This window comes from Streptomyces sp. NPDC001393, assembly GCF_053597455.1.
The window spans coordinates 1-57,195 of sequence record NZ_JBSFIH010000036.1; the positions used below are offsets into that span (position 1 = coordinate 1).

Below are 57,195 nucleotides of genomic sequence, written 5' to 3' on the forward strand. Positions count from 1 at the left end.
GCGTGCTCTGGGGGTCCCCCCGGCCGAAGGCTGGGGGAGTGCCGGGTCCTGGCCCTCGTACTGGATGTACTTGGGCCCGGGCCCGGTGCGGCGAGAGCGGGCGCCTCCCACGCCCTTGAGGCAGTGGGGGAGCGTGCATGGCGTCGCGGGGCAGGCGGGAATGTGACGACAGGGCCTAGAGCTCTTCGGGAAGGTCGCGCAGGTTCAGGGGATCCGCCGGTTCCTCCAGCGGCGGTAGCTCCGTCAGCTCCTCCCAGGGGACCTGGATCTTGCGCAGGTCGGCCCGGACGTGCGCGGCGAGTTTCTTGGTGTCCCGGCGGTTCATGACCGCCCCGACCGCGGCACCCACCATGAACGGCATGAGGTTGGGCAGGTTGCGGACCATGCGCTTCATGATCTGCTGGCGCAGTTCGCGCTTCATGCGGACGCCGAGGGCCGCGTCGTACGTCGACGGTTTCATCACGTCGATGCCGCGCTCCCCCGACCAGGAGGACAGATACGCGGTGCTGCGGGTCTTCAGGTTGCCGGGCGGCCGTACGCCGTAGACCTCGTGCAGCTCGGCGATGAGCTTCAGCTCGATCGCGGCGACCCCGGTGATCTCCGCGGCCAGTTCGGTCGGCATCGCGGGCGGCACCGGCAGCATCGCCGCCGCCCCGATCCCGGCTCCGACCGTCGAGGTGCCGGCCGCCGCGCCCGCGACCAGCTTGTCGGCGAGCCCCTCGGGCCCGAGGCCCGGGAACTGCCGGCGCAGGGTCGCGAGGTCGCGCACGGGGACACGCGGGGCGATCTCGATGATCCGGTCCGCGAGATGGGCCAGCCCCGCGCGAGCGCGGCTGCCGCCCCTGCGGGCCCCTTCCCGGGCCAGGTCACGTGCCTTGTCACGCATCACCGCGGCCCGCCGCCGAGCGGCGGGCGCGGGCTGCCGCACCGGCGCCGGGTGGTCATCCCGGTCGGTCGCCGGTTCGAGCGGGGCCACCACGTCGGGTGCGCCCCGCTCGTCGTCACGCGCGCCGTGCGGGCCGCCGGACAGCCCTTCGTCCGCTTTCCCCGGGGAGGAGCGGCGCTTCCGTGGAGGGGTCGAGCCAGACACGGCCGACCCGACCTCAGTCGCAGTCGCGGCAGATCGGCTGACCGTTCTTCTCCCGGGCCAGCTGGCTGCGGTGGTGCACCAGGAAGCAGCTCATGCAGGTGAACTCGTCCTGCTGCTTCGGCAGCACCCGGACGGCCAGCTCCTCGTTCGAGAGGTCCGCGCCGGGCAGTTCCAGGCCTTCGGCGGCCTCGAACTCGTCGACGTCCACCGAGGAGGTGGACTTGTCGTTCCGCCTGGCCTTCAGCTCTTCAAGGCTGTCCGAGTCGACGTCGTCGTCGGTCTTGCGTGGAGTGTCGTAATCCGTTGCCATATCGCTCTCCCCCTCTGGGTGTCTGCGGTGTCTCCAGCGCACGTAACGCGTGAGAGGCCGGACTTGTGCCCGACCTGAGGCGGAGATTTTGCCTCACATCAAGGTCTGTTACTCAATCGACACCCAACCCGACCTCTCAAGAGTGATCGGCTTGGATGGCGGTGAGGACCGTACACGGTTCGAATGTCACACCTCAAAGGCGCCTCACCGTGTACTTCCCGTGATCAAGTGCCCTGAAAACCAGGACTTTCCCGGCTTTCCGCCATGTTTCATGATCACGGAGAGTACATGGCTGAAAATCCGCCCATGTGATCGATCACACAGGAGCAAGCTCATTCGGCGGCTGAAAAATTCCGCGTAAAGCGAACATCTCCCGCGTGTGTCGGTTCCGGCTCGCGGCGGTCCTGTTGGTGGATCACAGCGGCAGGGTGACCCGCATCACCAGGCCGCCGCCCTCCCGGGGCTGCGCCACGATGTGGCCGCCGTGCGCGCGGGCCACGGACCGGACGATGGACAGCCCGAGGCCCACACCCTTGTCGCTGCCCGTGCGCTCGGTACGGAGCCGCCTGAAGGGCTCGAAGAGGTTGTCGATCTCGTACGCCGGCACCACCGGCCCGGTGTTGGTGACGGTCAGCACCGCCTGCCCGTGCTGGACCTCGGTGTTCACCTCGACCCAGCCGTCCTCGGCCACGTTGTACCGCACCGCGTTCTGCACCAGGTTCAGCGCGATCCGCTCCAGCAGCACGCCGTTGCCCTGCACCACGGCCGGCTTGCGCTCGCCGCGGATCTTCACGCCCTTGGCCTCGGCCTCGGCGTGCACCTGGTCGATGGCCTGGGTGGCGACCTCGGCCAGGTCGACGGGCCCCCGCTCGACGATCTGGTTGTCGCTGCGGGCGAGCAGCAGCAGGCCCTCGACCAGCTGCTCGCTGCGCTCGTTGGTGGCCAGCAGCGTCTTGCCCAGCTGCTGCAGCTCCACCGGCGCGTTCGGGTCCGACAGATGCACCTCGAGCAGCGTTCTGTTGATCGCGAGCGGGGTGCGCAGCTCGTGGGAGGCGTTGCCGACGAAGCGCTGCTGGGCGGTGAAGGCCCGTTGCAGCCGCTCCAGCATGTCGTCGAAGGTGTCCGCCAGCTCCTTCAGCTCGTCGTCCGGGCCGTCCAGCTCGATCCGGCGCGACAGGTCGGAACCGGCCACCTGGCGGGCGGTACGGGTGATCCGGCCGAGCGGGGACAGCACCCGGCCGGCCATCGCGTAACCGAACGCGAACGCGATCACGGCGAGGCCCAGCAGAGCCAGCAGCGAGCGGCTGAGCAGGTCGTCCAGGGCCGCCTGGCGCTGGTGGTCCACGCACTGGGCGATCGCGTCGTTGAACTCCGACAGCGGCAGGCTGGTGGTGTTGATCGCCGGGCAGTTGTCGCTGGAGACCCGGATCGACGTACCACTGACGATCTTGAACAGCGGCTGGTTGCCGGTGCTGATCGCCTGCGCGGCCAGCAGGTAGATGATCGACAGCAGCAGGATGCCGGCGATCAGGAACATGCCGCCGTACAGCAGCGTGAGCCTTATGCGGATGGTCGGGCGCAGCCACGGGAAGGGAGGCTGCGGCCTCCTGGGGTCCCAGGTGGGTTTCGGTGGCGCCTGGGGCGGCGCAGGGGTGGCGGCCATGGCGGATCAGATCCGGTAGCCGGAGCCGGGGACGGTGACGATCACCGGCGGCTCACCCAGCTTGCGCCGCAGGGTCATGACGGTCACCCGCACCACGTTGGTGAACGGGTCGGTGTTCTCGTCCCAGGCCTTCTCCAGCAGCTGCTCGGCCGAGACCACCGCGCCCTCGCTGCGCATGAGCACCTCCAGCACCGCGAACTCCTTGGGCGCGAGCTGGATCTCCTTGCCCTCCCGGAAGACCTCGCGGCGGTTCGGGTCCAGCTTGATGCCGGCGCGCTCCAGGACCGGCGGCAGGGGAACGCTCGTACGACGGCCGAGGGCGCGCACGCGCGCGATCAGCTCGCTGAACGCGAAGGGCTTGGGCAGATAGTCGTCGGCGCCGATCTCCAGGCCCTCGACCCGGTCGCTGACGTCGCCGGACGCCGTGAGCATGAGCACGCGCGTGGGCATGCCCAGCTCGACGATCCTGCGGCAGACGTCGTCGCCGTGCACCAGCGGGAGGTCGCGGTCGAGGACGACCACGTCGTAGTCGTTGACGCCGATGCGCTCCAGGGCGGCCGCACCGTCGTACACGACGTCGACGGCCATGGCCTCCCGGCGCAGTCCGGTGGCCACCGCATCGGCGAGCAGTTGCTCGTCCTCGACGACGAGTACGCGCACGTCGCTTGTCCTTCCTCATGTCCACCCGCGTAGCGCGCCGAGGGCGCGTGCGGGCAGGGGTGTTCGTGGGGTGTGACCTCCATCCTGCCCTTTTCGGCCGTAAGTCGGCTGTAAGACGGGTTGTGGACCGAAGGGATCGGCGCTCCGGGGAAGGAATACGAGATTTTCTCCTCCGGTTGAGGTTTCCGGGTGAGGGAGCGGGGGGAGGACGGCTTTACACCCCGCGATCACGCTCTGCATGTGCCGCAGCACCATGCGGTACTCCGCGATCCGCTTCCGCAGAGTGGGCGCGGGTGTCCGGCACCGTCGCCGCCCAGCAGGGCAGCGCTGGGCACCCGTGAGAGACGTGATCGCCCCTTTCCCAAACAGGCACACCCCCGTGCCACCGACCCACGACCCAGGACGAGGGGGCGCAGCATGGACGCTTTCACCGCAGGACTTCTGCAGCGCATAAGGGCGACCGAGTCCGACCTGTCGCGGGCTCGTGACGAGGGTGACGACTTCCTCGTCGAAGTGGAGCAGGCAGAGCTCGACGACCTGCGACGCCTCGCCGCCGAACACGGTGTGGAGGTCGGCGCGTCACGCGTCTGATTGGCCCGAAAGCGCAAGAAGGGGCCCCGGCGAATCCAGCGCCGGGGTCCTTTTGCGTTCACCGGTGGGGGCCCGCTGCGTTCGCCGGTGGGGGCCGGCCCCGCTCAGTCGTGCCACGCCCCGAAGTCCTCCAGGAGCCGCTGGAGGGGCTCGAACACTCCCGGTGACCCGGCGACGGTCAGATCGCGTGACGGGCGCTCTCCCGGCCTTCCACCGACCAGCGCACCCGCCTCCCGGGCGATCAGGTCACCCGCCGCGAAGTCCCACGCGTTGAGTCCCCGCTCGTAGTACCCGTCGAGCCGGCCGCAGGCCACGTCGCACAGGTCGACCGCGGCCGAGCCGCTGCGCCGGATGTCCCGCAGCAGCGGAATCAGCCGGCTCGCCACCTCGGCCTGGTGGGCGCGGACCTCGGCGACGTAGTTGAAGCCGGTGGAGACCAGGGACTGGTCGAGTGGGGGCGCGGGGCGGCAGGCGAGCGCCCGCTCGCCCTCCCATGCGCCGGTGGCCCACGCCCCGCCCCCGCGTACCGCGTGGTACGTCTCGCCGCGCATCGGGGCCGCGACCACCCCGACGACCGTCTCCCCGTCCTGCTCGGCCGCGATGGACACCGCCCAGGTCGGCAGGCCGTACAGGTAGTTCACCGTGCCGTCGAGCGGGTCGATCACCCAGCGGACGCCGCTGGTGCCCGCCATGGAGGCGCCCTCCTCGCCGAGGAAGCCGTCGTCGGACCGCCGCCCGGAGATCAGGTCCGTGATCAGCTTCTCCGCCGCGATGTCCATCTCGGTGACGACGTCGATCGGGCTGGACTTGGTCCGCGCCACGGCCAGGTCGGCCGGGCGGCCGTCCCGCAGCAGCTCACCGGCGCGGCGGGCGGCCTCCCGGGCCAGGTCCAGCAGTTCCCGGTGCAGGGGGTCGGTCACGGGTCTCCTCACGCGTAGGGGCTGTCGGCACCGGCGGCGGCCGGACGGGGCGCACGGGCGGGGCAGCAGCCGACCGGGCACAGGTTGTGGCTCGCGCCCAGCGCGCCCAGGGCGCACGGGGTGACCTCCAGGCCGCGCTCCACGGCGGCGCGCTCCGTGATCAGGTCGCGGACGGCGGCGGCGAACCGGGGGTCGGCACCCACGGTGGCCGAGCGGCGCACCGGCAGGCCCAGTTCCTCGGCCTTGGCCGTGGCCTCGGTGTCGAGGTCGTATAGGACCTCCATGTGGTCGGAGACGAAGCCGATGGGGGCCATGACGACGGCCGGGACGCCCGCGCCGTGCAGCTCCTCCAGGTGGTCGCAGATGTCCGGCTCCAGCCACGGGATCTGCGGGGCGCCGGAACGCGACTGGTAGACCAGCCGCCAGGGGTGGTCGACGCCGGTGCGCTCGCGGACCGCGTCGGCGATCAGCTGGGCCACGTCCAGGTGCTGCTCGACGTACGCGCCACCCTCGCCGTGGGCCTCGACGGGGCCGGAGGTGTCGGCGGCGGAGGTCGGGATGGAGTGGGTGGTGAAGGCGATGTGGGCGCCCGCGCGGACGTCCTCGGGGAGGTCTTCGAGGGAGCGCAGCACGCCGTCGGTCATGGGCTCCACGAAGCCCGGGTGGTTGAAGTAGTGCCGGAGCTTGTCGATCTTCGGCAGCTCCAGGCCCTCCGCCTCCAGGGTGGCCAGCGCGTCCGCGAGGTTCTCGCGGTACTGGCGGCAGCCCGAGTAGGAGGCGTAGGCGCTGGTGGCGAGCACCAGGATGCGGCGGCGGCCGTCGGCGACCATCTCGCGCAGGGTGTCCGTCAGGTAGGGCGCCCAGTTGCGGTTGCCCCAGTAGACCGGCAGGTCCAGGCCGTGTTCGGCGAAGTCCTTGCGCAGGGCGTCCAGCAGGGCGCGGTTCTGGTCGTTGATGGGGCTGACCCCGCCGAACCGGAAGTAGTGCTGCCCGACTTCCTTCAGGCGTTCCTTCGGGATGCCGCGCCCGCGCGTGACGTTCTCCAGGAACGGGACCACGTCGTCCGGGCCTTCGGGGCCGCCGAAGGAGAGCAGGAGCAGGGCGTCGTAGGGGGTGGCATCGAGCGCGTCTGGCATGTCTCGATCCTGCCACCCGGTGCTGACAGCCGGGCAACGACGGGGTGACGAGTCGGGTTCCAGTCGGTTTATGCCGGTTTTTCCCACGATCAAACCAGGTGCAATTAGGGTCGCCTAACTCGTAATCTGTCTCAGCCGCATTCGCGCCTTACCGAGCCGCTTCGGAGACCCCGTGCCCAGCCCCTACAGAGCCCTGTTCACCGAACCCGGCACCAAGGCGTTCTCCGCCGCGGGATTCCTCGGCCGGATGCCGCTGTCGATGATGGGCATCGGTGTGGTCACGATGGTCTCCCAGCTGACCGGGCGGTACCGGCTCGCCGGCGCGCTGTCGGCCACCATCGCGCTGTCCGCCGCGGTGATCGGGCCGCAGATCTCCCGGCTGGTCGACCGGCACGGGCAGCGCCGGGTGCTGCGTCCCGCGACCCTGGTGGCCGTCACGGCGGCGGCCGGACTGCTGGTCGCTGCGCACGTGAAGTGGCCGGACTGGGTGCTGTTCGTCTGCGCGGCCGGGATCGGCTCGGTGCCGAGCCTGGGGGCGATGATCCGGGCCCGCTGGGCGGCGCTGTACCGGGGCACCGACAAGCTGCACACCGCTTACTCGTTCGAGTCGGTCGTCGACGAGATCTGCTTCATCTTCGGCCCGATCACCTCCATCGGGTTGTCGACGGCCTGGTTCCCGGAGGCCGGGCCGCTGCTCGCCGCCTGCTTCCTGGCCGCCGGCGTCTTCTGGCTCACCGCCCAGCGCGCCACCGAACCCGAGCCGCACCCGCGCGAGAAGCACGGCGGCGGCACGGCCCTGCGCTCGGGCGGGCTCCAGGTGCTGGTGGCCACCTTCGCGGCGACCGGCGCGATCTTCGGGTCGGTGGACGTGGTCACCGTCGCCTTCGCCGACGAGCGCGGCCACAAGGGCGCCGCGAGCATCGTGCTGGCGCTGTACGCGGCCGGCTCCTGTGCGGCCGGGGCGGTCTTCGGACTGCTGCGGCTCGGCGGGGCGCCGGAACGCCGCTGGCTGCTGGGCGTGGCGGCGATGGCCGTGAGTATGATCCCCCTCCTACTGGTCGGAAACCTGCCGCTTCTGGCCGTGGCGCTGTTCGTTGCGGGGCTGTCCATCGCACCGACGATGATCACGACGATGTCCCTCATCGAAGAGCACGTACCTCGCGCGCAGCTCACCGAGGGCATGACCTGGGTGAGCACCGGCCTCGCGGTCGGTGTCGCGCTCGGCTCCTCCGTGGCCGGCTGGGTGATCGACGCAGCCGGGGCGCGGGCCGGGTACGGGGTTCCGGCCGTGTCCGGGGCCGTCGCGGTCGCGGTCGGTTTCCTCGGGTACCGCCGGCTGCGCAGGCCGGCCGCGGGTCGGGGAGGCACCGTTGAGCAGCACAGCGAGCGGGAAGAACGGCACCTGGCGTAACTGGGGCGGCAACGTCTCCGCCCGGCCCACCCGGCAGGTCGCGCCGGCATCGGTGGAGGAGCTGGCGGCGGCGGTGCGCCGGGCCGCCGAGGACGGCCTGAAGGTGAAGGCGGTCGGGACCGGGCACTCCTTCACCTCGATCGCGGCCACCGACGGTGTGTTGATCCGCCCTCAACTGTTGACCGGTATCCGCAACATTGACCGTGAAGCCATGACGGTCACGGTCCAGGCCGGCACCCCGCTCAAGCGACTCAATGCGGCGCTGGCGCGCGAAGGTCTGTCGCTCACCAACATGGGCGACATCATGGAGCAGACCGTCTCCGGGGCCACCAGCACCGGCACACACGGCACGGGCCGCGAGTCGGCCTCGATCGCCGCCCAGATCAAAGGGCTTGAGCTGGTCACGGCGGACGGCTCGGTGCTGACCTGCTCCGAGAAGGAGAACCCCGAGGTGTTCGCGGCCGCCCGAATAGGCCTCGGCGCCCTCGGCATCGTCACCGCGATCACCTTCGCCGTGGAACCGCTGTTCCTGCTCACCGCGCGCGAGGAGCCGATGCCCCTCGACCGGGTCCTCGCCGAGTTCGATCAACTCTGGGCGGAGAACGAGCACTTCGAGTTCTACTGGTTCCCGCACACCGGTAACACCAACACCAAACGGAACAACCGCAGCGCCGGTCCCGAGCAGCCCGTGGGGCAGCTGGCCGGCTGGTTCGAGGACGAGTTCCTCTCCAACGGCGTCTTCCAGGTGGCCCAGTGGGTCGGCCGCGCCGCTCCCGCCACCATTCCCGCCATCGCCCAGGTCTCCAGCAAGGCCCTGTCCGCGCGCACGTACACGGACATCCCCTACAAGGTCTTCACTTCCCCGCGCCGGGTGCGCTTCGTCGAGATGGAGTACGCCGTCCCGCGCGCGGCCCTGGCTCAGACGCTGCGCGAGCTGAAGAGCATGGTCGAGCGCTCGGGGCTACGCGTCAGCTTCCCCGTCGAGGTGCGCACCGCCCCGGCCGACGACATCACCCTGTCCACCGCCTCCGGCCGGGACAGCGCCTACGTCGCCGTACACATGTTCCGGGGCACGCCCTACCAGGCGTACTTCACCGCCGCCGAGCGGATCTTCACCGCGCACGAGGGGCGGCCGCACTGGGGCAAGGTGCACACCCGGGACGCCGAGTACTTCGCGCGCGTCTACCCGCGCTTCGGGGAGTTCACCGCGCTGCGGGACCGTCTTGACCCGGAACGGCTGTTCCAGAACGACTACTTGCGGAGGGTTCTGGGGTCGTAGGCGCCTGGGCGGACCCGCTGGGCGTGGGGGTCGGCGAAGGGCTCGGGCCCTCGCTCGCCTCCCCGCCCCGGGAGGCGCCGGGCGTCGGTGTCGAGCTGTGGGTCGTACCGCCGCCGGCCTCGGGTGCGTGCCCGCGGGACGCGGTGCCCGAAGGGACCGGTGGCTCCCCGGACCCGGCCGGCGCATCGGACGTCGAGGAGACATGGCTCCGGCCGGTGACGGCGTCGCCGACCGTCGTACCCGTGCCACCGCTGAAGGTGTTGCCGGACACCAGTTCGTACGTCGTGACGCCGGCCATGGTCACCCCGAAGACGACGGCGGCCGCCACCACCTGCCGCCGCCGGCCCCTGGCCCGCGCGCGGTAGACGGTGCCCTCGGTGAACTCACCCGGAGTCCGTGGCACTTCCTCCCTGGGACGGGGCGCGACCGTCGCCTCCCGCAGCTGCTCCCCGGTCCGCTTGAAGAAGTGCTGGAACAGCGTGCCCCCGCAGGTGGCGACAACGCTGACGACTCCCGCGCCGAGGATCGTGCCGTACACCCCGAAGTACGACGCCAGTTTGGCCGCCACGACGGCCGCCAGGGCACTGCCCGCCACCTGGGGGACGCTCAGGTCGATCCGTTTGCGACCCGCGTCGGGGGTTTCACGCATACCCGGAACTTGCCTGCCTTTCCCGTACTTGATCGACATTGACCGACCGACTGCACGAGAGAGGGACGCAAGGCGGAAACCATTAGTTCCGTTTCTGGGGATTGCGTGAAGTTCGCCACGTTCATGATCGGCAGAACCGGTTGCCAGGGGCCAAGTCGCACGCGTTGCCAGAAGTTGGGCGGCGCGCCCATCCACGCACATGGTCCAAATGGAGTACTGTTGCGAGCCCTGGGTCCGGTCTCCCACCAGGGTGTCCGCGGCCTTGAAGGACCGCCGGGAGGGGGCTAGTTGCACAGGGTGACAGTTTTGGTCACTTAGCGTTGCGAACAGGTAACCGTGCCATAACGGCGATCCAGGGCCCGTGCCCGACACGCCGGGCAACTCGGCAAGGTTGTGGCAGGCTGCACCCGGGCAGGCCACACTCGACTAGCGGAAGCAGCGACGCACGTGACGTCGGCAGGCACCACCCGGGAGGTCCCCATGCCCGAACTGCGTGTCGTGGCCGTCTCGAATGACGGCACACGGCTGGTGCTCAAGGCTGCCGACGCAACGGAGTACACCCTTCCGATCGACGAACGGCTCCGCGCCGCCGTGCGCGGCGACCGGCCGCGCCTCGGCCAGATCGAGATCGAGGTCGAGAGCCATCTGCGCCCGCGTGACATCCAGGCGCGGATACGCGCAGGTGCCACCGCGGAAGAGGTGGCACAGCTCGCCGGCATCCCCGTCGACCGGGTCCGGCGCTTCGAGGGGCCGGTGCTGGCCGAGCGCGCCTTCATGGCCGAGCGCGCCCGCAAGACCCCGGTCCGCCGCCCCGGCGAGAACTCCGGGCCGCTGCTCGGCGAGGCCGTGCAGGAGCGGCTGCTGCTGCGCGGCGCCGAGAAGGACACCGTGCAGTGGGACTCCTGGCGCCGCGACGACGGCACCTGGGAGGTGCTGCTCGTCTACCGGGTCGCGGGCGAACCGCACTCGGCGAGCTGGACGTACGACCCGCCCCGGCGGCTCGTGCAGGCCGTGGACGACGAGGCGCGCTCGCTGATCGGCGAGTCCGACGACCTCGCCGTGCCCGAGCCGAGCTTCCCGTTCGTGCCGCGCATCGCCCGCCTGCCGCGCGAGCGTTCGATGGACCGCGCGCTCGACCGGGGCGAGCGGGAGCGGCCGAGCCTGCCCGCGCAGCCGTCCGAGCCCGCCGAGGAGAGCACGGGCGAACGCGACTCGCTGACAAGCCTGCTGGAGGCGGTACCGAGCTTCCGGGGTGACCTGGTGGTCCCGGAGCGTCCGGAGCCGACGCCTGAGGAGCCCGCCGACGAACCGGCCGCCGAGGAGCCGCCGGCCCCCGCCGCCTCGGCCGGTTCGGCCTACGCGGACGTCCTCATGCCCCGCTCGGTCGGCAGCCACCGCGACCGGCTCATCGGCGCGACCGACCGCCAGGCCGAGGCCGACGGAGTCCGCCCCGGCCGCCGCGCCGCCGTGCCGAGCTGGGACGAGATCGTGTTCGGCACGCGCCGCAAGAAGCAGGAGTAACGGGCGTAACCGCCGTAGGAAGTGGCGGAAAAGTGGGGGTACGCGTGCGTGCCCCCACTTTTCGGCGTCTCAAAGGCCTCCGGCTCGGTGCCTCAAAGGCCTCCGGCATCCGCTACTGCGGATCCGCGCCCACCGCCACCGGACGGGACGGGTCCGAGGACCATTCGGACCAGGAACCGACGTACAGGGCCGCCGGGATGCCGGCCACCGCGAGTGCCAGGACCTCGTGGGCTCCGGAGACGCCCGAGCCGCAGTACACGCCCACCTCGGTGTCCCCGGACACGCCTAGGGCCTTGAACCGGTCCCGCAACTCCGCCGCGGGCAGGAAGCGGCCGTCGGGGCCCACATTCTCCGTCGTCGGCGCCGAGACCGCGCCCGGGATGTGCCCGCCGACCCGGTCGATCGGCTCGACCTCACCGCGGTACCGCTCCCCCGCCCGCGCGTCCAGCAGCACCCCCGTGCGGGCCAGGGCCGCGGCCCCGTCCGCGTCCAGCAGCTCCGCGGCGGCGGGGGCCGGCCGGAAGTCGCCCTCGGCCGGCTCCGGCACCTCGTCCGACAGCTCGCCCTCCCAGGAGGGCAATCCGCCGTCGAGGACCCGCACGTCCGGGTGACCCGTCCAGCGCAGCATCCACCACGCGCGCGCCGCCGCCCAGCCCTGGCCGCCGTCGTACACGACGACCGGGCGGCCGGCCGACACGCCCGCACGGCGCATCGCGGCGCCGAACTCCGCGAGATCCGGCAGCGGATGCCGGCCGTTCGCCCCGGGCTCTGAGGCCAGTTCGCGGTCCAGGTCGACGAAGACCGCGCCGGGGATGTGCCCGGCCGCGTACTCGGCCCGCCCGTCGAAGGCCGGCGCGCCCGCCGCCTTGGCCAGGCTGAGCTGCCAGCGGACGTCCAGCAGCACCGGAGGGCGGTCCCGGGTCAAGGCGGATGCGAGTTCGGATGCAGTGATGATGGCTGTCATGGCGCCATGCATACGCCAGGGGTGGCCGCGGCGTCCAGGTGCGGCTACTCTGCTCGGCCGGACAGGCTCGATCACCCGGCGTACGGGATCGAGCACGTGCTGTACAGCCGGCGGACCCCCGTCGGCCATCGTCAGGAAGCGGCGAGAGACGGCAGACCGGGCATCCTCCCGGAGGTGTCGCCGAGCGTCGGCGCGGTAAGTCCCGCTGCGGCGTGGAGGATGCGGACACCGGCACGGGCGTATCCGCCGCCGGCGTGGACACCCCTTCCGGGGAGCGGAAGCGACACGGCCACCGCGAGGGGCCGGGGAGAGAGTGATCGATGACCGAGGCACGGGAGCCGGCCGGCCCGCACGCGCGGCGTGCGCCCGGCACGCCCTGCTGGGTGAGCCTGATGGCGCACGGGCTGGCCGCCACCGAGGAGTTCTACGGCGAGCTGTTCGGCTGGGAGTTCCGGCCGGGCCCGCAGCAGCTCGGCCCGTATGTGCGGGCGCTGCTGGACGGGCACGAGGTGGCGGGCATGGGCCAGCTGCCGCCGGACCGCCGGCTGCCGATCGCCTGGACGCCGTACCTCGCTTCGGACGACGTGGACCAGACGGCCGACACGGTACGGGAGTGCGGCGGCACCGTGGCGGTCGGACCGCTGGACGCCGCCGAGGCCGGTCGGATCGCCATCGCCGCGGACCCCTCCGGGGCCGTGTTCGGCATCTGGCAGGGCTCCGCGCACCTCGGCACCACGCTCACCGGAGTGCCCGGCACGCCCGCGTGGAACGAGCTGGTGACCTTCGAGACCGACAGCGTCTCCAAGTTCTACGCGACCGTGTTCGGTTACGAGCGGGAGCCGGTGGTCTCCGCCGACTTCGACTACGTGACGCTGCACCTCGCCGGCCGTCCGGTGGCCGGACTGCACGGCCTGGGCCATGGCCTGCCTCGCGATCGCGGACCGCACTGGCAGACGTACTTCGAGGTCGCCGACGCCGACGCGACGGTACGGCAGGTGGCGGACCTCGGCGGCCGCGTCATCAGACAGCCCGCCGACAGCCCGCACGGCCGGGTGGCGACGGTGGCGGACCCGGAGGGCGCGGAGTTCTCAGTGATCCAGAACCCCCACTGAACGCTCCGCGGGCTCAGCCGGGTTCGCACTCAGCGCTCCACGGGTTCAGCCGGGTTCGCCCTCAGCGCTCCGCGGTTCGGCCGGGCTCGTACTCCCCGCGGGCCGAGTTCGTCCGACCCCTCGGGGAGGGGCAAGCGGTCCCGCGGAGCGGGTCCGGCCGGCGGTTCCGCCCCGGCGAGACCGGTCGGCCCTTCAGGAAGCAAGCGCGGCCCACGGAGCCGGCCCCGACCGACCCCTCGGGAACAAGCGGTCCCACCCGGACGAGACCGATCCGCCCTCAGCAAGCAACCACGCCCCCACAACTCGGACCCAGCCGGTGGGGGCGGTTCGGGTGGGGGCTTCGGGTCAGGCGGAGGAGACGGGGAGCACGTCCGGGGACAGGGCCGCCGCTCGTGCCGTCGCGGCGGTCATCCGGCGGCGGTGGTGGCGGCGGCACAGCACCTCGTAGCCGACCTCGCCCGCCGCCTGGTTGACGTCGCCGACGACCACCTGGGCGCCCTCGACGACCATCTCGCCCCCTATCGTGCGGGCGTTGTGCGTGGCGCGGGCGCCGCACCAGCACAGCGCCTCCACCTGGAGCACCTCGATGCGGTCGGCCAGCTCCACCAGCCGCTGCGAGCCGGGGAAGAGCTTGGAGCGGAAGTCGGTGGTGATCCCGAAGGCGTACACGTCCAGTCCGAGATCGTCCACCACCCGCGCGAGCTGGTCGATCTGCTCGGGTGCGAGGAACTGCGCCTCGTCCGCGATCACGTAGTCGGCCCGGCGGCCCTGCGAGAGGTGCTCCACGAGATAGCCGTACAGGTCCTGGTCGTCCGCGACCTCCACCGCGTCGGTCACCAGGCCGAGCCGCGACGACAGCTTGCCCTCGCCCGCTCGGTCGTTGCGGGTGAAGATCATGCCGACGAGGCCGCGCGCGGAGCGGTTGTGCTCGATCTGCAGAGCCAGCGTCGACTTCCCGCAGTCCATCGTTCCGGAGAAGAACACCAGCTCGGGCATGAGGAGTTGAGCACCTTTCGGCGAACGGTCGGGGCAGGGGGCTTCAGGAGCGTACTTCGAGCAGCGGGACGAGCTGCTCGGCGGGCGTCATCGAACCGTGGTTGCCGACCAGCGCCGACTCCTTGGGCTCCCGCTCGGACGCGATGATCAGGACGTCGTCGTGGGCGGCCGCGATCACGTCCCCGAGCCGTGGGTACACCCGCTCGTCGATGTGCGGCCCGAACCAGCCCGCCTCGATCGCCTCGTCGCGCGAGGCCACCCAGAACTGCTCGCCGAGCACCTCGCGCCAGACGGTCAGTACGTCGTTCTGGGCGCCCGGCACCGCGTACACGTGCCGTGCCCGGCCCTCGCCGCCCAGCAGGGCGACCCCGGCGCGCAGCTCCCAGTCCGTGTCGAAGTCGATGCGGTGCTCGTCGTCGAAGGGGACGTCGACCATGCCGTGGTCGGCGGTGACGTAGAGCGCGCTGCGCGGCGGCAGTTGCTCGGCCAGGCGCTGGGCGAGCCGGTCGACGCACATCAACTGGCCGCGCCAGGTGTCGGAGGCGACGCCGTAGCGGTGTCCGGCGCCGTCCAGCTCGGAGTAGTACGTGTAGACCAGTGACCGGTCCCCCGCCGCCAGTTGCTCGGCCGCGAGGTCCATGCGCTCCTCGCCGCTCAGCCGTCCGTGGAAGCTGCCGCCGCTGAGCGCGATCCTGGTCAGCGGAGTGTGCTCGAAGATCGGCGAGGTCACCTGGGCGGCGTGCACCCCGGCCGCCTGGGCCAGCTGGAAGACGGTGGGGTAGGGCTGCCAGAAGTGCGGATCGGTGTACGGCTGCCAGCGAAGCTGGTTCATCAGCTCACCGGTGTCCGGGTTGCGCACGGTGTAGCCGGGCAGGCCGTGGACGCCGGGCGGCAGGCCGGTGCCGACGGAGGCGAGGGAGACGGCGGTGGTCGCCGGGTAGCCGGCGGTGAGCGGACGGCCGGTGCCGCCGCGTGAGGTGCCGAGCAGCGAGGTCAGGAAGGGCGCCTCGGCGGCGTGCGCCCGCAGCTGCTCCCAGCCGAGCCCGTCGATCAGCAGCACACAGACCCGGTCGGCCGGGGTCAGTTCCTGGATGGTGGCGGTCAGGCCGGGGACGCCCATGCCGACGGCGAGGGTGGGCAGCAGGTCGGCGAGGGAGCCGGTGCCGTACTCGGGCAGCGGCGCGGTGTCCAGGGCGAGGGGTTCTGGGTGGTCCCAGGCGGAGAGCTGGGACATCAGCGGGCGATGTCCGCGGTCGCCTCCGAGATGGCCTGTGCGAAGGCGAGCGCCTGCCGCACCGTGTCCGGGCCGTCCCCGGCCTCGCTGACGCGCAGGCTGAGGTCGTCCGCCGTGGAGTTGCCCGTGTAGCCGTGGTCGGCGTCGCAGTTGGGGTCGCCGCAGGCGGCGGGCTCCAGGTCGATGCGGTTGACCGCGCCCCACCCGATGGTCAGCACGACCTCACGGGGCAGCGTGCCCGGCGCGTACTGCTCGGGATTCGCGACCACCCGGCTGACCACGACCGACGAAATCCTGCTGAGTTTCACGGACTCGGTGGAGGTGGTGGCGTACGGCGTCGGGGAGGTGCTGTCGGCGGCCTGCTCGTCGGTGTGGCTGACGATGAACCGGTTGCCGGTGAGAACGAGCACGGTCACATGCCGCCGCACCTCGTTCTGGTCGAAGGTGGTCTCCTGGTGGACCAGGTACGACCGGATGGGCTCGCCCCCCACAGCGGCCTCCACCGCCTCGGCCACGAGGGCCGGGTAGTAGCCGCTGCGCTCGATCGCCGCGCGCAGCCCCTGGGTCGTCGTACTGGTCTTGGCCATGGCGTCCATCCTAATCCGTGGGCAAGGGGGGTCCGGGCCAGTCGCACGGACCGGGGGCGGCTTGCGCAGGCGCGCGTGGCCGTCTTCGAACGAGTCCCTGCCGGATCTCCAGCCGCTCGGCGGCGATCAGACAGGAGAGGGGCTCCGGGCCGCCGGCGTCCGCTTCGAACGCGACCACGAGGGCCGGCGCCTCCCCGAGGGCGCGCACGAGCCGTGCCGTCTCCGCGGCCGTCGGCGCGCGGAATACGGGATCCTGGAAGGCGAGCGGGCAGGACACGAGGAGCGGGGCGACGAAGACGGCCTCCAGGCCGTGGTGGTACGTGAGGTCGTTCCCGGCGGCGAGGCGCAGCTCACCCGCGTCCCAGCCGATCACCTCCCAGTCCCACCAACTGCCCTCGGGCAGCTCGCGGCCGGCGATCTCCATGCGGCCCCCTCGTCCGCTCAGTAGGCCGGCATCGTGCGCGGGCCCAGGTCGTCGCGGGCGGGCGGGGGCGCGAGCCGTACCGTGGCGCCGAGGACACTCACGCCGTGCGGGGCGACGACGACCGGTTCCAGGGTGACGGCGACCACCTCCGGGTGATCGTCGACCAGCCGGGACACCCGCAGCAGCAGCTCCTCCAGCGCCGGGGTGTCGACCGGCGTGGAGCCGCGCCAGCCGAACAGCAGCGGTGCCGTACGGATCGACCGCACCAGCGAGGTCGCCTCCCGGTCGGTGACCGGGACGAGCCGGTGCGCCATGTCCCCGAGCAGCTGCGAGGCGGCCCCGGCGAGCCCGAAGGACAGCACGGCCCCGGCCGCCGGGTCGATCACGGCCCGTACGACGGTGTCGACGCCGCGCGGCGCCATGCCCTGCACCACCGGCCGCAGCTCCTCCGGCTTGCCGAACAGCTCGGTCAACTCGGCGTAGGCCCGGCGTAGTTGCTCCTCGTCCGCGAGGTCGAGGCGTACGCCGCCCAGGTCGGCGCGGTGCCTGAGGTGGGGGGCGGTGGCCTTGAGGGCGACGGGGTAGCCGAGGGTGCGGGCGGCTTCGGCGGCGGCGTCGGGGGTGGGCGCGGGCAGTGCGCGCCGTACGGGGATGCCGTACCTGCCGAGCAGTTCGCAGGTCTCCGCGTCGGAGATCGTCAGCCCCTCGCCGCGGGCGAGCAGCTCACCGATCAGCCGCGCGGCGCCCTTCTCGTCGATGTCGTCGTACTCGGGCACCTTCCCCGGGTCCATGGCCTCCCGCCGCCACTGCCCGTACTTGACGGCTTCGGCCAACGCCCGCACGGCACGCTCGGCGGCGGGGTAGGCGGGGATGAGGTGCTGGCCCTCCGGAGGACTGACCGCTTCCGCCAGCGCGGTGGGCGATCGTTCCGCAGGGCGGTACTGATGGGCACCGCCCTCAGTACCGGGCGCCCCGGAAACGGCCTGTGGCGCAGTACTCGCCGCAGCCGACAACGCCTCAGCCAGCCCCCCGAGCTCCACATGCACGACGAGCACCGGCTTCCCGGGAACCGCAGCCGCCGCCGACCGCAGCGCCTCGGCCAGCTCCGCGTCCCCCGGCGACGCTTCCCCGATCGCGGGTATCGCCGTCACCACGACGGAGTCGCACGTGTCGTCGGCCAGGGCCCGCGCCAGCGCCCCGTGGAAGTCCTCCGCCGTCGCCCCGGTGGTCAGGTCCAGCGGGAGCGAAGGCCGCAGCCCCTCCGCCAGACACCGGTCGTACGTCAGCACCCCCAGCGACTCGGAGTTGCCCAGGATCGCCACCCTCGGCCCCGCCGGCAGCGGCTGCCGGGCGAGCAGCAGGCCCGTGTCGACCAGCTCGGTGATCGTGTCGACCCGGAGCACCCCGGCCTGGCGCAGCAGCGCGGAGACCGTGGCGTGCGGCAGCCGGGTGGCCCGTACCGCGTGTCCCTGCGGGGCGGATCCGACTCCCTGCACCACGACCAGCGGTTTCGCCGCCGCCGTCCGGCGTGCGAGGCGGGTGAACTTGCGCGGGTTGCCGATGGACTCCAGGTACATGAGGACGACGTCGGTCTCGGGGTCGTCGTACCAGTACTGGAGGACGTCGTTGCCGGAGACGTCGGCGCGGTTGCCGGCGGACACGAAGGTGGACACGCCGGTGACTCCGGTGACCCCTCCCCCGCGCCGGTGCAGCCGGGACAGCAGGGCGATGCCGATGGCGCCGGACTGGGCGAACATGCCGATGCGGCCGGGGCGGGGCATCTCCGGGGCGAGGGAGGCGTTCAGCCGGACACCGGGCGCGGTGTTGATGACCCCGAAGGCGTTCGGGCCGATGATCCGCATGCCGTACGCGCGCGCCTGCTCCACGAGCGCCCGCTGCCGCTCGCGCCCCTCGGGCCCGCTCTCGGCGTACCCGGCGGAGAGCACGACGAGCCCCTGCACTCCGTGGTCCCCGCACTCGGCGACCACGGCGGGCACGTGCTCGGCCGGTACGGCGACCACGGCGAGGTCCACGTGATCGCCGATGTCCCGCACGCGCCGGTACGCCGGCACCCCGTCGACCTCACCGAGGTCCTCCGGGAAGGCCTTGTTCACGGCGTGCAGCCGGCCGCCGTAGCCGGCGTCCCGGATGTTGCCGAGGACGCTGCGGCCGACGCCGCCGGGGGCGCGGCCGACGCCGACGACCGCCACGGAGCCGGGCATGAGCAGCTGCCGTACCGACCGGGCCTCGGCGCGCTGTTCCCGCGCGCGCTGCACGGCGAGGGACCGGTCGGTGGGTTCGAGGTCGAACTCCAGGCGGACGACGCCGTCCTCGAAGCTGCGCTTCTGGGTGTAGCCGGCGTCCGTGAACACCTTGATCATCTTGGTGTTGGCGGGCAGCACCTCGGCGGCGAAGCGGCGGATGCCGCGTTCACGGGCGACCGCCGCGATGTGTTCCAGCAGGGCGGAGGCGACCCCGCGGCCCTGGTGGGCGTCCTGCACCAGGAAGGCGACCTCGGCCTCGTCGGCGGGTGCGGAGGCGGGCATGCCGTCGGCGCCGATGCGGTCATAGCGTACGGTGGCGATGAACTCGCCGCCGATGGTGGCCGCGAGTCCCACCCGGTCCACAAAGTCGTGGTGCGTGAAGCGGTGGACGTCCTTGGCGGAGAGCCTGGGGTACGGCGCGAAGAAGCGGTAGTACTTCGACTCGTCCGAGACCTGCTCGTAGAAGCTGACCAGGCGGTCGGCGTCATCGATGGTGATGGGCCTGATGCGCGCCGTACCCCCGTCGCGCAGCACCACGTCCGCCTCCCAGTGGGCGGGGTAGAGGTGCCGGTCCTGCCGGTCCGCCGAGGTCTGCATGGGCCCCAGAGTACGGCTCGCGTCCGACAACGGCGCGGGGCAGTCTGTGGAGGACGACAAGCCGGAACCGAGGCCGCGGTTCCGGCGCCACACCGGAGCGGACGACGGTGCGCTCCGGGCATGCTTCACGATATGGGAAACTGGTCTAGACAACCCTGAAGACTGAAGGGCAGCAACACATGGCTGAGCGCCGCGTCAACGTCGGCTGGGCCGAGGGCCTCCACGCCCGCCCCGCCTCCATCTTCGTCCGAGCCGCCACGGCCGCAGGCGTCCCGGTGACGATCGCCAAGGCTGACGGCAACCCCGTCAACGCGGCCTCCATGCTGGCTGTCCTGGGGCTTGGCGCCCAGGGGGGCGAGGAGATCGTCCTGGCCTCCGACGCAGAGGGCGCGGACGCCGCCCTGGACCGTCTGGCCAAGCTGGTCTCCGAGGGTCTCGAGGAACTGCCCGAGACGGTCTGAACACCGGCACAGCGATAACGCCGGAGCCGCGTCGCCTGTTTTCGGGCGGCGCGGCTCCACCCTTTCCGGGCTCATTGCGCGCACACCTGAATTCGGGCAGCGGAAATACACCGCAGCCGAATTACTCTTCTTTGTATACGGCGCCCGTGTTAATGCCGAAGACCCGACATGTTTACGGCGTGTTGCGAAGTCCTCACACGCTCGGCGCCTCCGGCAAAACGCAGCCGGTGCGCGGCCGTCACGCGCTCGGTGTGCAGCGCCGTGACCGCCCGCGCGCGCTCACCGTCGCCGCGCGCCACCGCGTCGACGATGGCGCCGTGCTCCGCCCAGTGGTCCACCGGGCTTACCGGCGCCTCCACCGCGTACATCCAGGCGATCTTGTGCCGCAGCTGGGTGAGCATCGCCGTCAGCGACGGGCTGCCGGAGGCCTGGGCGAGCGTCTCGTGGAACCAGCCGCCCAGCGAGCGCAGGTCGCCGCTGTTGCCCGTGCGGGCCCGCTCCTGGCCCAGCCTGACGAGGCCGCGCAGCACCTTCAGATGGGCCTCGGTGCGCCGCTGGGCGGCCCGGGCGGCCCCGAGCGGCTCCAGCAGCATGCGCATCTCCAGCAGGTCGGCGGCCTCCTGCTCGGTCGGCTCGGCCACGCACGCGCCCGCGTGCCGGCGGGTCACCACGAAGCCCTCGGCCTCCAGGGTGCGCAGGGCCTCGCGGACGGGGACGCGCGAGACGCCGTAGCGACGGGCCAGGACTTCCTCGGTCAGCCGGCCGCCGCGCTCGTAGACACCCGCGACGATGTCGTCCCGGATGGCCGTGCACACCGAGTGCGCCGGAATACGCATGACCGACCTCCGCCTTAATCCCCGTGAAACGTCGACGATGGACGCGTGTTCCGTGACTCTATTCCAATGAGCCGGAATTTCCGACGGCGGGCCGGATTCCATGGATATTTTTTGGTCAGCGGGCCGGGCGGGGCCCGCGAAAAACGGCGAAAGCCCCGGCTCGGTGAGCCGGGGCTTCGCGGGCCGTGCGATGCGGCGTCAGACGTTCACGCCGTGCTCGCGGAGGTAGGCGACGGGGTCGACGTCCGAGCCGTAGTCGGGGGTCGTGCGGGCCTCGAAGTGCAGGTGCGGGCCGGTGGTGTTGCCGGTCGCGCCGGACAGGCCGATCTGCTGGCCCGGGGTGACCTGCTGGCCCACCGAGACGCCGATGGACGACAGGTGGCCGTACTGGGTGTACATGCCGTCGGCCATGCGGATCACGATCTGGTTGCCGTACGCGCCGCCCCAGCCGGTGGAGACGACGGTGCCGGAGCCGACCGCGTGGACGGGGGTGCCGGTGGCCGCGTGGAAGTCGATGCCCGTGTGGTGGCCGGAGGACCACAGGGAGCTGCTGGCCTGGTAGCCGGTGGAGACGTAGGAGTCGGCTATCGGGGCGACGAAGGCGTTCAGGCGCTTGCGCTCGGCCTCCCGGGCGGCGCGGGCCCTGGCCTCGCGCTCGTCCTTCGCCTTCTTCGCCGCGGCCTCCTCGGCCGCCTTCTGCTCGGCTGCCTGCTTCTGCGCGGCGGCCTGCGCGGCGATGTGCTCGGCGACGTCGTCGCTCACGGTGAGGACCGGCGTGAGACCGGTCTGCTCCACGGTGTGCTCGGCGGCGAGCGCCGGGGAGGCGGCGAGGGTGCCGACGGCACCGGTGGTGGTGAGGGCCGCGATGCCCGCCGCCTGAGCGGTGGTGCGCTTGACCCGGCCGGGCTTGCGGTGCTTCCCGGTGGCGCACATGAACGCCATGAAGTGGCTGGTCCTTTCCTTCCCTCTCGCCTACCGGGTTAGCTGACGGGTTCGGAGCAGGAAGGTCTCCTACGGACCCCTCGCGGCATGCGCGGGCGCCCGATTCACCCCAGGGACTGCGTGGGTCCCCGGCTCCCCTGGCTCGCGCCGTACGGGGACTCGGCGATGGCTGTCCGGTGCCGCGGATGCAGCGCACTGCCCGACGAACAGCCCGGAAGACGCTACGGAAGCCCGCTTCGGAATCCCAAACCGATCCGGGCGTTTGTAGCGCATCCCACAGGTCAGACGGGCAACCTCCGCCTCAAACCGGGCATCTGGGGAAGGGAGTGGAACAGCGGGGGCCCTGACGGTGCTTAGTCCGTCAGGGCCCCACGCGCGCGTGCCGCTGTCCGGCTACTCGGCCGCCACCACGGTCACTTCACCGATGCCGAGCGCCTCCACGGGCGCCTTGATCTGGGCGGCGTCACCGACGAGGACGGTCACCAGGCGCTCCACCGGGAAGGCGTTCACGACGGCCGCCGTGGCCTCCACCGTGCCCGTCGCCGCGAGCTGCTGATAGAGCGTCGCCTGGAAGTCGTCGGGCAGGTGCTGCTCGACCTGGTCGGCCAGCGTGCTCGCGACGGCCGCCGCCGTCTCGTACTTCAGCGGCGCCACCCCGACGAGGTTCTGCACGGCCACGTCCCGCTCGGCGTCGGTCAGGCCGTCCGCCGCGAGGGTGCGCAGCACCTTCCACAGGTCCTCCAGGGCGGGCCCGGTGTTGGGCGTGTCCACGGAGCCGCTGATGGCGAGCATCGAGGCGCCCGTGCCGTCCGGCGCGGACCTGAGGACCTGGCCGAACGCGCGCACACCGTAGGTGTAGCCCTTCTCCTCGCGCAGGACGCGGTCCAGGCGGGAGGTGAGGGTGCCGCCGAGGCAGTAGGTGCCGAGCACCTGGGCGGGCCACACGCGGTCGTGCCGGTCGGGGCCGACGCGGCCGATGAGCAGCTGGGTCTGCACGGCGCCGGGCCGGTCCACGATGACCACGCGCCCGGTGTCGTCGGCGGTCACCGGCGGCACGGGCCGCGGCTCGCCCGGGGTGCCGGTCCAGGCGCCCAGGGTGCCGGCGAGCAGCGCGTCGAGGTCGACGCCGGTGAGGTCGCCGACCACGACCGCGGTGGCCGTGGCGGGGCGTACGTGCCGGCCGTAGAAGGCGCGTACGGCGGCGGCGTCGATCTTCTCGACCGTCTCCTCGGTGCCCTGGCGCGGGCGCGACATGCGCGAGACCGCCGGGAACAGCTCCTTGGAGAGCTCCTTGGCGGCCCGGCGGGAGGGGTTGGCCAGCTCGTGCGGGATCTCGTCCAGGCGGTTGCGGACGAGGCGCTCGACCTCGCTGTCGGCGAACGCGGGCGCGCGCAGCGCGTCGGCGAGCAGGCCGAGGCCCTTGGCCAGGCGGGAGGCCGGGACCTCAAGGCTGAGCCGGACGCCGGGGTGGTCGGCGTGCGCGTCCAGGGTGGCGCCCGCGCGCTCCAGCTCGGCGGCGAACTCCTCGGCGGAGTGCTTGTCGGTGCCCTCGGAGAAGGCCCGCGCCATGATCGTGGCGACGCCGTCCAGGCCGGCCGGCTCGGCGTCCAGGGGCGCGTCCAGCAGCACCTCGACGGCGACGACCTGCTGGCCGGGGCGGTGGCAGCGCAGCACGGTCAGGCCGTTGTCGAGCGTGCCGCGCTCGGGGGCGGGGAACGCCCACGGCCTGGCCTGGCCTGGCTGCGGCTGGGGGTGGAAGTCCATGGTGGCGAGCTCGGTCACTTGGCCGTCTCCTCGTTCTCGTTACCGGCCTCTACGGTCGCTTCCTGCTCCGGGTCCTCGCCGCGCCCCGCCTCCTCGGTGTGCTCGGCGGACTCGGCGGACAGCGGCTCGTAGACCAGGACCGCGCGGTTGTCGGGGCGCAGGCGGGCCTTGGCGACCTCCTGGACCTCCTCCGCGGTCACCGCCAGGACGCGTTTGACGGCGGTGAGGGCGAGCTGCGGGTCGCCGAACAGGACGGCGTACCGGCACAGTTCGTCGGCGCGGCCGGCGACCGTGCCGAGCCGGTCCAGCCACTCGCGCTCCAACTGGGCCTGGGCGCGCTCCATTTCCTCCGGCGTGGGGCCCTCCTCGGCGAACCGGGCCAGCTCCTCGTCGATGGCGGCCTCGATGACCGGCACCTCCACGTCGCCGGAGGTCTTCACGTCCAGCCAGCCCATGGAGGGCGCGCCGGCCAGGCGCAGCAGGCCGAAGCCGGCGGCGACGGCCGTACGGTCGCGGCGGACCAGCCGGTTGTAGAGGCGGGAGGACTCGCCGCCGCCGAGGACGGTCAGGGCGAGGTCGGCGGCGTCGCACGCGCGCGTGCCGTCGTGCGGGAGCCGGTAGGCGGCCATGAGGGCGCGCGCCGGGACCTCCTCGACGACGACCTCGCGCTTCTGCTCGCCGATGATCTCCGGCAGGGAGCCGTCGCGGGGGGCGGGCTTGCCGTCGTGGGACGGGATCGAGCCGAAGTACTTCTCGATCCAGGCGAGGGTCTGCCGGGGGTCGATGTCGCCGACCACGGAGAGCACCGCGTTGTTCGGCGCGTAGTAGGTGCGGAAGAACTGGCGGGCGTCCTCCAGGGTGGCCGCGTCCAGGTCCGCCATCGAGCCGATCGGCGTGTGGTGGTAGGGGTGCCCCTCCGGGTACGACAGGCTGGTCAGCTTCTCGAAGGCGGTGCCGTAGGGCACGTTGTCGTAGCGCTGGCGGCGCTCGTTCTTCACGACGTCCCGCTGGTTCTCCATGGACTCGTCGTCCAGGGCGGCCAGCAGCGAGCCCATGCGGTCGGCCTCCAGCCAGAGGGCGAGCTCCAGCTGGTGGGCGGGCATGGTCTCGAAGTAGTTGGTGCGTTCGAAGCTGGTGGTGCCGTTGAGCGAGCCGCCGGCGCCCTGCACCAGCTCGAAGTGACCGTTGCCCTTGACCTGCGCCGAGCCCTGGAACATCAGGTGCTCGAAAAGGTGAGCCAGGCCGGTACGTCCCTTGACTTCGTGGCGGGAGCCGACGTCGTACCAGAGGCAGACCGCCGCCACGGGGGTCAGGTGGTCCTCGGAGAGCACCACGCGCAGACCGTTGGCCAGGCGGTGCTCGGTCGCTGTCAGGCCCCCGGAGCCTGCCTCGGCTGTGGTCGTGTGACCCATGGGCATGTGCGTCCCTTCGCGAGCGGAGGCGGTTGTGGAAACCGCGGTTTTCCTGCCGTTCCAGCCACTGTATGCAAAGCGTGCGGGGCGTCGGCGAAGTTCCCGCGGGACGTACGCCCACAGCGGATCCCGTAGCCTGCGTCGGACCCGCCCGGGGACGCCCGGGAAGGCCGCCGGGACCGGGTCGCGGCACGGCTTGTCAGTGCCTCGGTCCACAATGGTCCGCGTCAGATCCGTCCATCCGTTGAGCAAGGAGCCGGCAGCGATGGCCCGCCGCAGCACGAAGACCCCGCCGCCCGACGATTCGTACGAGGAGAAGATCCTCGACATCGACGTCGTGGACGAGATGCGTGGCTCCTACCTCGAGTACGCGTACTCGGTCATCTACTCACGCGCCCTGCCGGACGCCCGTGACGGCCTCAAGCCGGTGCACCGCAGGATCGTGTACCAGATGAACGAGATGGGCCTGCGCCCCGACCGCGGCTACGTGAAGTGCGCGCGTGTCGTCGGCGAGGTCATGGGCAAGCTGCACCCGCACGGCGACGCGTCGATCTACGACGCCCTGGTGCGCATGGCCCAGCCGTTCTCCATGCGCGTGCCGCTGGTCGACGGCCACGGCAACTTCGGCTCGCTGGGCAACGACGACCCGCCGGCCGCCATGCGGTACACCGAGTGCCGGCAGGCCCAGGCGACGAGCCTGATGACCGAGTCGATCGACGAGGACACGGTCGACTTCGCGCCGAACTACGACGGTCAGGAGCGGGAGCCGGTGGCGCTGCCCGCCGCCTTCCCGAACCTGCTGGTCAACGGCTCCTCGGGCATCGCGGTGGGCATGGCGACGAACATGCCGCCGCACAACCTGCGCGAGGTCATCGCGGCCGCCCGCCACCTGATCAGGCACCCGAACGCGGACCTGGACGCGCTGATGAAGCACGTCCCGGGCCCGGACCTGCCCACCGGCGGCCGGATCGTCGGCCTCGACGGCATCCGGGACGCGTACGCGACGGGCCGCGGCACCTTCAAGATGCGCGCGACGGTCTCGATCGAGACGGTGACCGCCCGCCGCAAGGGCCTGGTCGTCACGGAACTGCCCTTCACGGTCGGCCCCGAGAAGGTCATCGCGAAGATCAAGGATCTGGTCAACGCGAAAAAGGTCCAGGGCATCGCCGACGTCAAGGACCTCACCGACCGCGAGCACGGCCTGCGCCTGGTCATCGAGGTCAAAAACGGCTTCGTGCCGGAGGCGATCCTGGAGCAGCTGTACAAGCTGACCCCGATGGAGGAGTCCTTCGGCATCAACAACGTCGCGCTGGTGGACGGCCAGCCGCTCACGCTGGGCCTGAAGGAGCTGCTGGAGGTCTATCTCGACCACCGCTTCGACGTGGTCCGGCGCCGCAGCGAGTTCCGCCGCGGCAAGAAGCGCGACCGGCTGCACCTGGTCGAGGGTCTGCTGACCGCGCTGGTGGACATCGACGAGGTCATCCGGCTGATCCGGTCCAGCGAGAACTCCGCGCAGGCCAAGGAGCGCCTGATGCGGCGCTTCTCGCTGAGCGAGGTGCAGACGCAGTACATCCTCGACACGCCGCTGCGCCGGCTCACCAAGTACGACCGCATCGAGCTGGAGGCGGAGAAGGACAAGCTCACCGCGGAGATCGCGGAGCTGACCCGGATCCTCGACTCCGACGCGGAACTGCGCAAGCTGGTCTCGGCCGAACTGGCCGCCGTCGCCAAGCAGTTCGGCACCGACCGGCGCACGGTCCTGCTGGAGTCCGCGGGTGCCCCGGTGGCCGCGGTGCCGCTGCAGGTGGCCGACGACCCGTGCCGGGTGCTGCTGTCCTCTACGGGGCTGCTGGCCCGTACGGCGACCGCCGAGCCGTTCCCGGAGCAGGCCGGCGCCAAGCGCGTCAAGCACGACGTGATCGTCTCGGCGGTCCCGGCGACGGCGCGCGGGGAGATCGGCGCGGTGACCTCGGCGGGCCGACTGCTTAGGATCAACGTGGTCGACCTGCCCCAGCTGCCGGAGACGACGACCGCGCCGAACCTCTCCGGAGGGGCGCCGCTGGCCGAGTTCGTCTCCCTGGAGGACGACGAGACGGTGGTCTGCCTGACCACGCTGGACGAGTCGTCCCCGGGCCTGGCGCTCGGCACCGAGCAGGGCGTCGTCAAGCGTGTGGTGCCCGACTACCCGTCCAGCAAGGACGAGTTGGAGGTCATCACGCTGAAGGAGGGCGACCGGATCGTGGGCGCGGTGGAGCTGCGCACCGGTGAGGAGGACCTGGTCTTCATCACCGACGACGCCCAGCTGCTGCGCTTCCAGGCGTCCATCGTGCGTCCGCAGGGCCGCCCGGCCGGCGGTATGGCGGGCATCAAGCTGGCCGAGGGAGCGAAGGTCATCTCCTTCACGGCCGTCGACCCGGCGGCCGACGCGGCGGTGTTCACGGTCGCGGGCTCGCGCGGCACACTGGACGACTCCGTGCAGACGACCGCCAAGCTGACGCCGTTCGACCAGTACCCGCGCAAGGGCCGGGCCACGGGCGGCGTGCGCTGCCAGCGGTTCCTGAAGGGGGAGGACTGCCTGTCGCTGGCCTGGGCGGGCCCGACTCCCGCGCGCGCGGCGCAGAAGAACGGCACCCCGGCGGAGCTGCCGGAGCCGGACCCGCGCCGGGACGGTTCGGGCACGTCGCTGCCGAAGACCGTGGCGGTGATCGCGGGACCGGTGTTCTAGGCCTCGTACGGCATCTCGTACGGCTCCGGGCCGGGTTCCTCCTCGGAGCCCTGGACATAGCGCAGAACGCCCCACATGCCGTGTTCGTCGGCGTGTGGGGCGTCGTTCTCGCACCCCTTGAGCTCCTGGCCGAGGGACTCGGCGTCGATGCCGGAACCGATCAGCACGAGCTGGGTGAGGCGCTCGCCGGCGGCTGCGCCCCAGGGCTCGGGGTAGAAGCGCAGGAACCGGCCGACGGCGTGCACCGCGTACCGGTTGCGGGGGTCGTACGGCCCGAAGTCGACGTACCCCTTGATCCGGTACAGCCCCTCGGGCCGGCTGTCCAGGAACCGCATGAGCCGACGGGGCTCCAGGGGGGCCTCGGAGGTGAAGGCGAGGCTGTCGTAGCCGGTGTGCAGATGACCGGCGTGCTCATCGCCCCCTGTGTGCTCGTGGAGGTCGTCGAAGGACAGCTGCCCGATCCGCTCCCCGCTCGGCCGGCAGTCGAAGAGGAACTCGGGGTCGATCCGGCCGTAGGTGGCGGGCACCACGGCGGCACGGTCCGCGAGGGACCGCACCAGACCGAGGACCCGCTCACCGTCCGCGGCCCGGTCGAGCTTGTTGACCACGACCAGGTCGGCGAGGGCCAGGTGCCGGTCGATCTCCGGGTGCTTCGCGCGCGTGTCGTCGAACTCGGCGGCGTCCACGACCTCGACCAGGCCGCCGTAGACGACCCTCGGATGCTCGCAGGCCAGCACCATCCGCACGAGTTCCTGCGGCTCCGCCAGCCCGCTGGCCTCGATGACGATCACGTCGATGCCGGTGCCCGGGTCGGCGAGCCGCTCCAGGTAGCGGTCGAGTTCACCCGCGTCGACGGCACAGCACAGGCAGCCGTTGCCGAGCGAGACGGTCGAGTCGCCGAGGGCGCCCGCGACGGCCATCGCGTCGATCTCGATGGCCCCGAAGTCGTTGACGATCGCTCCGATCCGGCTGCCTCCGCTGCGGTGCAGGAGGTGGTTGAGGAGCGTGGTCTTGCCGGAGCCGAGGAATCCGGCGAGCACGACGACCGGGATCTGCTGCGGGCTGCGGCTGCTGTCCGGGCTGTTCGCCAGGCTGTTCCCCAACGGGTGACCTCTCTCGTGTGGACCGGCTGCCGGTCCAGGATAGGAGGGGCGCCTGGGGCGGGTGCGTCAGCCGGCGGCCGGCACCGCGACCGGCGGCGTCGGTCCCACGTACCGCGCGACCGGACGGATGATCTTCGAGTCGGCCGCCTGCTCCAGGATGTTGGCGCTCCAGCCCACCACCCGGGCCGCGGCGAAGGTGGGGGTGAACATCTCGCGGGGCAGTCCGCAGAGCTCCATGACCACGCCGGCGTAGAACTCCACGTTGGTGTGGAGTTCGCGGCCGGGCTTCAGCTCGGCGAGGATCGCCTCGACGCGGCGCTCGACCTCCACCGCGAAGTCGACGCGCGGACCGCCGAAGCCGAGGGCGATCTCCCGCAGCATCCGCGAACGGGGGTCCTCCGTGCGGTAGATGGCGTGTCCGAAGCCCATGATCCGGTCGCCGGCGAGGACCCGCTCGCGGATCCAGGGGTCGATCCGGTCCGGGGAGCCGATGGCGTCCAGGGTGTCCAGGGCCCTGCTGGGCGCGCCGCCGTGCAGCGGCCCGGACAGGGCGCCCACGGCTCCGGTCAGGCAGGCGGCCACGTCGGCGCCGGTGGAGGCGATGACGCGGGCCGTGAAGGTTGATGCATTGAATCCATGATCAATGGTTGAGATCAGGTATTGCTCGACGGCACGCGCCCGCCGCGGCTCCGGTTCCTCACCGTTCAGCATGTACAGGTAGTTGGCCGCGTACGGGAGGTCCTCGCGCGGCTCGACCGGGTCAAGGCCCTGCCCGAGCCGGTACAGGGCGGTGAGCAGCGTGGGTACGGCCGCGCAGACGGCCAGGGTGTCGGTGCGGCGCCGGTCGGTGTCGATGTCGTACACCGGCCGCAGCCCCCGGGCCGAGCCCAGCAGGGACAGGGCCGTGCGCAGCCCGGACAGCGGGCCGCAGGCGCGGCTCGCCGCGGCGATCGCGGGCAGGGCCGCGCGGACCTCCTCGGGCAGCCGTCGCAGCGCCGCGGTCTCGGCGGTGAAGGCGGTCCGGCGCTCCGCGTCCGGGAGTGCGCCGTGGACCAGGAGGTGCCAGACGTCCTCGAAGCCCCGGGTGCGCGCGAGGTCGACGGCCGAGTACTGACGGTAGTGGTAGAAACCCTCGCGCCCCCGGACGTCGCCGATCCGGGTCTCGGTGACGACGACGCCGGCGAGGCCGCGCGGTGCGTCGATGAGCGGGGTTGCGGTCCTGTTGATGGCCATGGTTCTCCTCCCTGGACTTGATCCGACTGTCCATGCTTGACTGATTTTTTGTCAATATTGATTTAATCAATGTGATCGATCAATATGTGCAGAGCGGCTACGGTGACCCCCATGCGCGATCACGAACCCGCTCCCGGCCGTCCCGGGCGCAGGCTGACCACCAAGGAGACCGCCGAACTGCTCGGCGTGAAGCCGGAGACGGTGTACGCGTACGTGAGCCGCGGCCTGCTCAGCAGCAGGCGCGAGCCCGGCGGCCGTGCCAGCACCTTCGAGGCGAAGGAGGTCGAGGCCCTCGCCCGGCGCCACCGCCGGGAGGCGGCCGGCACCCCGGGCTCCGGCGGGGACCTGTCGGTCCGGACCCGCATCACATTGATCGAGCAGGACCGGTACTACTTCCGCGGCGTGGACGCCGTCGAGCTGGCGCTGCGTCACTCCTACGAGGAGGTCGCGGAGTGGCTGTGGACGGGCCGGCTCACCCCGGGCATCACCTTCGCCGCGCCCGCCCCCACCGTCGAGGTCGCGCGCCGCGCGGTGACCGCCCTGTCCGAGCACGCCTCCCCCACCGACCGGCTGCGCGTGGCGGCCGTCGCCGCGGCGGCCGAGGATCCGCTGCGCTTCGACCTGTCCGAGGCCGCCGTGCTCAACACCGCGCGGATCCTGATCCCCACACTCGTCGCCGCGCTGCCGCCGGTCCGGCGCGACCACAAGGACGACGGTCCGCTCGCGCACCGGCTCTGGGGCCGGCTCACCGGCCATGCCGCCGACGAGGCGTCCCTGCGCGTCCTGGACACCGCGCTCGCCCTGCTCGCCGACCACGATCTGGCCGCCTCCACGCTCGCGGTCCGGGTCGCCGCCTCGGCCCGCGCGCACGCCTACGCGGCCGTCTCGGCCGGGCTCGGCGTCCTGGAGGGCCCGCTGCACGGCGCCGCGAGCGGCGCCGCCCATCGCATGCTGCTCGACGTGCTCGACCAGGGCACGGCCGTCCCGGTGATCGCCGACGAACTGCGCGCGGGCCGCCGGGTGCCAGGGCTGGGCCACCGGCTGTACGCCGGCGAGGACCCGCGCGCGAGCGTGCTGTTCGGCCTCCTGGAACGGGTTCCGGGCGCGGAGTCCGCCCTGCTCGCCGCCCGGGACATCGTCGCCACCACCGCCCGGCACACCCCGCTGCACGCCAACGTCGACCTGGCCCTGGCGGTCTTCACCGCGTCCAGCGGCATGCCCGCGACGGCCGGCGAGACGATCTTCGCCGTAGCGCGGACGGCGGGCTGGATCGCCCACGCCCTGGAGGAGTACGGCGAGCGCCCGCTGCGCATGCGCCCGGTGGGCCACTACGTCGGCCCGCGGCCCCCGCAGCCGCTCCCTGAACAGGCGCCCCGAGGTCCTGCGTGACAGCCGAGGGCGCAGGACACAGCCGCGGCCGGAAGTCGCCCCAGGGAGAGTCAGGTTAGGCTCACCTCTGTGAGTAGGTGCGCGACCGTCTCCCGGAGCCTCGACGAGCCCGTTTCCGGTACGGCGGCCACGGCGACGACGTGGCTGCTGCTGGAGCAGCCCGGCCCGTGGGGCGTCAAGGCGCTCACTTCGAGCCACCTGGACCCCGCCGTGGGGCGGGCGCTGGAGGCGGCCGCCGAGGCAACCGGCGTACGCGTCGCGCTCATCCGGCACCCTGGACGCCACGCCGACCCCGGCAGGCCCGCCGTCCGCCAGGTGTACGCCGCGCACACCGTGCCGGGCCGCGGATGGCTGCACAGCGCCACGACCCGCGATCCCCGCCGCCTGCTCGGCCTCGACTTCGCCGCCTTGGGAGCGGGTGACCACCGTTCCTTCGGCGCCGCGCTCGGCGGGCGGCCGTACCGCGGCGACCCGCTCGCGTTCGTGTGCACCAACGGCAAACGCGACCGCTGCTGCGCCCTCCTGGGCCGCCCGCTCGCCGCCGAACTGTCGGCCTCGGGGGTGCGCGGAGTCTGGGAGGTCACCCATCTGGGTGGACATCGCTTCTCGCCGACCGTGCTCGTCCTGCCGCACGGCTACGCCTACGGCCGCGCCGAGGCGCACACCATCAAGGAGGCACTGGACGGCGCACAGGAGGGGCGCGTGGTGGTCGAGGGGTGCCGCGGCTGCTCCGCCTGGGAACGGCCCGGTCAGGCGGCCGAGCTGGCCGTCCGGTCGGCGGCGGGCGAGTACCGGGCGGGGCTGCTGAGCGTCGTACGGACCGATGGCGCGGCCCCGCACTGGGAGGTCACCGTGGGGCACGCGGACGGGCGCCGCTGGCGGGTGACCGTGGTGCAGGGGGCGTCGCTGCCGCCCCGCCCGGAGAGCTGCGGCGCGACGGTACTCGGCACGCCGACGCGGATGGACGTCGTGGCCGTGCGCGAGCTGAGGCCGACGGCGCTGGCGAGCTGAGCGCCCCCTTCCCGGCAGCGACGCCCTCATTCAAGAACTGCTCACTCATTCAAGAACTGGTCAAGAGATCCCCACCACACCTTCTGGGGCGCGTCGGGTCACCCCACGTACCGTCGTGGGTATGAGCCCCACTCCGCGCGCACGCCGCCTGCGCCTCGGTCTGCCACGGCGGGTGTTCTCGCAGGTGCTGCTGATGCAGGTGGCGATCGCCGCGGGGGTCGCGGTGCTCGCGACAGGGCTGTTCCTGACACCGCTGAGCAAGCAACTGGACCAGGAGGCGATGCGCCGCGCGCTGGCCATCGCCGAGACCACGGCTCAGGACCCGCAGATCGCCGAGGGTGTGCTGACCACGCCGCCGACCGCGAACGGCCCGGTGCAGAGGGAGGCCGAGCGGATACGGAAGGCCACGCGCGCCGAGTACATCGTGGTGATGGACCGGCGGGGCATGCGCTGGTCGCACACCACCCTCTCGGAGATCGGCGGGCACGTCTCCACCGACCCCAGCGAGGCCCTGGGCGGCACGGAGGTCATGGAGATCGACCAGGGCACCCTGGGCCGCTCGGCCCGCGGCAAGGTGCCGCTCTACGACACCCACCGCCGCATCATCGGTGCGGTCTCGGTCGGTATCGGCTACGACAGCGTGCGGGCGCGGCTGATCAGCGCGATCCCGGGTCTGTTCGCGTACGCCGGCGGCGCTCTCGCGGTGGGCGCGCTGGCCGCCTGGCTGATCTCCCGGCGGGTGCAGCGGCAGACCCGGGACCTGGCCTTCTCCGACATCTCGGCGCTGCTCGCGGAGCGCGAGGCGATGCTGCACGGCATCCGTGAGGGCGTGGTCGCCCTCGACCGCGGCGGTCGTGTCCGCCTGCTCAACGACGAGGCGCGACGGCTGCTGGGCATCGGCGACGAGGCCGTCGGGCGCACCCCGGACGAGGCGCTCGGCGCCGGCCGTACGACGGACGTCCTGGCCGGCCGGGTGACCGGCACCGATCTCCTCACCGTGCGCGGCCGGCGTGTGCTGGTCGCCAACCGCATGCCCACCGACGACGGCGGCGCCGTGGCCACCCTGCGCGACCGCACCGAAGTGGAGCAGCTGGGGCGCGAACTCGACTCCACGCGCGGGCTGATCGACGCCCTGCGCGCCCAGGACCACGAGCACGCCAACCGCATGCACACCCTGCTCGGACTGCTGGAGTTGGAGATGTACGACGACGCCGTGGAGTTCGTCGGCGAGGTCGTCGGCGACCACCGGGTCACCGCCGAACAGGTCACCGAGAAGATCCAGGATCCCCTGCTCGCGGCGCTGCTGGTCGGCAAGGCGACGGTGGCGGCCGAGCGTGGCGTCGCGCTGTGGGTGTCGGAGCGCACCCGGCTGCCCGACCGGCTGATCGATCCACGCGGACTGGTCACGGTCGTGGGCAACCTGGTGGACAACGCCCTCGACGCGGTCGCCGGCACGCTGCACGCGCGCGTGGAGGTCGAGTTGCGCACCGAGGGCCGTACTGTCGTCCTCAGGGTGCACGACACGGGCCCCGGAATCCCGGCCGGTCAGCGAGAGCTGGTCTTCAGGGACGGCTGGTCCACCAAGGAGCCGCCCGCGCACGGCAAACGGGGCCTCGGGCTCTCGCTGGTGCGCCGGCTCGCCGAACGGCAGGGCGGGAGCGCGACGGTGGGCGAGGCGCCCGGGGGCGGCGCGGAGTTCACCGTGGTCCTGCCGGAGGCGCTCACCGAGCCGGAGCTGGAACCCGCCGCGCTCGAGAGGTCCCTGGAGCCCGCTGCCGTCACCGAGGAGGAGACCCGATGATCGAGGTCCTGGTCGTGGACGACGACACCCGCGTCGCCCGGGTCAACGCCGCGTACGTGGAGAAGGTGCCGGGCTTCCATGTGGCCGGCGAGGCGCACAGCGCCGCCGAGGCGCTGCGGCAGGTGGAGGCGCTGCCGCGGCTGGACCTGGTCCTCATGGACCACTACCTGCCCGACGACACCGGTCTCGCGGTGGTCCGGGAGATGCGCCGGCGCGGCCACCAGACCGACGTGATCATGGTGACGGCGGCGCGGGACGTGTCGACCGTCCAGGCCGCGATGCGACAGGGGGCGCTGCAGTATCTGGTGAAACCGTTCGCCTTCGCCGGTCTGCGCGCCAAGCTGGAGGCGTATGCCCAGCTGCGGCGGACCCTGGACGGCGGCGGCGAGGCCGAGCAGGCGGAGGTGGACCGCATCTTCGGCGCCCTGTCCGCGCCGTCGGAGCCGGAGCTGCCCAAGGGGCACTCCCCGACGACGGCCGAGCTGGTGCGTCAGGCGCTGATGACCTCCGAAGGGCCGCTGTCCGCCCAGGAGATCGGCGAGCGGACGGGGTGAGCCGGCAGACGGCCCAGCGGTACCTGAAGCTCCTGGAGCGCACCGGACGGGCGCGGCTGACGCTCAAGTACGGCGACGCGGGCCGCCCGGAACACCGTTACGTGTGGGCGACCCGCGGCTGAGCGGACTCGGCTACCCGGCGGCTACTTGGCAGCGTTGACGAACTCGGTCGTGTAGGTCCTGCTCAAGTCGACCTTGGCGTTCTTGATGCTGGGGTTGAACGACTTGAGGACCTTCTCGACGGTCTCGGGGCCGCCCCGGGGCATCACGCCGTCGTCGGTGAACATCGGCAGGGTGCTCTTGATGGCCTGCGCGTAGAGCGCCTTGTCGCCCTGGGAGTAGTCGGCGGGCATCTTGGCGGCGATCTCGTCGGCGCTGTGGGCGGACATCCACTTGAGCGTCTTGACGAATGCGTTGACCAACTTCTGGACGGTGTCTTTGTGCCCGTTCACCCAGTCCGTCTGCATGTACAGACTCGACGACGGGTACGGCCCGCCGAGCGCCTTCTGGGAGCCCTCGGGGGTGCGCATGTCGATGAGGACCTTGCCCGCCTTCTTGTCCAGGATCGTGGCGACGGCCGGGTCCGTGGTCATGCCGCCGTCGATCGCTCCCTTCTGCAGGGCCGCGATGAACGTCGGTCCGGCACCTACGGCGACGGGCGTGAACTCGCTGACGTTCACGCCGTTCTTGACCGCCAGGTACTTGGTGAGGAAGTCGGTGGAGGAACCGAGCCCGGTCACCCCCAGCTTGCGGCCCTTGAAGTCCTTGGGCGACGTGAGGCTGCCTGCCGCCTTGCCGGACACCACCTCGACCTCGCCCGGCGCACGCGAGAACTGCACGACCGACTCCACCGACTTGCCCTTGACCTGCAGGTCGAGAGTGTGGTCGTAGAAGCCGACCGCACCCTGCACCTGGCCGGAGACGAGCGCGGTCTCGGCCTGGACACCGGCGGGCTCGCTCAGAAGCTGGACGTTCACACCCTCGGCGTCGAAGTAGCCGAGGCGCTGGGTGAGCATCGCGGGCAGGTAGATGACCTTGTCCAGCCCGCCGACCATGATCTTGACGGACTCGCCCATGCCGCCGCCGGAGTCGCTCCCGGTGTCGGCCGTGGAGCCGGCCGCGTCGTTGGCACAGGCGGTGAGCGAGGAGAGTGCAAGCAGGCCGGCGGCGGCCAGGGCGGCGTATCTGGCGGTGTTGCGCATGCGGTTCACGTCCTTGTGAGAGGGCGGTACGGGGAAGGCGTGGGGGGCTGGTCCGGGGAGGGGCCGGTCAGCTGTCGGAACCGGTGGGCCGCCAGCGGAAGATGCGGCGCTCGGCGAAGGTCAGCAGCCCCTCGGCGGCGAGGGCGACGACGGCGAGGATGACCATCGCGGCATAGACACCGGCGGCGTTGAAGGTGTTCTGCGACTGCGCGACGAGCAGGCCGATGCCCTTGGTCGCGCCGATGTACTCGCCGACGATCGCGCCGATGAGGGCGAAGCCGAAGCTGACGTGGAGGCTGGTGAAGATCCAGGAGGTGGCCGATGGGATGACCACCTGGAGCGTCACACGGCGGTCGCTGGCGCCCAGGATGCGGGCGTTGGCCACCAGGTTGCGGTCAACCTCCCGGGCGCCCTGGAAGGCGTTGAAGAACACCGGGAAGAACACCAGCACGACGGCGGAGGCGACCTTGGAGGACGGCCCGAGCCCGAACCAGATCAGGAAGATCGGCGCAAGCACGATCCTGGGGATCGAGTTGAGCACCTTGATGTAGGGACCAAGGACCTGGGCGAGCAATCTGACCCGCCCGAGGGCGATACCCAGGAGCACACCGGCGACGACACCGATGACCCAGCCGAGCAGTGCCTCGTGCAGCGTGTACCAGATCTGTTCGCCCAGCGAGCCGAGTGCGGTTCCGTGCATCACCCAGGTCCAGATCTGGTCCCAGATCTTCGACGGCATCGAGAAGTTGAACGGATCGATGATCTTCGCCCGGGACAGTCCCTCCCACAGCCCTAGGACGGCCACCAGCAGCAGCACCCGCGCGGCGATGACGAAGGCTCTGTGCCGACGCGCGGCCTTCGCGCGGGCCTGCGCCCGGTTCGTCTTGTCGGCCGGCTCGGTCATCGCCGGTGCGACCCGGGCCTCGGGCATGACGTCAGGCGACATGAGCGGCACCCCTCTCACGGGTGATGCGGACCTCTTCGCCAAGGGACTCCCAGATCTCGCGGTAGATCTCGATGAACCGCGGCTCCAGGCGCACCGACTCGACCTTGCGCGGCCGGGGCAGGTCGATGTCGAAGACCTGCTTCACGGTCGCGGGCCCAGCGGTCATCACGACGACCTTGTCGGCGAGCGCGATGGACTCCTCCAAGTCGTGGGTGACGAAGACGACGGAGGCGCCCGTGCCTTCCCACAGCTCCAGCAGCTCGTCCGACATCAGCGCCCGGGTCTGCACGTCCAGCGCCGAGAACGGCTCGTCCATCAGCAGAATCCCGGGGTCGTTGACGAACGTGGCGGCGAGGGCGACGCGCTTGCGCTGACCGCCGGAGAGCTGATGGGGGTAACGGTCCTCGAAGGCGGCGAGGCCGACGCGGGCCAGCCACTCCCGGGCCTTCTCCTTGGCCTCGGCCTTCGGTGCGCCCCGGAAGCGGGGGCCGGCCATGACGTTGGACAGGACCGTGCGCCAGGGGAAGGTGGCGTCCTGCTGGAAGACGAAGCCGACTTTGTCGCCGACACCGTCGACCGGCTCGCCGGCCACCAGCACCTCGCCCTCGGTGGGCTCCTCCAGACCGCTGACGAGCGTCAGCGTGGTGGACTTGCCGCAGCCGGTCGGGCCCACGACGGCCACGAACTCACCGCATTCGACAGTGAGATCCAGACCGCATACGACCGTGTGCAGTCCCCCGGACGGGGTTCTGAAGGTCTTGCTCGCGCCCCGCAGCTCGATGGCGGGGCTGGTGTGTGCGCTCATGGCCGGGGACGGTAGGTGTGGCCCCGGCCACGGCAGGAGTCTTGTGAGCACAAGCCGTTCTTCTGCTTGCAAGAGTCTGTTGTGCTCTTTTTGCTCGCGCTACAACTGCGGAGCCGAATCACGGGCTCAACGCTCGTCGGCCTTGAAGGAGAGGCCTGATGATTGACGTCCTGGTCGTGGACGACGACTTCCGCGTCGCCGAGATCAACGCCAAGTACGTGGGAAAGGTTCCCGGTTTCCGGGTGACCGCCCGCGCGCACAGCGCCGCCCAGGCACTGGCCGCCGTGGAACGCGGCACCATCGACCTGGTCCTGCTCGACCACTATCTGCCGGACCGGACAGGTCTCGATCTCGTGCACCGCATGCGGGAGCAGGGTCACGGCACGGACGTCATCATGATCACCGCGGCCAGTGATGTGACGACCGTGCAGCAGGCGATGCGCCTGGGCGCCCTGCACTACCTGGTCAAACCCTTCACCTTCGCCGCCCTGCGCGCCCGCCTCGACTCCTATGCCGCGCTGCGTCGCACGGTGGACCGGGTCGGCGGCCACGGCCTGACCGGACAGGAGCAGGTCGACCGGATCTTCGGGGCGCTGCGGACGTCGCCCGCACCGTCCGCGCCCGGCCTGCCGAGCGGCCACTCGGAGCCCACGACCGATCTGATCTGCCGCGTCCTGCACCGCGCCCACCAGCCGCTGTCCGCCCACGAGGTCGCCGCCAGGACCGGCCTGAGCCGCTCCACGGCCCAGCGCTATCTCCGCCACCTGGAGCAGGCCGGCCGCCTCCGGCTCTCTCTGAAGTACGGCGACACCGGCCGGCCGGAGCACCGGTACGCCTGGGTCGCGCCGTAGGGGTTCGTGCCGGGCGCCGGTGACCGGCTACACGGCGCCGGCGCCGGTCAGCGACCGAACCTCCGTCTCGGCGTATTTGGCCTCGTCGGCGACCTCGTCGGAGGTGATCGTGCCGAGCCAGCCGGCGAGGAAGCCGAGCGGGATGGAGACGATGCCCGGATTCTGCAGTGGGAAGTACTGGAAGTCGGCGTCCGGGAACAGCGAGGCCGGGCTGCCGGAGACCACCGGGGAGAGCAGCACCAGTCCGAGCGCCGGGATCAGCCCGCCGTACACGGCCCACACCGCGCCGCGGGTGGTGAAGCCGCGCCAGAACAGCGAGTACAGCAGCACCGGGAGATTCGCCGACGCGGCGACGGCGAAGGCGAGACCGACGAGGAAGGCGACGTTGAGGTCACGGGCCAGCAGGCCGAGCGCGATCGCCACGACACCGATGCCGACCGCCGCCCAGCGCGCCACCGCCACCTCGCTGCGTACCCGGCCGCGCGAGCGCCGCAGCGACGCGTACAGATCGTGCGCCACCGATGCCGACGAGGCGAGCGTGATACCGGCGACGACCGCGAGGATCGTGGCGAAGGCGATCGCGGCGACCACCGCGAACAGAACCGTTCCACCAGTCGAGCCCGCGCCACCGCCCAGGTCGAGGGCGAGCAGCGGCACCGCCGTGTTCCCGGCCGCGTTCGAGCCGCGCACCGCATCCGTCCCCACCACCGCCGCCGCCCCGAAGCCCAGGACGATCGTCATCAGGTAGAAGCCGCCGATCAGCCCGATGGACCACACCGCCGAACGGCGGGCGGCCCGCGCGGTGGGCACCGTGTAGAAACGGGACAGGATGTGCGGCAGTCCCCCCGTGCCCAGCACGAGGGCGAGTCCCAGGCTGATGAAGTCCAGGCGGGCGGTCCAGGTCCCGCCGTACTTCAGCCCCGGCGCCAGGAACGCCCTTCCATGACCGCTGCGGTCCGCGGCCGTGAGCAGCAGGCGGTCGATGTCGCCGTGGAACCGGAGCAGGACGAGGACGGTCAGCGCGATCGTGCCGCTCAGCAGCAGCACCGCCTTCACGATCTGGATCCAGGTTGTGGCCCGCATCCCTCCCAACGACACATAGACCACCATGAGGGCGCCGACCCCGATGACCGCCCAGGCCTGCACGGCCCCGCTCGTCCGTCCCAGCAGCAGCGCCACCAGGCTGCCCGCGCCGACCATTTGCGCCACCAGATACAGAACGGACACGGTGACCGAGGAAGTTCCCGCCGCGATCCGCACCGGCCGCTCGCTCATCCGCGCGGCCACCACGTCGGCCAGGGTGAACCGCCCGCAGTTGCGCACCAGTTCGGCCACCAGGAACAGCACCACCAACCAGGCCACCAGGAAGCCCACGACGTACAGCATCCCGTCGTACCCGTACAGCGCGATGAGTCCGGTGACCCCGAGGAAGGATGCGGCCGACATGTAGTCACCCGCGATGGCAAAACCATTCTCCATGGGAGAGAACAGCCGCCCCCCGGCGTAGAACTCCTCCGCCGAACCATGCCGGCGACGGCTCACCCATGTCGTGATCCCGAGGGTGACGGCCACGAAACCGCTGAACAACAGCAGCGCCGGCGTCTGATGATCACCGGTCACGAGGCACCCCCCACACGTCGCGGGTCAGTTCCTGGGTGTCCCAGCGCAGCTCCAGCGCCGCCCGGTCCCGCCGCAGCCGCGCGTGCCGGGCATAGGCCCAGGTCAGCAGGAACGTGGTGAGGAACTGCCCCAACCCGGCCAGCATGGCCACGTTCAGCGCTCCCGCCACGGGCCGGGCCATGAGCCCCGGCGCGGTCGTGGCGGTGACCACATAGCCCACGTACCAGGCGAGGAAGGCGGCGACTCCCGGCACGACGAACCGCCGGTACCTGGTGCGCACCTCCTGGAAGGCCGCACTGCGCTGCACCTCGACATACACATCGCGTGCGCGAACCGTCGCTCCGCTCAGCTCCCCGCGGTCGGGCGGCACCGCCTGCGCCGGGACACCGGCGCCGTCCATCTCGCCCCAGCCGGAGGCCACTGGGTCGTACCAAGGGTCTTCGTACCTGACGTCGCGGGAGGGCACGCCGTGGTCCTGCTGGTTCTCGGCCGAACTCTCGGGACCGTCCCCGGCTCCACGGGCACGACCGTTGCTTGACTGCATGCCCAAGGATGGACAGATCGGGCAGATCCCCGGCTCTTCTTCCTCCGGCTCTTCACCCCATCAGGTGATTCCCTGTGTGGGCGGCCGCACCAGTCCCTTGCTGTAGGCGTAACGCACCGCCTGCGCACGGTCCTTGAGGCCCGTTTTCGAGAAGAGGTTGTTGATGTGTGTCTTCACGGTCGCGGTCGACACATGCAGCTTGCGGGCGATCTCCTGATTGCTGAGCCCTTCGGCGATCAGGAGCAGCACCTCGGTCTCCCGCGCGGTCAGTCCGTCGGGCGGTGCCTCGGCGGTCGCCGGCGGGCCGGGCTCGGGCTGGGACAGCCGCTCCAGCAACCGGCGTTGGACACTCGGCGACAGACCCGCGTCCCCCGACAACACGCTCTCCACGGCACGCACGATCTCGTCACCGCCCGCGTCCTTGGTCAGATACCCCCGGGCGCCGGCGCGCAGCGCGGGGAACAGCGACTCGTCGTCCGCGTACGTGGTGAGCACCACGACCTGGGTCCCCGGGAACTGCTCCCGGATCCGCCGAGTGGCCTCCACGCCGTCGCAGCGGGGCATCCTGAGATCCATCAGGACGACGTCCGGGGCCAGTTCTCCGACCAGTCGCACCGCCTCCTCGCCGTCTCCGGCGGCGCCCACGACCTCAACACCCGGCAGCAGGCCGAGCAGCATCACGATGCCTTCCCGGACCACGGTCTGGTCGTCGGCGACCACCACCCGTGCGGGCCTCTTCTTCCCCTCCGTCTCCGTCATACAGGCACCTTCAGCGTCACCACGAACCCCTCCTCGTCCGGCCGCGCGTCCAGTGAGCCGCCCAGCAGCTCGGCCCGCTCGCGCATCCCCAGCAGACCGTACCCGGCTCCTGACCCCGTGAGTTCGCCCGGCCGCCCGCCCGTGTCCCGTACGTCCAGCGTCACTTCGTGCTCGCTGTAGTCGAGTCGCAGGTGCACCTTGGCGCCCCGGGCGTGCTTGCGGACGTTCGTCAGCGCCTCCTGGGCGACCCTGCGCACGGCCTGGGAGGCCTCGGCCGGCAGGGGTCTGCGCTCACCCGTCACGGTGACCTCGGCGCGGTCGGCCTCGCTGACGAGTTCGCTCAGGAAGTCCTCCAGCGGGGTCAGCTCGCCCCGCAGCGCGGACAGGGCCTGCCGGGTCTCGGCGAGTCCGTCGCGGGCCATGCCCCGGGCGGCCACCACCCGCTCCAGGATGCGTTCACGATCCGCCCCCTTCTCGATCAGCAGCCGGGCCGCCTCCAGATGCACCAGCTGCGCCGAGAGGCTGTGGGCCAGCACGTCGTGGATCTCCCGTGCGATGCGGGCACGCTCGGCCAGCGCCGCGGACTCCGCCTCGGCCGCCCGGGCGGCGCGCTCCTGAGCGAGCAGTTGCTGCGCGTGGCCGCGGGCTTCGGCGTCCAGCCGCAGGACGTATCCAGCGAGGGCCATGCCCGCGACCGAGGCGGCCGTGGTCAGCCAGACGTCGTTGTTGAAGGCGGCGTAGGCGGCCAGGCCCACCGAGGTCACCGGAGCCGCGGCCGCCAGCGGCAGCCGCTCCAGGGCACCGATCCCACAGCCGCAGAAGATCAAGAGGGCCGGTCCTCTGAACCCGGTGGCCTCAGCGGCGACCGCAATGCCCATGAGCGCGGCCATCAGCATCAGGGAGGGCACCAGCCGGTGCTGGTAGGTGGTCCGGAAGAATGCCCAGGCGAAGAGTGCGGTGGCGAAGACTCCGATCACCGCGGCGAGTGCGCCCCAGGGGCCGACATGCCTCTGGTGGTACGCGCCCCACAGGAGCATGGCGATCACCAGGCACCTGACAGACCAGGCGATCATGCGCCGGGGCCGGGAGATTCCCTCACGGCCGAGCGCCTCCCGTGACGGCCAGAGTGTCCAGGCGTTCTCCTTCACGCGCGCTCCCTCCTGACCGACCGCATGCCGTCACCGTACGCCGGGGCGGGGCGGTCTGCGGTGCCGAGGGACTGCGCCCGCCAGACCAGGACTCCGCCGCGGACCAGCAGGGTGGCGGCGAGAGCGCACATCAGGGCGGAGCTGTCCTGGTGCAGGCCGAGCACGGTGCCGACGGCGTAGATGCCGATGCGGAGGGCTATGCCCACGGTCCACACCGCAACGCTCGCCTCGGTGCTCTTGGTCCACACGACGCCGTCCGGTTCCGTCCAGATGCGGGTCGTCCAGGCCCAGCCGGCGCCGGTGGCCACGCCGATGAACAGCTCCACCGCGAGCAGCACAGCGGATTCCGCACGGTGGTGGGCGTCGAGGATGCCGGGTTCACGCAGCGCGACGACGGCGAGGACCGCGGGGATCAGCCACCAGCGCCGGTCGGTGTTGATCGCGCGGGCACGGAACTGCCGCGCAATCACTATGGCGGCGACGGCCACGATCACCAGCGCGTTGACGAGCCCGGACATCAAAGCCTCCGTGAGCGGGAAGGTGGTGCCGGGAGCGGGTGCTGCCGACACTACGAAACTACGGAAAAGCGCAGGTCGGGAGATCGGAGCCGAGGTGGATCACGGGTGGAAACCCGGGGCGGCTCGTCTCCACCCACGGGTGTAGATCCGGCGGGCGCGTCTGCCGGTCCGGCGTGGAGGTCGGTCGGGGCAGGTTTCCGGCCGACCGGCCATGAGCGGCACGGGCTCCTGGACGACGGCGCCGGTGACAGGGTGGGACCCGGTACCCGCCCGCCCGAGTCGCCGGAGCTGCGCGGCGCTCACGACGGCTCGGCCTGGAATGCGGGGCTGACGGAAGCGCCGGCGAACGCGCCCACGAGCCTCGCCCCACCGACGCCGGACCAGGGCGCTCATCGGCCCGGCCGTGTGCACCGCGGGCCGCGGTGCCGGCACCAGCCACCGTCGTCACAGCCGCAGGACGGGCTCGGCCTCCAGGCCGCCACCCACCGGCCGCCGCGTCCGACCGGTGAAGGAAGACCATCCGGCGGTCGGCGAAAGCCCATCCGGCCGTCGCCGAAGCTCGTCGGGACGACCTCGGCAAACCCGGGGAAGCAGGCACCACCCGGCCCGAGGTGCAGACCCACCGCCCCTCCGGCGGCCACCGATCCCCGTCGCCCGCCTCGGCCGCCGGCGTCAGCCCTCCTCGGGCACTCGGCCGACCGGTTGGTCGGCCCACCCCGGGCAAGCCCGTCGGCCGAGGCCCGGTGCAGCGGCTACGCGTCGATGCGCGACCGGTCCAGCGTCGCCGCCGAGCTGGAGATGAACTCCTTGCGCGGCGCCACGTCGTTGCCCATCAGCAGGTCGAAGACCTGCTCGGCGGCCTCCAGGTCGGACAGGTTGATGCGGCGCAGTGTGCGGTGACGGGGGTCCATCGTGGTCTCGGCCAGCTGGTCGGCGTCCATCTCACCCAGGCCCTTGTAGCGCTGGATGGAGTCCTTGTACCGGATGCCCTTGCTCTGGAACTCCATGAGCTTGTCCCGCAGTTCGCGGTCGGAGTACGTGTAGACGTACTTGTCCTGGCCCTTCTTCGGCTGGACGACCTCGATGCGGTGCAGCGGCGGCACCGCGGCGAAGACCCGGCCGGCCTCGACCATCGGCCGCATGTAGCGCTGGAACAGCGTGAGCAGCAGGCAGCGGATGTGGGAGCCGTCCACATCGGCGTCGGTCATCATGATGATCTTGCCGTAGCGGGCCTGGTCGATGTCGAAGGTGCGGCCCGAGCCCGCTCCTATGACCTGGATGATCGCGCCGCACTCGGCGTTCTTGAGCATGTCGGTCACCGACGACCGCTGCACGTTCAGGATCTTGCCACGGATCGGCAGCAGGGCCTGGAACTCGGAGTTCCGCGCCAGCTTGGCCGTACCGAGCGCGGAGTCGCCCTCGACGATGAACAGCTCGCTGCGGTCGACGTCGTCGCTGCGGCAGTCGGCGAGCTTCGCCGGCAGGGACGAGGACTCCAGGGCGGTCTTACGACGCTGGGCGTCCTTGTGCTGGCGGGCCGCGACGCGTGTGCGGGCGGCGGCCACCACCTTCTCCATGACGACCCGGGCCTGCGCCGCGGCGTCCCGCTTCGTGCTGGTCAGGAACGCCTTCAGCTCCTTGGTGACCACGTTGTTCACGATGCGGCGGGCCGCCGAGGTGCCCAGGACCTCCTTGGTCTGGCCCTCGAACTGCGGCTCGGCCAGGCGCACGGTCACGACGGCGGTGAGGCCCTCGAGGGCGTCGTCCTTGACGATGTTGTCCTCGGCCACCCGCAGCAGCTTCTTGGCGCGCAGCACGTCGTTGAACACGCCCGTCACGGCCTGCTCGAAGCCGGAGACATGGGTGCCGCCCTTGGGGGTGGCGATGATGTTGACGAAGGACCGGACAGTCGTGTCGTAGCCCGTGCCCCAGCGCAACGCCACGTCCACGCCCAGCTCACGCGTGACCTCGGTCGGCGTCATCTGGCCGTGCTCGTCCAGGACCGGGACCGTCTCCTTGAAGGTGCCCTTACCCGAGAAACGGAGGACGTCGCAGACCGGCTTGTCGCCCGCAAGGTACTCGCAGAACTCACTGATGCCGCCGTCGAAGCGGAAGGACTCCTCGCCCTTGCTGCCGCCCTCGCCCAGGCCGAACTCGTCGCGGACGACGATCGTCAGGCCCGGCACCAGGAATGCGGTCTGCCGGGCGCGCTGGTGCAGCGTCTCCAGGGAGAGCTTCGCGTCCTTGAGGAAGATCTGGCGGTCCGCCCAGTAGCGCACGCGCGTGCCGGTCCGGGTCTTGGGGATCTTCCTGGCCTTGCGCAGGCCGCTCTTGGGCTCGAACTTCGCGTCGGCGCCGTCGCCCGCGAAGGCGCCCGGCACGCCGCGCCGGAAGCTGATGGCGTGCGTGTGGCCGCCGCGGTCCACCTCGACGTCGAGACGGGCGGAGAGGGCGTTGACCACGGAGGCGCCGACACCGTGCAGACCGCCGGAGGCGGCGTACGAGCCGCCACCGAACTTGCCGCCCGCGTGCAGCTTGGTCATGACGACCTCGACGCCGGACAGGCCGGTCTTGGGCTCCACGTCCACGGGGATGCCGCGGCCGTTGTCGCGCACCTCCACGGATCCGTCGTCCTGGAGGATCACCTCGATGTGGTCGCAGTAGCCGCCGAGGGCCTCGTCCACGGAGTTGTCGATGATCTCCCACAGGCAGTGCATCAGACCGCGGCTGTCGGTCGAGCCGATGTACATGCCCGGGCGCTTGCGCACGGCCTCGAGGCCCTCGAGGACGAGCAGGTGCCGCGCGGTGTAGTTGGAACCGTCCCGGTCTGCTCCTGCCAGCAGCGCTGTGGACGGCACGGACGTATCGGCGGTCACGCGGTTCGCTCCTCGCTGAATTTCAGTTGACCCCCTACTGGGTAAGGGGGCGGCTTCGGTCGCCGCTCAGAGGGTACCGAGGCCTGGTAGAGCCGGTGTAACGCCACCCTCGTCGGGAACTCAGACTAGTCCAGGCTCGCATGCATGTTCGATCCCTCGATGGAGTGAAGTACATATCACGTTCCCTTGGAGGCATGAACCATTTAGGCTCCGGGCACGTCCTCCTGAACAACAGGCAACCCGGCCTGGAGGACCGAAACACAACACTGCGCGAAACCGTAAGCACCACAAGAGACGCACTACGGCACATTCGCCGCCAACCGGCAGCAGACAGCCGCCCCGGAAGATTTCTTCGAGGAAAAGCCACGAGCGGGAACGTTTTCGGGCTGGTTGGATGTTGACCCTGGTACGACAGCTCGTCGAGCTAGAGAAGAGGCGACGTGACTACTGTTCTGACCCCCGCGAGCCCGTTGACGGCCGCCGATCGCTGCGACCGCTGCGGCGCCCAGGCATACCTGCGCGTCGTCCTGCTCAGCGGCGGAGAGCTGCTCTTCTGCGCCCACCACGGTCGCAAGTTCGAGCCGGAACTCAAGAAGATCGCCGCTGAGATACAGGACGAGACGGAGCGGCTGACGTCCGTTCCGAACACCGCTTCCGAAGAAGAGCGCTGAATCTCGCACACACGACGAGCCAGCGCCGGCACAGGCCGGTGAACGGGCGGCCGCTCCTCTTTGAGGAGCGGCCGCCCGTGCTCATGCCCCGCGTGGGCGCCTCAGGAGCGCCCGTGGGGGCTCTTCTGGCTCCCCGAGGCCGCCCCCAGGGCGCGTACGACGTCGGAGACGCGTGTGTACACGCCAGGACTGCCTGGCCTGCCGCAGCCGCTCCCCCATGACACGAGCCCGATCAGCCGCCCTTGCGCCACCAGCGGACCACCGCTGTCTCCCTGGCAGGCGTCCCGGCCGCCGGCGGTCTCCCCCGCGCACAGCATGCTCCGGGCCCGGAAGGCGCCGTCGGAGCCGCCCTTGTAGGCGCGGGCGCATACGTCGTCCGGCAGCACGCGCACGTGTGCGGCGAACAGCCTGTGTGCATAGGCGCCCCCGCCGGTCGTGTCACCCCATCCGGAGACCAGGGCCTGCGTCCCCGGCCTGTAGGCCGGATCGCCCGGGCCCGCCATGCCGATGACCGCGCTCTGCGGCACCGGCTTGGCGAGGGTGAGTACGGCGAAGTCGCCGGCGTTGGTCACACTGTCGTACCCGGGATTGATCCGGGCGTCGCGTACGGCGATCTCCTGGCCCTCGCCGGACAGCAGGTCGGTACGGCCCGCGATGACGCGGAAGTCCCGCACCCGGTTCGGGGGTCCTCCAAGGACGTCCTCGGCCAGGCAGTGGGCCGCGGTGAGCACCTCCGTCGGCGCGATCGCCACGCCGCCGCAGAACTGGCCGGCTCGCGTACCTCCGAACCGGTCACGGCTGGACAGCGCGACCGTCCACGGGGCCTGGGAGACGTCTATCGGGAAGCCCCCGACCACCACGCCGTCGGCGGCCGCGGGAGCCGCGTTCACCAGGGGTATGGCCACGACGGCGGCGGCCAGCGCCAGGGGCCTGACCAGTGCTCGCGCAAGGGAACGGCGCATGCGGACTCCTCACTCTCGGGTGCTGCCGGGACACCCAGAGTGATCCACAGTGCGGTTGCGCGCAGCACGAAGGCCCGGCTCCCACGTCAGGAGCCGGGCCTTCGTCGTCGTACGACCGCGACCTAGTCGAGGTAGTCGCGCAGCACCTGGGAACGCGACGGGTGACGCAGCTTCGACATGGTCTTGGACTCGATCTGGCGGATGCGCTCACGCGTCACGCCGTACACCTTGCCGATCTCGTCGAGGGTCTTCGGCTGACCGTCGGTGAGACCGAAACGCATGGAGACGACGCCGGCCTCGCGCTCGGACAGGGTGTCCAGGACGGAGTGCAGCTGCTCCTGCAGGAGCGTGAAGCTGACGGCGTCGGCGGGGACGACGGCCTCGGAGTCCTCGATGAGGTCACCGAACTCGCTGTCGCCGTCCTCACCCAGCGGGGTGTGCAGCGAGATGGGCTCGCGGCCGTACTTCTGGACCTCGATGACCTTCTCCGGGGTCATGTCGAGTTCCTTGGCCAGCTCCTCCGGGGTGGGCTCACGGCCCAGGTCCTGGAGCATCTGGCGCTGCACGCGCGCGAGCTTGTTGATGACCTCGACCATGTGCACCGGGATACGGATAGTGCGGGCCTGGTCGGCCATGGCGCGGGTGATGGCCTGCCGGATCCACCAGGTGGCGTACGTGGAGAACTTGTAGCCCTTGGTGTAGTCGAACTTCTCCACCGCGCGGATCAGACCGAGGTTGCCCTCCTGGATGAGGTCCAGGAACAGCATGCCGCGGCCCGTGTAGCGCTTGGCCAGGGAGACCACCAGTCGGAGGTTGGCCTCCAGGAGGTGGTTCTTGGCACGGCGGCCGTCCTCGGCGATGATCTCCAGCTCGCGCTTCAGCTTCGGCGCCAGCTTGTCGGCGTTGGACAGCTTGTCCTCGGCGAACAGACCCGCCTCGATGCGCTTGGCCAGCTCGACCTCCTGCTCGGCGTTGAGCAGGGGGACCTTGCCGATCTGCTTCAGGTAGTCCTTGACCGGGTCGGCGGTGGCACCGGCCGCGGCTACCTGCTGCGCGGGCGCGTCGTCCTCGTCCTCGTCGGACAGGACGAAGCCCGCGCTCTCGGCGCCTTCGGGCTCGTCGGCGACCTTGGTGTCCTCGAGAACCTCGTCCTCGAGAAGCTCGGCGTCGTCCTTCTTGGCCGTGGTCTTCTTGGCAGCCGTCTTCTTGGCGACGGTCTTCTTGGCTGCCGCCTTCTTGGCGGTCGTCTTCTTGGCCGCGGCCTTCTTGGCGGGTGCGGCTTCCTCGGCGGAATCGGCTGCGGCCGGAGCGACGGGCATCGCGGGAGCGGCCGTGGTGGCGGTTGCCTTCCGCGTCGTCACCGCCTTCGCCGCGACCGTCTTGGTGGCGGTGCGCTTGGCCGGAGTCTTCGCTGCGACGCTCTTGCGGGTGCGCTTGGGCTCTGCGGCACTGACCATCAGCGTCACACCCTCTTCCTCAAGAATCTGGTTGAGGCTGCGCAGTACGTTCTTCCACTGAGTGGCCGGAATCTGGTCAGCTTCGAAGGCCCGACGCACATCGTCGCCGGCGATCTGCCCCTCAGCCTTTCCCCGCTCAATGAGCGCCATGACAGAGACGGACTCGGCGATCTCCGGCGGGAGCGTACGGGATGTGCTGGCCGACACGAACAACCTCTCGGAACGTTGGAAAACGGCTTCCGGCACCGTCCACTGCGGACAGGAGCCGACCACCGGCCTGGGGATGGGCCGACGGCGCGGGCGGGGGCCGGGAAGATGCACAGCGCCGGTGATGGCGTCCGTATTCCCTCCGCGGCTGTCGCCTCTTAGGTCATCGCGCTGTTTCCACGAGCGTTACGCCCAATCTGCGTGGCCCGAGTCACACCCCGTAAGCGATCAAAAGCGGTCGGGCGCGGGCAAAGCAGTTCACGTTGCCATCCAGTCCAGTCATGCGCACGCCCCTGGCGGCTCGTCCCGCCGCTGGACTCCGCCGGACCGCAAGGGTCCGGCGGAGTCCAGCGGCGCCCGGCAACGAGCCCGGTGCCGCCACGATCACCACGAGGATGCCGCACACCGGCGACCGCGCCGCCCTGTCCGCGCGAGGTCAGTGCTCGCGCGGGGCGGGCACCACGCGCTCGACCTCGGGGTGGACCGTGAGCAGTTGACGCATCGCCGTCTCGGCGGCGGCGCCGTCGCCGGTGCCGAGGGCGTCGACGATCCGCGCGTGTTGCGCGAGCGACGCCTCGTTCGGCCGGTCACAACCCGTGACCGGACCACCCGAGACCTGGAGGGCCGCCGAGACGATCCCCGAGAGGTGCTCCAGCATGCGGTTGCCGGCGATCTGGATGAGCAGCGCGTGGAACTCGTTGTCGGCCCGCGAGTACGTCAGCGCGTCGCCCTGTCCCATGGCGTGACTCATGATCTCGACCATGTCGCAGAGGCGCTGCTGCACCTCCTCCCGCCCGTGGCCGGCGGCGAGGCGGGCCGCGAGCGGCTCGATCGTCCAGCGCAGCTCGCTCAGCTCGCGGCGCTGGTCGTCGCGCTGGGGCCCGAAGGCCCGCCACTCGATGATGTCCGGATCGAGCAGGTTCCAGTCGCTGACGGGACGCACGCGCGTGCCGACGTTCGGGCGGGCGCTGACCAGGCCCTTGGCCTCGAGGACACGGAGGGACTCGCGGACGACGGTGCGGGAGACCTCGAAGCGCTGGCCGATCTCCTCGGGCACCAGCGGACGGTCCGCGCCCAGGTCGCCGGAGACGATCATCTGTCCCAGCTGCTGTACGAGTTGGCCGTGCAGTCCGCGTCCGCGGCTGCCCGCGGCACGCCGGCCGACGCGGCCCAGCTCGGGGTCCGCGCCCTCCCAGGAGGGCGCTCCGACGCGATCGGCCACCTGGGGCTCTGCGTAGGGGTAGCGGTCGAGTTCGCCCGGGCCGGCCAGACCGGAGTCGGTGGAGCGGGCGGCGGTCATCATGGTGTGCGCAAGGGTACTCACGGATCCTTTGTCGGCGCCGCCTCCAACTCCCTTGAGGTCTTTGGTGAAAAGCACACGAAAGGGTGATCGCTCACCCCGTCGCAATTGACGCCTTATCGGAAAGAAATGGGCTTTCCCCGGGGAGTTGTGCACACGGCGGGATCGGAAGTGGACGCAGGCTCGTCATCGGAACCGGGCCCGCAGTGTCGTGAACACGTACGCGCACAACAGTGCCGACAGCGACAACGCCAGTGCACTGCCCACGGGTTGGGCGAGCACCCGCGCCAGCCCGAGCAGATAGCGCTCACCACCGAAGGGCCATTGCAGCAGGTAGACCTCTTGCATCCGCACCGGGAACCCGGCAGCCATGCGCAGGGCGGGCCCCTGCAGCACCTTGTGCACGAGGGGCACGACGACAACGGGTACGGCAAGTACGGCGGCCAGCCCGCCCGCGGTGGACCGGAACACGCCGGCCGCCAGCACACCGGCCCAGGCGCAGCCGACGAGCAGCCCGAACCAACTGGCGCCCAGCGACAGCCAGTCCGCGGGAACTCTCGTCAGCTCCGGTCCGTAGACGATGTAGAGCGCTTCGGCGTCGCAGCCCACGGTGAGAAAGGCCAGCATGGCCGCGGTGGCTCCGGAGACGAGCAGTTTCGCGGTGAGCAGCCCCAGCCGACGGGGCACGGTGCCACGGTCCGCGGCGAGGGCGGGGTGGCGGAACTCGTCTCCGAAGGCCAGCGCGCCGAGCAGGCCCGCCGCGAGCGCCGAGGGCGGCAGCGGGAGTTCCCGCGGCCAGGCGGCGAACAGCCGCGCCTGCGGGGTGTGCCCGATCCTGGCCAGCAGTACGGCGGTGAACGCGGACACCACCAGGACGGCGCCGCAGGTGAGGAAGCCGACGCCGACGCCGGCGGCGCGCCGGATCTCGTAGCGAAGAGGGCGGAGGGGGCTGGGGGCGGGACGGACGGAGATGGGGGGCGGGAGGGGCGAGAGGAGATCGAAAGACCGTACACCGTCGGTGCGGCCGGCAGGAGCGGGCTGCGGCCGGCCGGAGCCGGGCTTCCTGGCGCCGGGGAGGGTGCGCAGGACGGAGACGGCCGCTGCCCCGGTGCTCGCCAAGCCTCTCCGCGGTTCCCCGGCAGCCGGGGCCGCATCGCTGCCGGCGTCCGTGGTGGCCTGCGCGTCGGCGGTCCGGCCGGCGTCGGCTTCCGTGAGCACCTCGGCGGGCGCCGCTTCGGCGCCTCCGTCGGGTGCCTCCTCACCGGCGGGCCCGACATCACCGTGTGCCGTACCGCAGGCTTTCGGGACGGCGTCTTCCGGCGGCACGTCCTCGGCCGGTGGGTGCTGGATGAGCTCGGTCAGCTCCGTTCCGGGTCGAGCGTCGGGCTTCTCCTCGTGCGACGGCTCCTCGCCGCTCGGGACCTGTGCCCGCTCGCCCGCCGACGATTCCTCGACCGAGGTGACGCCGGGCACGCCCCGCTGCGGCGCCGGGGTGTCCGCCGGGGCGTTCTCCCGCTCCCCCACCGAGAAGCCGAACGGCACGGCGCCCCGCTCCCTCCCCGAGAAAACCGACGCCGTGGCGCCCGGCTCCCCCGACGAAAGGCCGACCGCCACGGGGGCCTGCTCCGACACTGACGCGTCCAACGCCGGCGCGCCGGACCCAGCCGCAGACGAACCGGGCGCCGGGACGCCGGACGCGGACACGGCCAGTCCGACCCCCGAGGGACACGGCTCCGCCGCCATCAGGTCACACACCGTCGCACTCGACTCGGGCTCCACGGGCGACGAAGCGGGCCCGGAGTCTTCTTCCAGCTCCGCCGGTGGCTCGATCACCGCTTCCTCGGACGAGATCCCGAGCCCGGTACCGGATCCCGGTCCCATGTCGCCCAGTTCGTCCGCGAGTTGGTGCACGAGGATGCCGTGGCGGAACGCCGTCTCGCCGACATCGGCGGTCGTGGAGCCGTACACCGAGAGGCGATTGCCTCCCTCCCGTACGACCTCGACGGACCGGCGCGCGGTGCGGGCCTCCTGGGCGAGCAGGGTCGCGAGGCGTGCTGCGTGCGGGCTGCGGACGGCGACCCGCGGACGCAGCCGGGTGCGGGCGAATTCCCCGGCCTCCTGGTCGGCCACGAGCCTGCCGCCGTCGAGGGTCACGACCCGGTCGGCCGTGCGCGCGGCCTCCTTGGAGTCGGCCGTGGTGAAGAGCACCGTGCCGCCTTGGCCGGCGTGGGCGCGCAGCGTGCCGTGCAGCCATTGCGCCTCACCGGCGGAGAGGCCGGCGGTGGGCTCGTCCAGGACGAGCGTGTGCGGATCGGCCAGCAGAGCGCAGGCCAGGCCGAGTCTGCGGTCCATCCCGCGCGAGAGAGTGCCGAGCCGTTCCTCCCGGAAGCTGACGAGGCCGACCACTTCGAGGACCTCGTCGGCCCGTCGTGCCGGAACTCCCGAGGCCGCGCACAACATGCGCAGATGTCCGCGGACCGAGCGGGCGGGATGCCCCGGCACATCGCCGAGGAGCACGCCGACCTCCCGCGAGGGATGAGGGATCCGGTGCAGGGGCCGCCCTTTGAAGTAGGTCATGCCGCGCCCCGGTTGAAGCTCGAGCATCAGTCTGAGCGTCGTCGTCTTGCCCGCGCCGACGCCCCCGTGGAGCACGGTGACATGTCCCGCGGGCGCTTCGAAGGAGACGTCGTCGACGGCGGGCGGGTGCGCCTTGCGGGGATTGCTGGTCAGTCCGAAGGCCTCGATCACTTGCAGCAAGATAGCGTGCGATATCCGGTTTTTCGGGTATCACGCGATCTAATACCACACGTACCGCCGATCGGCCCGGTTCGCCTACGCCGTTGGAGGGAACGGACACCCCGCCCGTGCGGTCGGTCCACCTGATCGCCCGGGCGGGGTGTCCGGTGCGCGCCTCAGACCTCGGGGCGCAGCATCGGCGGGTTGAGCAGGGTGGCCCCGCCCGCCCGGAAGAGCTGTGCCGGCCGACCGCCCTGGCGGGTCGTCGTGCCCCCGGTGGGCACGAGGAATCCCGGGGTTCCAGTGACCTTGCGGTGGAAGTTGCGCGGGTCGAGGGCCACCCCCCACACCGCCTCGTACACCCGGCGCAATTCGCCGACGGTGAACTCGCTCGGACAGAACGCGGTGGCCAGCGACGAATACTCGATCTTGGACCGGGCTCGTTCCACCCCGTCGGCGAGGATCTGGGCGTGATCGAAGGCAAGCGGTGCCACCGGCTCGCCGTCGCGGCCGTAACCGCCCTGCTGGAGCAGTTCCTCCACCGGCGCCCAGCGCGCGTTGCTGGCGTCGCCTCCCGCACGCGGGGCGGGCAGGTCGGGGGCGAGCGCCAGGTGCGCGACGCTCACCACACGCATGCGCGGGTCCCGCTTGGGGTCGCCGTAGGTGGCGAGCTGCTCGAGATGAGCCCCGTTGTCCTGGGCCGGGGCCGAGGGGTCGTGTGCACACAGCCCGGTCTCCTCGGCGAGCTCGCGCGCCGCCGCCTGGGAGAGGTCCTCGTCGGCCCGCACGAAGCCGCCGGGCAGCGCCCAGCGCCCTTGGAACGGCGGCTCGCCCCTGCGGACCGCCAGCGCACACAGGGCATGGCGGCGCACGGTCAGCACGACCAGGTCCACGGTGACGGCAAAGGGCGGAAAGGCTGACGGGTCGTAGGGCATGCCGCGATCATAGTCGTCTGCCTGACGATAAACACTCCCTTCCCCGGCCGCATCGACGGTGCTTCCGGTTCGTTCTGGTATGGGGGCGCAGGACCGGCTCCTGTTCTTCGCTTGCGTGGCGTCGTACGAGGTCACACTCCCAGTTGCAGGCCGTCCGCCGCTTCCTCGACCATGGCGAGCCCCAGCCGGCTGATGCGCACGGCGAACGGGGCGGCGGCGACACGCAGACCGGTCAGGCCGAGTTCACCGAGCGGCGCGCTGCGCACGGGGCGCAGGGTGACCGTTCGGGCAGGGGTGTCGGGACGGATGCCCGCGAGCGAGGTGAGCACCAAGATCACGGAAGCCGCCGCCGTGGCCGCCGGTCGGCACGCCGCGGGATGCGGGAGGGGGGCGCTCCCGGCGGAGCGCTGTTCACCGGCGAACATCTCCGGCAGCCGGTGGCCGAAGTGTTCCGCCGCTGCCAGCAGTCCTCTCAGCAGGCCGGCGGCTTCCTTCTCGTACCCGGCGGCGGCCAGTCCGGCGACGGCGAGTGCGCTGTCGTGGACCCGGACGGCTCCCGTGCGGTGGCCGAACGGGTTGTGTCCCGCCTCCTTGGCACCGAGACTCCGCAGTCCCCAGCCCGCGTCCATGGCGGGGTTGCCGAGCAGCCGGGCGAGGTGTTCGGTCTGTACGGAGTCGAGCAGGCCCGGGGCGAGTCGGCCGGAACCGAGCAAGCCGGTGTCGAGTAGGTGGATTGCGGCGGAGCCCAGGTGCGGCACGGGCCGGCCGTCCGGCGCCAGGGCCGCGGCCGGACGTCCGCCGCCGCGGTCCTCGACCCAGAAGTCGGTCCGGAATGCCGCCTGCAGGGCCTGGGCCCACTGGCGTAACTCCGTGGCGCCGGGCCGGTCGTAGGCGTCGAGGAGATCGGCGCCGAGCAGGGCTGCCCGATAGGCGTGGGCCTGTGTCTCGCAGCGGGCCGGTCCCCCGGGCTGGGGGTCGCGGAGGTAGGGGCCCTCGCCGACGGTCGTCCGCAGCCAGGTGAGGCAGCGCTCTGCCGCGGGCAGCAGCTCCCTCGTCTCCTGCTCGGGCAGCCCCCAGCGGCGGGCCTCGGCGAGCAGGACGGGGAAGAGCAGTGTGGCCTCCGTACCCGTGCAGCCGGGTGGCAGGAGCGGGCCGGCGTCGCGCCGTGGCCCGGGGATCAGGCCGGCTTGCACGCTCCGGTCCGGGAGTTGGGTGCGGGCCAGGGCACGCAGTGTGCCGACGGCGAGCCGGGTGCCGAGCGGCAGGGCCATGCGGGCGGCGGCCAGGGCCTCGGCCGGGGCCATTGTGCAGCGCCAGGGCGCGCCCGCCGCGAGATGGGTGTCGGAGGGGTGGACGGGGTCCCGCTGCAGCAGCGCCTGGAGATCGGCCACCGCCGAGTCGAGAAGCGGGGCCACGCGGGGGTCGTCGCCTGTCGCCCGGGCGGGGGCGAACGGGCTGGTCGTGGCCTGTCCCGCCGCCCGCAAGGGGCCCGCTCCGTCGAGCCGCACCCTCAGTTCCAGGGCTGCCGTACCGCCCGGCGGGAGTTCCAGGTCCCAGCGCAGCAGCCCGGCGGACGCGAGGGCGTCCGAGGGCGGCGGGTCGGCGATGACGGAGGCGGCGGCACCGGCCGTGACCCAGCGCAGGCCGGAGGCGTGGACGGTGGCCAGGAGTTCGGGGCCTGCCCTGCCGGAGGCGATGGTGCCGAGGTCGGCGAGGTCCGTGCCGAGGGCGACCTCGACAGGCAGCCTCAGCGGTCGCGCGGCGGCATTGCGGAGCGTGATCCGCTCGATTCCGTCGGCACGACGGGTCCGCTCGACCACGACGTCCGGATCGGGACCCGCGGTGGGGGACAGACGCAGTGTTCCCACGAATCGGGCGCTGTCGGCGCCGGTCATCCTGGCCAGCACGGCCAGCGGTTCGCGGCCGGCCACGCGCACCTGGCACCGCGAGAGCAGCCGCCTGCCGGCACGGTAGAACCCGTCCAGTCCCCGGCCGGCCAGTTGCCCGCCCTCGGAGATGGCGAGACCGGGCAGGGCGACACAGATCAAGGCGGTGTGGGTGGGTGGCAACTCGGGCGCCGGCCGACCGCCCTGCGGCGTGCGCACCGACGAGGCCACGGCGGGCCGGCGGCTGCTGCCTGGGACTGGCGCAGGCGTCTGCGGCCTGCCGTGGCCTGGAGGCGGGGCTGCCGGTGCCGGTGACGTGGCCCGCCCTGGGACGGGCGTCGGCGCTGATGACCTGGCCTGGCCTCGGACCGGGGGCGGCGCCGATGCCCGGCCGTGGCCCGCCGGGGAGTTCGCCCCGAGGTCCTTCGGCGATGGTGGGGCGCCGATGGACCGCCGCCCGATGATCCCGGCACCGTGCGGCGGCGACCACTCGGGCCTGTCCCAGGGCGTACGTGCGTCGTCGGCGGCGGGCTGAGTCGGCTGTTGGTGCATGGGGTGGCTTCCTCTGCGCTCCGGGCGCCTCGAACATGCTGGGCGACCCGTGGGACGCGCGGGCTGACAAGGGTCGTACGGCGGCAGGGCCCGTCCAGGCGTTCCGCCACTCAGGTGAACGGAAGGGGACTCGTCCGGGTCACGGCTCGCCTCGGGGAAGACGACCGAATGGCGACGCAGGAGCAGAGTGCCGCTCAGACCGGGCACGAGCCGCTTCCACCAACGGACTCGCGGCGGGCGCTCGTATGCGCAACGGGCAGTCGGGGACGGCCGACGGGCCCGGCCGGCCAGGCGGCCCAGGTGTGCACCATCGCCACGGCAGCCGAACCGGCTCGCGCGAGAGTCCTTCCGGAGCAGCCTCCGGGGGCTTGCGCCGCGTCCGGCAGACTCCGTCGATACACCAGGCGTCCTCACGGAGGAGACCCGCTCGACCCGGTCTCCGTACCCGCCCGTACTCCCCCGCACGACGATCACCCTTCCCCTCGGGGCTCGTGGTGGTCGTTCTTCGACAGGGCCGCGCCGGCCGAGGTACCGCCCGTTTTCGCCGCACGCGTGCGCGTGCCGCCGAGGCCGCGGCGGCC

47 protein-coding genes, 1 pseudogene and 1 riboswitch (1 of these 49 only partly in view) are annotated in these 57,195 nt (G+C 71.7%); of the genes and pseudogenes, 13 read left to right on the plus strand and 35 right to left on the minus strand.

From position 1 onward, the window contains the following. Positions 1-175 precede the first annotated feature (175 nt). The 4 genes from ACWC2T_RS30640 to ACWC2T_RS30655 all read right to left on the minus strand — a co-directional run bounded on the left by ACWC2T_RS30640 (position 176) and on the right by ACWC2T_RS30655 (position 3,723). Complete coding sequence (locus ACWC2T_RS30640; RefSeq protein ID WP_450673592.1) at positions 176-1,090, minus strand: hypothetical protein; 915 nt, start codon at positions 1,088-1,090, stop codon at positions 176-178. Between the two features lie 13 nt (positions 1,091-1,103). Next, a complete protein-coding gene (locus tag ACWC2T_RS30645) occupies positions 1,104-1,400 on the minus strand; it encodes a DUF4193 domain-containing protein (protein ID WP_003997302.1) in 297 nt (98 codons plus the stop codon). Between the two features lie 415 nt (positions 1,401-1,815). Continuing rightward, entirely contained in the window at positions 1,816-3,063 is a 1,248-nt protein-coding gene (locus tag ACWC2T_RS30650) for a sensor histidine kinase (protein ID WP_450673593.1), read from the minus strand. 6 nt (positions 3,064-3,069) lie between these two features. Next, positions 3,070-3,723 carry a response regulator transcription factor gene (locus tag ACWC2T_RS30655; RefSeq protein WP_450673594.1) on the minus strand — a complete coding sequence of 218 codons (654 nt, stop codon included), beginning with the start codon at positions 3,721-3,723 and terminating at the stop codon, positions 3,070-3,072. 417 nt (positions 3,724-4,140) lie between these two features. On the opposite strand from ACWC2T_RS30655, the gene ACWC2T_RS30660 reads away from it, so the two are divergent. Beyond that, complete coding sequence (locus ACWC2T_RS30660) at positions 4,141-4,314, plus strand: hypothetical protein (protein ID WP_023546087.1); 174 nt, start codon at positions 4,141-4,143, stop codon at positions 4,312-4,314. 104 nt (positions 4,315-4,418) lie between these two features. On the opposite strand, the gene ACWC2T_RS30665 is transcribed toward ACWC2T_RS30660, so the two are convergent. Continuing rightward, complete coding sequence (locus ACWC2T_RS30665; protein ID WP_450673595.1) at positions 4,419-5,234, minus strand: inositol monophosphatase family protein; 816 nt, start codon at positions 5,232-5,234, stop codon at positions 4,419-4,421. Positions 5,235-5,242: 8 nt separating this feature from the next. Next, the gene (locus tag ACWC2T_RS30670) at positions 5,243-6,370 is read right to left on the minus strand and encodes a ferrochelatase (RefSeq protein ID WP_450673596.1); all 1,128 of its coding nucleotides are present in this window, start codon (positions 6,368-6,370) and stop codon (positions 5,243-5,245) included. A gap of 172 nt (positions 6,371-6,542) precedes the next feature. Between ACWC2T_RS30670 and ACWC2T_RS30675 the strand changes: the two genes are divergently transcribed. Beyond that, positions 6,543-7,781 carry an MFS transporter gene (locus tag ACWC2T_RS30675; protein WP_450673597.1) on the plus strand — a complete coding sequence of 413 codons (1,239 nt, stop codon included), beginning with the start codon at positions 6,543-6,545 and terminating at the stop codon, positions 7,779-7,781. Continuing rightward, the gene (locus ACWC2T_RS30680; protein WP_450673598.1) at positions 7,741-9,060 is read left to right on the plus strand and encodes a D-arabinono-1,4-lactone oxidase; all 1,320 of its coding nucleotides are present in this window, start codon (positions 7,741-7,743) and stop codon (positions 9,058-9,060) included. The genes ACWC2T_RS30675 and ACWC2T_RS30680 overlap by 41 nt, the downstream gene beginning before the upstream one ends. Here the strand turns inward: ACWC2T_RS30680 and ACWC2T_RS30685 are convergent. Continuing rightward, positions 8,984-9,709, minus strand: coding sequence for a hypothetical protein (locus tag ACWC2T_RS30685; RefSeq protein ID WP_450673599.1), 726 nt, complete (start codon positions 9,707-9,709; stop codon positions 8,984-8,986). The genes ACWC2T_RS30680 and ACWC2T_RS30685 overlap by 77 nt on opposite strands. 480 nt (positions 9,710-10,189) lie before the next feature. On the opposite strand from ACWC2T_RS30685, the gene sepH reads away from it, so the two are divergent. Continuing rightward, complete coding sequence (sepH, locus tag ACWC2T_RS30690; protein ID WP_450673600.1) at positions 10,190-11,230, plus strand: septation protein SepH; 1,041 nt, start codon at positions 10,190-10,192, stop codon at positions 11,228-11,230. A 112-nt stretch (positions 11,231-11,342) separates the two neighbouring features. On the opposite strand, the gene ACWC2T_RS30695 is transcribed toward sepH, so the two are convergent. Next, positions 11,343-12,194, minus strand: coding sequence for a sulfurtransferase (locus ACWC2T_RS30695; RefSeq protein WP_450673601.1), 852 nt, complete (start codon positions 12,192-12,194; stop codon positions 11,343-11,345). Between the two features lie 320 nt (positions 12,195-12,514). Here ACWC2T_RS30695 and ACWC2T_RS30700 point away from each other — a divergent pair, with 320 nt between their 5' ends. Next, complete coding sequence (locus ACWC2T_RS30700; protein WP_450673602.1) at positions 12,515-13,306, plus strand: VOC family protein; 792 nt, start codon at positions 12,515-12,517, stop codon at positions 13,304-13,306. A gap of 345 nt (positions 13,307-13,651) precedes the next feature. On the opposite strand, the gene ACWC2T_RS30705 is transcribed toward ACWC2T_RS30700, so the two are convergent. The 5 genes from ACWC2T_RS30705 to ACWC2T_RS30725 are packed head-to-tail and all read right to left on the minus strand — an operon-like array spanning position 13,652 to position 19,408. Beyond that, a complete protein-coding gene (locus tag ACWC2T_RS30705) occupies positions 13,652-14,302 on the minus strand; it encodes a thymidine kinase (RefSeq protein ID WP_450673603.1) in 651 nt (216 codons plus the stop codon). Between the two features lie 43 nt (positions 14,303-14,345). Beyond that, complete coding sequence (locus ACWC2T_RS30710; protein ID WP_450673604.1) at positions 14,346-15,536, minus strand: alkaline phosphatase family protein; 1,191 nt, start codon at positions 15,534-15,536, stop codon at positions 14,346-14,348. Next, positions 15,536-16,132, minus strand: coding sequence for a DUF5998 family protein (locus tag ACWC2T_RS30715; RefSeq protein ID WP_351208957.1), 597 nt, complete (start codon positions 16,130-16,132; stop codon positions 15,536-15,538). Before ACWC2T_RS30715 ends, ACWC2T_RS30710 begins: the two co-directional genes overlap by 1 nt. A 1-nt stretch (position 16,133) precedes the next feature. Further along, entirely contained in the window at positions 16,134-16,547 is a 414-nt protein-coding gene (locus ACWC2T_RS30720) for a hypothetical protein (protein ID WP_450673605.1), read from the minus strand. A gap of 17 nt (positions 16,548-16,564) precedes the next feature. Next, the gene (locus tag ACWC2T_RS30725) at positions 16,565-19,408 is read right to left on the minus strand and encodes a bifunctional acetate--CoA ligase family protein/GNAT family N-acetyltransferase (RefSeq protein ID WP_450673606.1); all 2,844 of its coding nucleotides are present in this window, start codon (positions 19,406-19,408) and stop codon (positions 16,565-16,567) included. 179 nt (positions 19,409-19,587) lie between these two features. Here ACWC2T_RS30725 and ACWC2T_RS30730 point away from each other — a divergent pair, with 179 nt between their 5' ends. Further along, a complete protein-coding gene (locus tag ACWC2T_RS30730) occupies positions 19,588-19,869 on the plus strand; it encodes an HPr family phosphocarrier protein (RefSeq protein WP_003993478.1) in 282 nt (93 codons plus the stop codon). Between the two features lie 149 nt (positions 19,870-20,018). On the opposite strand, the gene ACWC2T_RS30735 is transcribed toward ACWC2T_RS30730, so the two are convergent. The 4 genes from ACWC2T_RS30735 to ACWC2T_RS30750 all read right to left on the minus strand — a co-directional run bounded on the left by ACWC2T_RS30735 (position 20,019) and on the right by ACWC2T_RS30750 (position 24,829). Further along, a complete protein-coding gene (locus tag ACWC2T_RS30735) occupies positions 20,019-20,705 on the minus strand; it encodes a GntR family transcriptional regulator (RefSeq protein ID WP_450673607.1) in 687 nt (228 codons plus the stop codon). A 198-nt stretch (positions 20,706-20,903) separates the two neighbouring features. Continuing rightward, complete coding sequence (locus ACWC2T_RS30740; RefSeq protein ID WP_450673608.1) at positions 20,904-21,647, minus strand: M23 family metallopeptidase; 744 nt, start codon at positions 21,645-21,647, stop codon at positions 20,904-20,906. 12 nt (positions 21,648-21,659) lie between these two features. Further along, a riboswitch (cyclic di-AMP (ydaO/yuaA leader) is annotated at positions 21,660-21,822 on the minus strand. A 218-nt stretch (positions 21,823-22,040) separates the two neighbouring features. Continuing rightward, positions 22,041-23,429, minus strand: coding sequence for a M16 family metallopeptidase (locus ACWC2T_RS30745; protein ID WP_450673609.1), 1,389 nt, complete (start codon positions 23,427-23,429; stop codon positions 22,041-22,043). Continuing rightward, positions 23,426-24,829 carry a M16 family metallopeptidase gene (locus ACWC2T_RS30750; protein ID WP_450673610.1) on the minus strand — a complete coding sequence of 468 codons (1,404 nt, stop codon included), beginning with the start codon at positions 24,827-24,829 and terminating at the stop codon, positions 23,426-23,428. The genes ACWC2T_RS30745 and ACWC2T_RS30750 overlap by 4 nt, the downstream gene beginning before the upstream one ends. A 259-nt stretch (positions 24,830-25,088) precedes the next feature. Here ACWC2T_RS30750 and ACWC2T_RS30755 point away from each other — a divergent pair, with 259 nt between their 5' ends. Beyond that, a complete protein-coding gene (locus ACWC2T_RS30755) occupies positions 25,089-27,548 on the plus strand; it encodes a DNA gyrase/topoisomerase IV subunit A (protein ID WP_450673611.1) in 2,460 nt (819 codons plus the stop codon). Here the strand turns inward: ACWC2T_RS30755 and ACWC2T_RS30760 are convergent. Next, positions 27,545-28,651 (minus strand): CobW family GTP-binding protein, encoded by a 1,107-nt coding sequence (locus ACWC2T_RS30760; protein WP_450673612.1) that lies wholly within the window; start codon positions 28,649-28,651, stop codon positions 27,545-27,547. The genes ACWC2T_RS30755 and ACWC2T_RS30760 overlap by 4 nt on opposite strands. Positions 28,652-28,717: 66 nt before the next feature. Next, positions 28,718-29,884, minus strand: coding sequence for a citrate synthase (locus tag ACWC2T_RS30765; protein ID WP_450673613.1), 1,167 nt, complete (start codon positions 29,882-29,884; stop codon positions 28,718-28,720). 111 nt (positions 29,885-29,995) lie between these two features. Between ACWC2T_RS30765 and ACWC2T_RS30770 the strand changes: the two genes are divergently transcribed. The 4 genes and pseudogenes from ACWC2T_RS30770 to ACWC2T_RS30785 all read left to right on the plus strand — a co-directional run bounded on the left by ACWC2T_RS30770 (position 29,996) and on the right by ACWC2T_RS30785 (position 34,761). Beyond that, positions 29,996-31,273, plus strand: a complete 1,278-nt coding sequence (locus tag ACWC2T_RS30770; RefSeq protein WP_450673614.1) for a citrate synthase — start codon at positions 29,996-29,998, stop codon at positions 31,271-31,273. Between the two features lie 69 nt (positions 31,274-31,342). After that, positions 31,343-32,284, plus strand: a complete 942-nt coding sequence (locus ACWC2T_RS30775; RefSeq protein ID WP_450673615.1) for a sucrase ferredoxin — start codon at positions 31,343-31,345, stop codon at positions 32,282-32,284. 121 nt (positions 32,285-32,405) lie between these two features. Further along, on the plus strand, positions 32,406-34,085 hold the full coding sequence (locus ACWC2T_RS30780; RefSeq protein WP_450673616.1) for an ATP-binding protein: 1,680 nt from the start codon (positions 32,406-32,408) through the stop codon (positions 34,083-34,085). Beyond that, positions 34,082-34,761: pseudogene (locus ACWC2T_RS30785) on the plus strand (response regulator). The gene ACWC2T_RS30780 and the pseudogene ACWC2T_RS30785 overlap by 4 nt, the downstream one beginning before the upstream one ends. Before the next feature lie 21 nt (positions 34,762-34,782). On the opposite strand, the gene ACWC2T_RS30790 reads toward ACWC2T_RS30785, so the two are convergent. From ACWC2T_RS30790 to ACWC2T_RS30800, 3 genes are all read right to left on the minus strand, one after another. Beyond that, complete coding sequence (locus ACWC2T_RS30790; RefSeq protein WP_450673617.1) at positions 34,783-35,841, minus strand: ABC transporter substrate-binding protein; 1,059 nt, start codon at positions 35,839-35,841, stop codon at positions 34,783-34,785. A 67-nt stretch (positions 35,842-35,908) separates the two neighbouring features. After that, entirely contained in the window at positions 35,909-36,787 is an 879-nt protein-coding gene (locus ACWC2T_RS30795; protein WP_450673618.1) for an ABC transporter permease, read from the minus strand. Then, positions 36,777-37,592: an ABC transporter ATP-binding protein gene (locus tag ACWC2T_RS30800; RefSeq protein WP_450673619.1), complete on the minus strand. Its 816-nt coding sequence runs from the start codon at positions 37,590-37,592 to the stop codon at positions 36,777-36,779. Before ACWC2T_RS30800 ends, ACWC2T_RS30795 begins: the two co-directional genes overlap by 11 nt. A gap of 158 nt (positions 37,593-37,750) precedes the next feature. Between ACWC2T_RS30800 and ACWC2T_RS30805 the strand changes: the two genes are divergently transcribed. Beyond that, positions 37,751-38,443: a response regulator gene (locus tag ACWC2T_RS30805; protein WP_450673620.1), complete on the plus strand. Its 693-nt coding sequence runs from the start codon at positions 37,751-37,753 to the stop codon at positions 38,441-38,443. A 27-nt stretch (positions 38,444-38,470) separates the two neighbouring features. On the opposite strand, the gene ACWC2T_RS30810 is transcribed toward ACWC2T_RS30805, so the two are convergent. The 6 genes from ACWC2T_RS30810 to ACWC2T_RS30835 form a co-directional block, all read right to left on the minus strand. After that, complete coding sequence (locus ACWC2T_RS30810) at positions 38,471-40,063, minus strand: solute symporter family protein (RefSeq protein WP_450673621.1); 1,593 nt, start codon at positions 40,061-40,063, stop codon at positions 38,471-38,473. Beyond that, positions 40,053-40,607: a DUF485 domain-containing protein gene (locus ACWC2T_RS30815; RefSeq protein WP_450673622.1), complete on the minus strand. Its 555-nt coding sequence runs from the start codon at positions 40,605-40,607 to the stop codon at positions 40,053-40,055. The genes ACWC2T_RS30810 and ACWC2T_RS30815 overlap by 11 nt, the downstream gene beginning before the upstream one ends. 60 nt (positions 40,608-40,667) lie before the next feature. Continuing rightward, positions 40,668-41,366 carry a response regulator transcription factor gene (locus ACWC2T_RS30820; RefSeq protein ID WP_450673623.1) on the minus strand — a complete coding sequence of 233 codons (699 nt, stop codon included), beginning with the start codon at positions 41,364-41,366 and terminating at the stop codon, positions 40,668-40,670. Further along, positions 41,363-42,514 (minus strand): histidine kinase, encoded by a 1,152-nt coding sequence (locus ACWC2T_RS30825; protein WP_450673624.1) that lies wholly within the window; start codon positions 42,512-42,514, stop codon positions 41,363-41,365. The genes ACWC2T_RS30820 and ACWC2T_RS30825 overlap by 4 nt, the downstream gene beginning before the upstream one ends. Continuing rightward, on the minus strand, positions 42,511-43,032 hold the full coding sequence (locus ACWC2T_RS30830) for a DUF1453 domain-containing protein (RefSeq protein ID WP_450673625.1): 522 nt from the start codon (positions 43,030-43,032) through the stop codon (positions 42,511-42,513). Before ACWC2T_RS30830 ends, ACWC2T_RS30825 begins: the two co-directional genes overlap by 4 nt. A 752-nt stretch (positions 43,033-43,784) precedes the next feature. Beyond that, complete coding sequence (locus ACWC2T_RS30835) at positions 43,785-45,908, minus strand: DNA gyrase/topoisomerase IV subunit B (RefSeq protein WP_450673626.1); 2,124 nt, start codon at positions 45,906-45,908, stop codon at positions 43,785-43,787. Between the two features lie 440 nt (positions 45,909-46,348). Here ACWC2T_RS30835 and ACWC2T_RS30840 point away from each other — a divergent pair, with 440 nt between their 5' ends. Continuing rightward, a complete protein-coding gene (locus tag ACWC2T_RS30840) occupies positions 46,349-46,579 on the plus strand; it encodes a DUF7455 domain-containing protein (protein WP_030735014.1) in 231 nt (76 codons plus the stop codon). Between the two features lie 101 nt (positions 46,580-46,680). Here the strand turns inward: ACWC2T_RS30840 and ACWC2T_RS30845 are convergent, their stop codons facing one another. From ACWC2T_RS30845 to ACWC2T_RS30875, 7 genes are all read right to left on the minus strand, one after another. Continuing rightward, positions 46,681-47,541 (minus strand): serine protease, encoded by an 861-nt coding sequence (locus ACWC2T_RS30845; protein WP_450673627.1) that lies wholly within the window; start codon positions 47,539-47,541, stop codon positions 46,681-46,683. A 122-nt stretch (positions 47,542-47,663) separates the two neighbouring features. Further along, on the minus strand, positions 47,664-49,205 hold the full coding sequence (locus ACWC2T_RS30850) for an RNA polymerase sigma factor (RefSeq protein WP_450673628.1): 1,542 nt from the start codon (positions 49,203-49,205) through the stop codon (positions 47,664-47,666). Positions 49,206-49,641: 436 nt separating this feature from the next. Continuing rightward, the gene (locus ACWC2T_RS30855) at positions 49,642-50,529 is read right to left on the minus strand and encodes a FadR/GntR family transcriptional regulator (protein WP_450673629.1); all 888 of its coding nucleotides are present in this window, start codon (positions 50,527-50,529) and stop codon (positions 49,642-49,644) included. A gap of 162 nt (positions 50,530-50,691) precedes the next feature. After that, positions 50,692-53,253 carry an ATP-binding cassette domain-containing protein gene (locus ACWC2T_RS30860; protein ID WP_450673630.1) on the minus strand — a complete coding sequence of 854 codons (2,562 nt, stop codon included), beginning with the start codon at positions 53,251-53,253 and terminating at the stop codon, positions 50,692-50,694. A gap of 164 nt (positions 53,254-53,417) precedes the next feature. After that, complete coding sequence (locus tag ACWC2T_RS30865) at positions 53,418-54,176, minus strand: NUDIX hydrolase (protein ID WP_351208985.1); 759 nt, start codon at positions 54,174-54,176, stop codon at positions 53,418-53,420. 131 nt (positions 54,177-54,307) lie between these two features. Next, positions 54,308-56,221: a glycogen debranching N-terminal domain-containing protein gene (locus ACWC2T_RS30870; protein ID WP_450673652.1), complete on the minus strand. Its 1,914-nt coding sequence runs from the start codon at positions 56,219-56,221 to the stop codon at positions 54,308-54,310. 863 nt (positions 56,222-57,084) lie between these two features. Next, a protein-coding gene (locus ACWC2T_RS30875) for a DUF4192 family protein (RefSeq protein WP_450673631.1) crosses the window boundary here: on the minus strand, positions 57,085-57,195 show its 3' end. It continues 1,452 nt past the right edge of the window; only the last 111 of its 1,563 coding nucleotides appear in the window; its start codon lies beyond the right edge, outside the window — the gene reads right to left on this strand; it ends in the stop codon at positions 57,085-57,087.

What these genes read in the sequence shown, in the direction of transcription:
- ACWC2T_RS30645 (WP_003997302.1), bottom strand. Translation starts at nt 1,400, where the DNA reads ATGGCAACGGATTACGACACTCCACGCAAGACCGACGACGACGTCGAC.
- ACWC2T_RS30650 (WP_450673593.1), bottom strand. Translation starts at nt 3,063, where the DNA reads ATGGCCGCCACCCCTGCGCCGCCCCAGGCGCCACCGAAACCCACCTGG.
- ACWC2T_RS30660 (WP_023546087.1), top strand. Translation starts at nt 4,141, where the DNA reads ATGGACGCTTTCACCGCAGGACTTCTGCAGCGCATAAGGGCGACCGAG.
- ACWC2T_RS30670 (WP_450673596.1), bottom strand. Translation starts at nt 6,370, where the DNA reads ATGCCAGACGCGCTCGATGCCACCCCCTACGACGCCCTGCTCCTGCTC.
- ACWC2T_RS30685 (WP_450673599.1), bottom strand. Translation starts at nt 9,709, where the DNA reads ATGCGTGAAACCCCCGACGCGGGTCGCAAACGGATCGACCTGAGCGTC.
- sepH (WP_450673600.1), top strand. Translation starts at nt 10,190, where the DNA reads ATGCCCGAACTGCGTGTCGTGGCCGTCTCGAATGACGGCACACGGCTG.
- ACWC2T_RS30695 (WP_450673601.1), bottom strand. Translation starts at nt 12,194, where the DNA reads ATGACAGCCATCATCACTGCATCCGAACTCGCATCCGCCTTGACCCGG.
- ACWC2T_RS30700 (WP_450673602.1), top strand. Translation starts at nt 12,515, where the DNA reads ATGACCGAGGCACGGGAGCCGGCCGGCCCGCACGCGCGGCGTGCGCCC.
- ACWC2T_RS30705 (WP_450673603.1), bottom strand. Translation starts at nt 14,302, where the DNA reads ATGCCCGAGCTGGTGTTCTTCTCCGGAACGATGGACTGCGGGAAGTCG.
- ACWC2T_RS30710 (WP_450673604.1), bottom strand. Translation starts at nt 15,536, where the DNA reads ATGTCCCAGCTCTCCGCCTGGGACCACCCAGAACCCCTCGCCCTGGAC.
- ACWC2T_RS30715 (WP_351208957.1), bottom strand. Translation starts at nt 16,132, where the DNA reads ATGGACGCCATGGCCAAGACCAGTACGACGACCCAGGGGCTGCGCGCG.
- ACWC2T_RS30720 (WP_450673605.1), bottom strand. Translation starts at nt 16,547, where the DNA reads ATGGAGATCGCCGGCCGCGAGCTGCCCGAGGGCAGTTGGTGGGACTGG.
- ACWC2T_RS30725 (WP_450673606.1), bottom strand. Translation starts at nt 19,408, where the DNA reads ATGCAGACCTCGGCGGACCGGCAGGACCGGCACCTCTACCCCGCCCAC.
- ACWC2T_RS30730 (WP_003993478.1), top strand. Translation starts at nt 19,588, where the DNA reads ATGGCTGAGCGCCGCGTCAACGTCGGCTGGGCCGAGGGCCTCCACGCC.
- ACWC2T_RS30735 (WP_450673607.1), bottom strand. Translation starts at nt 20,705, where the DNA reads ATGCGTATTCCGGCGCACTCGGTGTGCACGGCCATCCGGGACGACATC.
- ACWC2T_RS30740 (WP_450673608.1), bottom strand. Translation starts at nt 21,647, where the DNA reads ATGGCGTTCATGTGCGCCACCGGGAAGCACCGCAAGCCCGGCCGGGTC.
- ACWC2T_RS30750 (WP_450673610.1), bottom strand. Translation starts at nt 24,829, where the DNA reads ATGCCCATGGGTCACACGACCACAGCCGAGGCAGGCTCCGGGGGCCTG.
- ACWC2T_RS30755 (WP_450673611.1), top strand. Translation starts at nt 25,089, where the DNA reads ATGGCCCGCCGCAGCACGAAGACCCCGCCGCCCGACGATTCGTACGAG.
- ACWC2T_RS30765 (WP_450673613.1), bottom strand. Translation starts at nt 29,884, where the DNA reads ATGGCCATCAACAGGACCGCAACCCCGCTCATCGACGCACCGCGCGGC.
- ACWC2T_RS30770 (WP_450673614.1), top strand. Translation starts at nt 29,996, where the DNA reads ATGCGCGATCACGAACCCGCTCCCGGCCGTCCCGGGCGCAGGCTGACC.
- ACWC2T_RS30780 (WP_450673616.1), top strand. Translation starts at nt 32,406, where the DNA reads ATGAGCCCCACTCCGCGCGCACGCCGCCTGCGCCTCGGTCTGCCACGG.
- ACWC2T_RS30790 (WP_450673617.1), bottom strand. Translation starts at nt 35,841, where the DNA reads ATGCGCAACACCGCCAGATACGCCGCCCTGGCCGCCGCCGGCCTGCTT.
- ACWC2T_RS30795 (WP_450673618.1), bottom strand. Translation starts at nt 36,787, where the DNA reads ATGTCGCCTGACGTCATGCCCGAGGCCCGGGTCGCACCGGCGATGACC.
- ACWC2T_RS30800 (WP_450673619.1), bottom strand. Translation starts at nt 37,592, where the DNA reads ATGAGCGCACACACCAGCCCCGCCATCGAGCTGCGGGGCGCGAGCAAG.
- ACWC2T_RS30805 (WP_450673620.1), top strand. Translation starts at nt 37,751, where the DNA reads ATGATTGACGTCCTGGTCGTGGACGACGACTTCCGCGTCGCCGAGATC.
- ACWC2T_RS30815 (WP_450673622.1), bottom strand. Translation starts at nt 40,607, where the DNA reads ATGCAGTCAAGCAACGGTCGTGCCCGTGGAGCCGGGGACGGTCCCGAG.
- ACWC2T_RS30820 (WP_450673623.1), bottom strand. Translation starts at nt 41,366, where the DNA reads ATGACGGAGACGGAGGGGAAGAAGAGGCCCGCACGGGTGGTGGTCGCC.
- ACWC2T_RS30830 (WP_450673625.1), bottom strand. Translation starts at nt 43,032, where the DNA reads ATGTCCGGGCTCGTCAACGCGCTGGTGATCGTGGCCGTCGCCGCCATA.
- ACWC2T_RS30845 (WP_450673627.1), bottom strand. Translation starts at nt 47,541, where the DNA reads ATGCGCCGTTCCCTTGCGCGAGCACTGGTCAGGCCCCTGGCGCTGGCC.
- ACWC2T_RS30865 (WP_351208985.1), bottom strand. Translation starts at nt 54,176, where the DNA reads ATGCCCTACGACCCGTCAGCCTTTCCGCCCTTTGCCGTCACCGTGGAC.